Annotated in this window: 59 protein-coding genes (1 of these 59 running past the window's edge); 27 read left to right on the forward strand and 32 right to left on the reverse strand. The window is 63.4% G+C overall.

What is annotated here, in order from left to right; all coding sequences use genetic code 11:
* Positions 1-629 precede the first annotated feature (629 nt).
* Both ACSQ84_RS20540 and ACSQ84_RS20545 read left to right on the forward strand, forming a co-directional pair.
* The gene (locus ACSQ84_RS20540; RefSeq protein WP_436213663.1) at positions 630-1,073 is read left to right on the forward strand and encodes a hypothetical protein; all 444 of its coding nucleotides are present in this window, start codon (positions 630-632) and stop codon (positions 1,071-1,073) included.
* Positions 1,066-2,298 carry an HlyD family secretion protein gene (locus tag ACSQ84_RS20545; protein ID WP_436213518.1) on the forward strand — a complete coding sequence of 411 codons (1,233 nt, stop codon included), beginning with the start codon at positions 1,066-1,068 and terminating at the stop codon, positions 2,296-2,298. The genes ACSQ84_RS20540 and ACSQ84_RS20545 overlap by 8 nt, the downstream gene beginning before the upstream one ends.
* A 39-nt stretch (positions 2,299-2,337) precedes the next feature.
* Here ACSQ84_RS20545 and ACSQ84_RS20550 read toward each other — a convergent pair whose 3' ends face one another.
* The 9 genes from ACSQ84_RS20550 to gatC form a co-directional block, all read right to left on the reverse strand.
* Complete coding sequence (locus tag ACSQ84_RS20550; RefSeq protein WP_436213519.1) at positions 2,338-3,225, reverse strand: Pnap_2097 family protein; 888 nt, start codon at positions 3,223-3,225, stop codon at positions 2,338-2,340.
* Positions 3,222-3,434 carry an acyl carrier protein gene (locus tag ACSQ84_RS20555; RefSeq protein ID WP_436213520.1) on the reverse strand — a complete coding sequence of 71 codons (213 nt, stop codon included), beginning with the start codon at positions 3,432-3,434 and terminating at the stop codon, positions 3,222-3,224. Before ACSQ84_RS20555 ends, ACSQ84_RS20550 begins: the two co-directional genes overlap by 4 nt.
* Positions 3,435-3,468: 34 nt before the next feature.
* On the reverse strand, positions 3,469-3,975 hold the full coding sequence (locus ACSQ84_RS20560) for a GNAT family N-acetyltransferase (protein ID WP_436213521.1): 507 nt from the start codon (positions 3,973-3,975) through the stop codon (positions 3,469-3,471).
* A gap of 240 nt (positions 3,976-4,215) precedes the next feature.
* Entirely contained in the window at positions 4,216-4,479 is a 264-nt protein-coding gene (locus ACSQ84_RS20565; RefSeq protein ID WP_212266315.1) for a hypothetical protein, read from the reverse strand.
* A 1,456-nt stretch (positions 4,480-5,935) separates the two neighbouring features.
* A complete protein-coding gene (gene gatB, locus ACSQ84_RS20570) occupies positions 5,936-7,420 on the reverse strand; it encodes an Asp-tRNA(Asn)/Glu-tRNA(Gln) amidotransferase subunit GatB (protein ID WP_436213522.1) in 1,485 nt (494 codons plus the stop codon).
* Entirely contained in the window at positions 7,417-7,710 is a 294-nt protein-coding gene (locus ACSQ84_RS20575; protein ID WP_436213523.1) for a hypothetical protein, read from the reverse strand. The genes gatB and ACSQ84_RS20575 overlap by 4 nt, the downstream gene beginning before the upstream one ends.
* Positions 7,711-7,712: 2 nt before the next feature.
* Positions 7,713-9,185, reverse strand: a complete 1,473-nt coding sequence (gene gatA, locus ACSQ84_RS20580; protein ID WP_436213524.1) for an Asp-tRNA(Asn)/Glu-tRNA(Gln) amidotransferase subunit GatA — start codon at positions 9,183-9,185, stop codon at positions 7,713-7,715.
* Positions 9,182-9,394, reverse strand: a complete 213-nt coding sequence (locus ACSQ84_RS20585; protein WP_192733684.1) for a hypothetical protein — start codon at positions 9,392-9,394, stop codon at positions 9,182-9,184. Before ACSQ84_RS20585 ends, gatA begins: the two co-directional genes overlap by 4 nt.
* Before the next feature lie 27 nt (positions 9,395-9,421).
* The gene (gene gatC, locus ACSQ84_RS20590; protein WP_436213525.1) at positions 9,422-9,709 is read right to left on the reverse strand and encodes an Asp-tRNA(Asn)/Glu-tRNA(Gln) amidotransferase subunit GatC; all 288 of its coding nucleotides are present in this window, start codon (positions 9,707-9,709) and stop codon (positions 9,422-9,424) included.
* A gap of 400 nt (positions 9,710-10,109) precedes the next feature.
* On the opposite strand from gatC, the gene ACSQ84_RS20595 reads away from it, so the two are divergent.
* A complete protein-coding gene (locus ACSQ84_RS20595; RefSeq protein ID WP_436213526.1) occupies positions 10,110-10,274 on the forward strand; it encodes a hypothetical protein in 165 nt (54 codons plus the stop codon).
* Positions 10,275-10,398: 124 nt separating this feature from the next.
* On the opposite strand, the gene ACSQ84_RS20600 is transcribed toward ACSQ84_RS20595, so the two are convergent.
* Together ACSQ84_RS20600 and ACSQ84_RS20605 are read right to left on the reverse strand one after the other, a co-directional pair.
* Positions 10,399-10,971, reverse strand: coding sequence for a carboxymuconolactone decarboxylase family protein (locus ACSQ84_RS20600; RefSeq protein ID WP_436213527.1), 573 nt, complete (start codon positions 10,969-10,971; stop codon positions 10,399-10,401).
* Positions 10,972-11,024: 53 nt separating this feature from the next.
* Positions 11,025-11,999, reverse strand: coding sequence for an NAD(P)H-dependent flavin oxidoreductase (locus ACSQ84_RS20605; protein ID WP_436213528.1), 975 nt, complete (start codon positions 11,997-11,999; stop codon positions 11,025-11,027).
* 104 nt (positions 12,000-12,103) lie between these two features.
* Here ACSQ84_RS20605 and ACSQ84_RS20610 point away from each other — a divergent pair, with 104 nt between their 5' ends.
* A complete protein-coding gene (locus tag ACSQ84_RS20610) occupies positions 12,104-12,985 on the forward strand; it encodes a LysR substrate-binding domain-containing protein (protein WP_436213529.1) in 882 nt (293 codons plus the stop codon).
* Here ACSQ84_RS20610 and ACSQ84_RS20615 read toward each other — a convergent pair.
* Positions 12,972-13,187, reverse strand: coding sequence for a hypothetical protein (locus ACSQ84_RS20615; protein ID WP_436213530.1), 216 nt, complete (start codon positions 13,185-13,187; stop codon positions 12,972-12,974). The two genes, ACSQ84_RS20610 and ACSQ84_RS20615, sit on opposite strands and share 14 nt — an antisense overlap.
* A 225-nt stretch (positions 13,188-13,412) precedes the next feature.
* Between ACSQ84_RS20615 and ACSQ84_RS20620 the strand changes: the two genes are divergently transcribed.
* From ACSQ84_RS20620 to ACSQ84_RS20630, 3 genes are all read left to right on the forward strand, one after another.
* Positions 13,413-14,348 (forward strand): cyclase family protein, encoded by a 936-nt coding sequence (locus ACSQ84_RS20620; RefSeq protein ID WP_436213531.1) that lies wholly within the window; start codon positions 13,413-13,415, stop codon positions 14,346-14,348.
* Between the two features lie 92 nt (positions 14,349-14,440).
* Complete coding sequence (gene ruvX / locus ACSQ84_RS20625) at positions 14,441-14,923, forward strand: Holliday junction resolvase RuvX (protein ID WP_436213532.1); 483 nt, start codon at positions 14,441-14,443, stop codon at positions 14,921-14,923.
* A gap of 2 nt (positions 14,924-14,925) precedes the next feature.
* Positions 14,926-15,849, forward strand: coding sequence for an AEC family transporter (locus ACSQ84_RS20630; protein ID WP_436213533.1), 924 nt, complete (start codon positions 14,926-14,928; stop codon positions 15,847-15,849).
* Between the two features lies 1 nt (position 15,850).
* Here the strand turns inward: ACSQ84_RS20630 and ACSQ84_RS20635 are convergent, their stop codons facing one another.
* From ACSQ84_RS20635 to ACSQ84_RS20650, 4 genes are read right to left on the reverse strand one after another with little or no spacing between them, the layout of a single operon-like run.
* Positions 15,851-16,624 (reverse strand): CPBP family intramembrane glutamic endopeptidase, encoded by a 774-nt coding sequence (locus ACSQ84_RS20635; protein WP_436213534.1) that lies wholly within the window; start codon positions 16,622-16,624, stop codon positions 15,851-15,853.
* Between the two features lie 53 nt (positions 16,625-16,677).
* Positions 16,678-17,448, reverse strand: a complete 771-nt coding sequence (locus tag ACSQ84_RS20640; RefSeq protein ID WP_436213535.1) for a CPBP family intramembrane glutamic endopeptidase — start codon at positions 17,446-17,448, stop codon at positions 16,678-16,680.
* Between the two features lie 10 nt (positions 17,449-17,458).
* A complete protein-coding gene (locus tag ACSQ84_RS20645) occupies positions 17,459-19,102 on the reverse strand; it encodes an isovaleryl-CoA dehydrogenase (RefSeq protein WP_436213536.1) in 1,644 nt (547 codons plus the stop codon).
* A gap of 20 nt (positions 19,103-19,122) precedes the next feature.
* Positions 19,123-19,887, reverse strand: coding sequence for a M15 family metallopeptidase (locus ACSQ84_RS20650; RefSeq protein WP_436213537.1), 765 nt, complete (start codon positions 19,885-19,887; stop codon positions 19,123-19,125).
* Positions 19,888-20,027: 140 nt separating this feature from the next.
* Between ACSQ84_RS20650 and ACSQ84_RS20655 the strand changes: the two genes are divergently transcribed.
* The 3 genes from ACSQ84_RS20655 (at position 20,028) to plsY (ending at position 22,974) form a co-directional block, all read left to right on the forward strand.
* Positions 20,028-20,981: an aspartate carbamoyltransferase catalytic subunit gene (locus ACSQ84_RS20655; protein ID WP_436213538.1), complete on the forward strand. Its 954-nt coding sequence runs from the start codon at positions 20,028-20,030 to the stop codon at positions 20,979-20,981.
* Position 20,982: 1 nt separating this feature from the next.
* Positions 20,983-22,284 carry a dihydroorotase gene (locus tag ACSQ84_RS20660; protein WP_436213539.1) on the forward strand — a complete coding sequence of 434 codons (1,302 nt, stop codon included), beginning with the start codon at positions 20,983-20,985 and terminating at the stop codon, positions 22,282-22,284.
* A 96-nt stretch (positions 22,285-22,380) separates the two neighbouring features.
* Entirely contained in the window at positions 22,381-22,974 is a 594-nt protein-coding gene (gene plsY, locus ACSQ84_RS20665; RefSeq protein ID WP_436213540.1) for a glycerol-3-phosphate 1-O-acyltransferase PlsY, read from the forward strand.
* Between the two features lie 119 nt (positions 22,975-23,093).
* On the opposite strand, the gene ACSQ84_RS20670 is transcribed toward plsY, so the two are convergent.
* A complete protein-coding gene (locus ACSQ84_RS20670; RefSeq protein WP_436213541.1) occupies positions 23,094-24,332 on the reverse strand; it encodes an amidase in 1,239 nt (412 codons plus the stop codon).
* 131 nt (positions 24,333-24,463) lie between these two features.
* On the opposite strand from ACSQ84_RS20670, the gene dprA reads away from it, so the two are divergent.
* Entirely contained in the window at positions 24,464-25,582 is a 1,119-nt protein-coding gene (dprA, locus tag ACSQ84_RS20675) for a DNA-processing protein DprA (RefSeq protein ID WP_436213542.1), read from the forward strand.
* 90 nt (positions 25,583-25,672) lie between these two features.
* Here dprA and ACSQ84_RS20680 read toward each other — a convergent pair whose 3' ends face one another.
* Positions 25,673-26,086, reverse strand: coding sequence for a winged helix-turn-helix transcriptional regulator (locus ACSQ84_RS20680; protein WP_436213543.1), 414 nt, complete (start codon positions 26,084-26,086; stop codon positions 25,673-25,675).
* 95 nt (positions 26,087-26,181) lie between these two features.
* On the opposite strand from ACSQ84_RS20680, the gene ACSQ84_RS20685 reads away from it, so the two are divergent.
* Positions 26,182-26,790, forward strand: a complete 609-nt coding sequence (locus tag ACSQ84_RS20685) for an FMN-dependent NADH-azoreductase (protein WP_436213544.1) — start codon at positions 26,182-26,184, stop codon at positions 26,788-26,790.
* Positions 26,791-26,842: 52 nt separating this feature from the next.
* Here the strand turns inward: ACSQ84_RS20685 and ACSQ84_RS20690 are convergent, their stop codons facing one another.
* Together ACSQ84_RS20690 and ACSQ84_RS20695 are read right to left on the reverse strand one after the other, a co-directional pair.
* Positions 26,843-27,040, reverse strand: coding sequence for a hypothetical protein (locus ACSQ84_RS20690; RefSeq protein ID WP_436213545.1), 198 nt, complete (start codon positions 27,038-27,040; stop codon positions 26,843-26,845).
* A 123-nt stretch (positions 27,041-27,163) separates the two neighbouring features.
* A complete protein-coding gene (locus ACSQ84_RS20695; protein ID WP_436213546.1) occupies positions 27,164-27,937 on the reverse strand; it encodes an SDR family NAD(P)-dependent oxidoreductase in 774 nt (257 codons plus the stop codon).
* A gap of 101 nt (positions 27,938-28,038) precedes the next feature.
* On the opposite strand from ACSQ84_RS20695, the gene ACSQ84_RS20700 reads away from it, so the two are divergent.
* Entirely contained in the window at positions 28,039-28,524 is a 486-nt protein-coding gene (locus tag ACSQ84_RS20700) for a winged helix-turn-helix transcriptional regulator (protein ID WP_436213547.1), read from the forward strand.
* A gap of 9 nt (positions 28,525-28,533) precedes the next feature.
* On the opposite strand, the gene ACSQ84_RS20705 is transcribed toward ACSQ84_RS20700, so the two are convergent.
* Positions 28,534-28,677 carry a hypothetical protein gene (locus ACSQ84_RS20705; RefSeq protein WP_436213548.1) on the reverse strand — a complete coding sequence of 48 codons (144 nt, stop codon included), beginning with the start codon at positions 28,675-28,677 and terminating at the stop codon, positions 28,534-28,536.
* Between the two features lie 328 nt (positions 28,678-29,005).
* Here ACSQ84_RS20705 and topA point away from each other — a divergent pair, with 328 nt between their 5' ends.
* From topA to rpmG, 6 genes are all read left to right on the forward strand, one after another.
* Positions 29,006-31,777, forward strand: a complete 2,772-nt coding sequence (gene topA / locus ACSQ84_RS20710) for a type I DNA topoisomerase (RefSeq protein ID WP_436213549.1) — start codon at positions 29,006-29,008, stop codon at positions 31,775-31,777.
* Entirely contained in the window at positions 31,778-34,117 is a 2,340-nt protein-coding gene (gene rnr / locus ACSQ84_RS20715) for a ribonuclease R (protein ID WP_436213550.1), read from the forward strand.
* A complete protein-coding gene (locus ACSQ84_RS20720; RefSeq protein ID WP_436213551.1) occupies positions 34,105-34,545 on the forward strand; it encodes a DUF983 domain-containing protein in 441 nt (146 codons plus the stop codon). The genes rnr and ACSQ84_RS20720 overlap by 13 nt, the downstream gene beginning before the upstream one ends.
* Before the next feature lie 51 nt (positions 34,546-34,596).
* Positions 34,597-35,334: an NUDIX hydrolase gene (locus tag ACSQ84_RS20725; protein ID WP_436213552.1), complete on the forward strand. Its 738-nt coding sequence runs from the start codon at positions 34,597-34,599 to the stop codon at positions 35,332-35,334.
* Between the two features lie 269 nt (positions 35,335-35,603).
* Entirely contained in the window at positions 35,604-36,929 is a 1,326-nt protein-coding gene (locus ACSQ84_RS20730; protein ID WP_436213553.1) for an LLM class flavin-dependent oxidoreductase, read from the forward strand.
* 126 nt (positions 36,930-37,055) lie between these two features.
* Positions 37,056-37,223, forward strand: coding sequence for a 50S ribosomal protein L33 (rpmG, locus tag ACSQ84_RS20735; protein WP_027537094.1), 168 nt, complete (start codon positions 37,056-37,058; stop codon positions 37,221-37,223).
* Between the two features lie 199 nt (positions 37,224-37,422).
* Here rpmG and ACSQ84_RS20740 read toward each other — a convergent pair whose 3' ends face one another.
* Positions 37,423-38,655: an MFS transporter gene (locus tag ACSQ84_RS20740; RefSeq protein ID WP_436213554.1), complete on the reverse strand. Its 1,233-nt coding sequence runs from the start codon at positions 38,653-38,655 to the stop codon at positions 37,423-37,425.
* A gap of 135 nt (positions 38,656-38,790) precedes the next feature.
* On the opposite strand from ACSQ84_RS20740, the gene ACSQ84_RS20745 reads away from it, so the two are divergent.
* Both ACSQ84_RS20745 and ACSQ84_RS20750 read left to right on the forward strand, forming a co-directional pair.
* Positions 38,791-39,378: a TetR/AcrR family transcriptional regulator gene (locus tag ACSQ84_RS20745; protein ID WP_436213555.1), complete on the forward strand. Its 588-nt coding sequence runs from the start codon at positions 38,791-38,793 to the stop codon at positions 39,376-39,378.
* Between the two features lie 197 nt (positions 39,379-39,575).
* Entirely contained in the window at positions 39,576-40,781 is a 1,206-nt protein-coding gene (locus ACSQ84_RS20750) for a serine hydrolase domain-containing protein (RefSeq protein WP_436213556.1), read from the forward strand.
* Positions 40,782-40,931: 150 nt separating this feature from the next.
* On the opposite strand, the gene ACSQ84_RS20755 is transcribed toward ACSQ84_RS20750, so the two are convergent.
* Positions 40,932-42,308, reverse strand: a complete 1,377-nt coding sequence (locus tag ACSQ84_RS20755) for a PleD family two-component system response regulator (protein ID WP_436213557.1) — start codon at positions 42,306-42,308, stop codon at positions 40,932-40,934.
* 15 nt (positions 42,309-42,323) lie between these two features.
* Positions 42,324-42,689, reverse strand: coding sequence for a response regulator (locus ACSQ84_RS20760; RefSeq protein ID WP_027538546.1), 366 nt, complete (start codon positions 42,687-42,689; stop codon positions 42,324-42,326).
* 253 nt (positions 42,690-42,942) lie between these two features.
* Between ACSQ84_RS20760 and ACSQ84_RS20765 the strand changes: the two genes are divergently transcribed.
* The 3 genes from ACSQ84_RS20765 (at position 42,943) to ACSQ84_RS20775 (ending at position 45,038) form a co-directional block, all read left to right on the forward strand.
* Complete coding sequence (locus tag ACSQ84_RS20765; protein WP_436213558.1) at positions 42,943-43,242, forward strand: DUF3572 domain-containing protein; 300 nt, start codon at positions 42,943-42,945, stop codon at positions 43,240-43,242.
* Positions 43,239-44,549 (forward strand): DNA polymerase IV, encoded by a 1,311-nt coding sequence (locus ACSQ84_RS20770; protein WP_436213559.1) that lies wholly within the window; start codon positions 43,239-43,241, stop codon positions 44,547-44,549. The genes ACSQ84_RS20765 and ACSQ84_RS20770 overlap by 4 nt, the downstream gene beginning before the upstream one ends.
* Before the next feature lie 138 nt (positions 44,550-44,687).
* Positions 44,688-45,038, forward strand: a complete 351-nt coding sequence (locus ACSQ84_RS20775; RefSeq protein WP_436213560.1) for a hypothetical protein — start codon at positions 44,688-44,690, stop codon at positions 45,036-45,038.
* Positions 45,039-45,044: 6 nt separating this feature from the next.
* Here the strand turns inward: ACSQ84_RS20775 and ACSQ84_RS20780 are convergent, their stop codons facing one another.
* The 8 genes from ACSQ84_RS20780 to ACSQ84_RS20815 form a co-directional block, all read right to left on the reverse strand.
* Positions 45,045-45,308, reverse strand: coding sequence for a hypothetical protein (locus ACSQ84_RS20780; protein WP_436213561.1), 264 nt, complete (start codon positions 45,306-45,308; stop codon positions 45,045-45,047).
* A gap of 91 nt (positions 45,309-45,399) precedes the next feature.
* The gene (locus tag ACSQ84_RS20785) at positions 45,400-45,693 is read right to left on the reverse strand and encodes a GYD domain-containing protein (RefSeq protein WP_436213562.1); all 294 of its coding nucleotides are present in this window, start codon (positions 45,691-45,693) and stop codon (positions 45,400-45,402) included.
* A gap of 179 nt (positions 45,694-45,872) precedes the next feature.
* Positions 45,873-46,637 carry a slipin family protein gene (locus ACSQ84_RS20790; RefSeq protein ID WP_436213563.1) on the reverse strand — a complete coding sequence of 255 codons (765 nt, stop codon included), beginning with the start codon at positions 46,635-46,637 and terminating at the stop codon, positions 45,873-45,875.
* Positions 46,634-48,028 (reverse strand): NfeD family protein, encoded by a 1,395-nt coding sequence (locus tag ACSQ84_RS20795; RefSeq protein WP_436213564.1) that lies wholly within the window; start codon positions 48,026-48,028, stop codon positions 46,634-46,636. The genes ACSQ84_RS20790 and ACSQ84_RS20795 overlap by 4 nt, the downstream gene beginning before the upstream one ends.
* A gap of 98 nt (positions 48,029-48,126) precedes the next feature.
* A complete protein-coding gene (locus tag ACSQ84_RS20800; RefSeq protein ID WP_436213565.1) occupies positions 48,127-49,224 on the reverse strand; it encodes a dihydrolipoamide acetyltransferase family protein in 1,098 nt (365 codons plus the stop codon).
* A 19-nt stretch (positions 49,225-49,243) separates the two neighbouring features.
* Positions 49,244-50,224 (reverse strand): alpha-ketoacid dehydrogenase subunit beta, encoded by a 981-nt coding sequence (locus ACSQ84_RS20805; protein ID WP_436213566.1) that lies wholly within the window; start codon positions 50,222-50,224, stop codon positions 49,244-49,246.
* Entirely contained in the window at positions 50,217-51,302 is a 1,086-nt protein-coding gene (gene pdhA / locus ACSQ84_RS20810; RefSeq protein ID WP_436213664.1) for a pyruvate dehydrogenase (acetyl-transferring) E1 component subunit alpha, read from the reverse strand. Before pdhA ends, ACSQ84_RS20805 begins: the two co-directional genes overlap by 8 nt.
* A 463-nt stretch (positions 51,303-51,765) precedes the next feature.
* Positions 51,766-52,635 carry a cell envelope integrity EipB family protein gene (locus ACSQ84_RS20815; protein ID WP_436213567.1) on the reverse strand — a complete coding sequence of 290 codons (870 nt, stop codon included), beginning with the start codon at positions 52,633-52,635 and terminating at the stop codon, positions 51,766-51,768.
* A 249-nt stretch (positions 52,636-52,884) separates the two neighbouring features.
* Between ACSQ84_RS20815 and ACSQ84_RS20820 the strand changes: the two genes are divergently transcribed.
* From ACSQ84_RS20820 to ACSQ84_RS20830, 3 genes are all read left to right on the forward strand, one after another.
* On the forward strand, positions 52,885-53,352 hold the full coding sequence (locus ACSQ84_RS20820) for a RidA family protein (protein ID WP_436213568.1): 468 nt from the start codon (positions 52,885-52,887) through the stop codon (positions 53,350-53,352).
* Between the two features lie 10 nt (positions 53,353-53,362).
* The gene (locus ACSQ84_RS20825) at positions 53,363-54,109 is read left to right on the forward strand and encodes a glycerophosphodiester phosphodiesterase (protein ID WP_436213569.1); all 747 of its coding nucleotides are present in this window, start codon (positions 53,363-53,365) and stop codon (positions 54,107-54,109) included.
* Between the two features lie 141 nt (positions 54,110-54,250).
* A protein-coding gene (locus ACSQ84_RS20830; RefSeq protein WP_436213570.1) for a GNAT family N-acetyltransferase crosses the window boundary here: on the forward strand, positions 54,251-54,817 show its beginning. It continues 681 nt past the right edge of the window; only the first 567 of its 1,248 coding nucleotides appear in the window; the start codon lies at positions 54,251-54,253; its stop codon lies beyond the right edge, outside the window.

The raw sequence follows: 54,817 nt of genomic DNA on the forward strand, positions 1-54,817 counted from the left end.
GCGCAACGGAGGCAAAAGAGCCGTTCTCCGGGGAGAGCTCGTTATAAGCCGTAAAGCCATTGCGCAGGGAATGTCGGATGTTCTCCGCTGCCCTGTATGCTCGTGTGCGCACTTTCTTGTGCACATTGCACACGAGATCGCGGGTGCAGCGCGCATCCGGCATTCCCTGCGCCCTCTTATTTTCGAGGGCGAAAAGTAACCAGCAAGACTCGGGCGCAATGCGTCGCGAGAATGCGGCCACACGTTCAACTGTCATCGCCCGGCTCGACCGGGCGACCCAGTATCCAGAGACGCCGATGATAGAACCGATAAGCCGCGGCGTACTGGGTCCCCCGCCCCCCGTGCGCAATTGCGCACTCGGGCGGGGGATGACAGCATCGTGCGAAGTTGCACTGTCACGCGCGCCGATATCTGCCTGCAAGCGGCTCTCGAGCCTGACTATCGCAATTGAAATCCCAAATTTCCGCGTTGCGACAGACAAATCACGTGCCGACTCGAAACGACAACCCGTGCTTGCCAAGTTCCCGCAGTATGCAAAGATGCAACTGCCTTCGTTGGTGCGTTGCTTGCCGTTCCGGCTTGCTATTTTGACTTGCAATTTCGGCTTGCTATACGGACTGGAGAGTTGCGTGAGCGAATCTATTCATCCTGCCGCCCCTCATCATCTCCCCGGCTTCATCACGGCTCCGGGTGACACCGACGTCCTGATGATCGTCGTCGGCATCTTCCTGATCGGTGTCGTTCTGGGAGTCGGCAATCTGTATCTGCATTTGCATACCTTGCCCGAACGAATGGCGCACAAGTCGCAGAAGTTCCAGTTTGAGGTCGTGGCCGTGCTCGGCCTGCTGGCGCTCTTTACCCACAACCACCTGTTCTGGGTGATCGGCCTGTTCCTCGCCATGATCGACCTGCCGGACTTCAGCACGCCGCTGCGCAGGATCGCCGGATCGGTCGAAAAGCTGGCCGGCGTTCCCCCTGATCCAGATCCGACCGCGCCGCCTGCTGAAACCGCAGGCCACGCCGCCGGCACGCATGGCGCCGCCGCCAAGAGCGAGGCACCGGGTCATGCTTGAGATCATCCTCTGCTCGCTCGTGACTGTCTTGCCGGACTATCTCTATCGCCGCTATTGGCAGGGAAAGCGCATCGGCAAGGAGATCACGCTCTATTCAGTCTGGTTCGAGCTGCGATTTGGCATCATCGGCTGCCTGATGCTCACGGTCGCGCTGATCACGATGATCTTCTATTATCATCCGTCGACCACGTCGGCGACGTTGTACTATCGCACCGTTCCGATCGTGCCCGAAGTCGCGGGCCGGGTGGCGGCGGTTAACGTCGAACTCAGCGCGACCGTCAAGCAAGGTGACGTGCTTTTCAGGCTGGACAGCGCCAAGCAGGAGGCCGCGCTCCTGACCGCCAAGCGCAAGATCGCCGAGGTCGATGCCGCCATGCTGTCCGCCCAGGCGGATATCATGAAGGCGGAAGGCCAGCTTCAGGAGGCCAAGGGCGCCCTGCAGCAGGCGCAGGACGAACTCGACACCAAAAGCGAACTGCAGCGGCGTAACCCCGGAATCGTGCCGCAGCGCGACATCGAAAAACTCGGTGTGGCCGTTGCGGGCCGCCAGGGCTCCCTTGACGCCGCGACCGCTGCCAAACAATCCGCCACCATCCGCCTCACCGCCCTGCTCCCGGCCGAGAAGGCCAGCGCAGAGGCCGCGCTGGCCGAAGCGCAGGTCGATCTGGACAAGACCTTCATTCGCGCCGGTGTCGACGGGCGGGTCGAGCAGTTCGGCCTGCGGCCGGGCGACATCGTCAATCCAATGATCCGGTCGGCCGGCGTTCTGATTCCGCAGGGCGCGGGACGGATTGCTCTGGCGGCGGGGTTTGGGCAGATCGAGGCTCAGGTCATGAGGGTCGGAATGGTGGCCGAGGCCACCTGCATTTCCAAGCCGTGGACGATCATTCCGATGGTGGTGACCCAGGTGCAGGACTACATCGCGGCGGGCCAGTTCAGGGGCGGCGAACAGCTGATCGATGCGCAGAACACCGTGCGCCCCGGCACCATTCTCGTGTTCATGGAGCCGATCTACAAGGGCGGGCTGGACGGCGTGACACCGGGCAGCTCCTGTGTCGCCAACGCCTACACTAGCAATCACGAACGGATCGCCTCAGGCAAGGTCGGCGCGTTCAAGAGCTTCGCGCTGCATGTCGTCGACGCCACCGGCCTCGTGCATGCGATTCTGTTGCGGATCCAGGCCGTGCTGCTGCCGATCAAGACGCTGGTGCTGAGCGGGCACTGAGCCCCGACGGCGGAAGCGAGCAGGCGACCGTCGCGGCGGTTACGGCCGGCCCCACGCTTCGTTACCGGAGGGGTCGCGCCGCCTCGCCTTCAGCGTAAAAACATCGGCGATCGGCAACCCGTCCCTTTCCGACAAAAGCGTGGTGGACAGATAGAACCCGGCATTCGCCGGCTCGAAACGGTTGATGCGAACAACGACCGTGTCCCCGATGTCGAGGTTGCGATAATAGTAGACGTCGCGCGCGGTGGTCGAGGTTTCGAGGCACCAGTCCTCGTTCAGGTCCGCAAGCCCGTGCTTGCGGATCAACAAACGTTCCATCGAGTCGCAGATGGTCGGATAGGCCGCATAGTAGAGCAGATTGGCACCGTTGAAATCGATATAGGGGCTCGGCTCATAGGGCGCCGTCAGATTGAGGCCGGTCCGATCGGCTCCGACCTTTCGGTCCAGCACGAAGAGGTCCGCGGTGTCGTTTTTCCGCAGGCGCTTGGCCTGATCCAGCAACGCCGGCGGCTCGGTCAGTTCGGCGCAGCCGTAGGCGATGGAGACCGGCGGGTTGGATTTCTTCAGCGCGTTTTTCCCGGCCGTCGAGCGCGATGCAAACGCCGTAATCATCTCCAGCCTGGTGACCATGTCGTGGCCGGTCACGCTCACCTTGCTGCAGAAAAACGAGCGACCGTAATTGCCGAGATCGATTTTCGCGTCGAGTTCGTCATTTTCCTGAATGTGCGCCAGCGGGCGGTTGGATCGCAAGGAGATAGCGACGAATGTGGGGTAGAGCCGCCCGCCCGCTTCGTCACAGATCGCACCCGACGGCATGCCGAGCGCTCGGCAGATGCCCTGCCAGTGCATATCGCCGCAGTGTTTGAACAGCCAGTTTTCGGAAAGACCGTTGGCCACCACCTGCGGCATATTGATCGGTATCTTCAATTGATCCCCCGCAGAAGATCCTGGAGAGTCCTGCTGTCGAACCATTGTGTGTCGGGGATCGCACGCCCAAGCCGCGTTTCGAGGGCGGACCGCAATTCCATCAGTTCCAGCGAGTCCAGAACCGTATCTTCCACGGCCTGAGTAAGCCAGGAGGGGTCGAACCGGGCATTTACCCGCTTCACGATAACGCAGAATTCGTCTTCGGTCATACTGCCTCCAATCAGGATTGGATCGTGCCCGCGGTCACGATTCCGTCCGCAGCGGGTCCATCGCATAATGTCCGGCGCTAACTTCGCGATAGCCGGCTTCCACCAGCATTCGCCTCGATGCCTCATTGCCGGGAAGCACTTCGGCGACGAGCCGCGCATGGGCAAACCAATGCCGCGCCAGATTGAGGGCCGGGACCGCCACACCGTGCCGGTATTTCTTCGGACTGGTGACCACAGTCACCTCGTACAAGCAATCGCCTTCACGGTCCAAGCGCAAAATACCCGACGCCTCGCCGTTGTGATCGATGATGCAGAGGTGTCCATTGGGATTTGCGAGATAATTCTGCAGCCAGTTGACGTGCCCATCCCACGTCGGTTTGACGGGATTGCGGGCATAGCGCCGCGTGCGGTCGTCAGTTTGCCATTGGAACATTGCCTCGGCATCTTCCATGGTGGCCGGGCGCAATGTCACCTCACGGCCATCCCGGGCATATTCAGGACCGAGGCTCGAAAGCTCGACGAGCGGAAAATCCTGGGACATCATCCCCTCTCACCCATCCGGCATCGTCCAGTTATGCTTGCTGAGATGCCAGGGAGCAAGAAGGGGCCAGAGCGATCCCAAATTCATCCGCCACATCCCCGAAGTCGGGGAGGCTGCCCACTGGTTCCGCTCCTCTGTCGGATATCTGCTCCGAGAGTTACCGGCCGGCGCGCATGGGCGACCGGACCCGAGCGGCGCGCTCAACAGCTTGCGGCCGCCTGCTCGCCAAAGCGAAAGGTGTTAATGCGAGGTCATCCAGGCGCGGGCTTCGCGCTGCGCCGTGGCGATCTCGACATCCGACATCATCTCGGCGACTTCGCGGCGCATCGAGATCGCGTCGGTGCGGCCCTTCAGGGCGGCGAGATTGAACCACTTATGGGCCGCGACCAGATTGACGACGCCGGAACGGCCGCTCGCCCAATACAGGCCGCGCTCGAACAGCAGGTCGGGGATTGCGGTTTCCACCGGCGTTGCCGTCTCCAGATCGAACTGTCCCTGAAACATCGTCGTCACCCCTTTTTTATCGTTGCCGCCCTCCCCCGAGCGCGGCCCCTGTCCACTGTCTAACGTCCCGTTATCGTCCCACGCCGTTTGCCGGCTTGTTGGGATCATCATGGCCCATCAAATTTGAAGGGCAGTTTAAATATCGCGATGAACGGGGCGTAAACGCGGGCGCGGAACTGCGAGCATGGAATCGCAGAACTGCCTGTGCCGCAGCGACAAGTTGGAATTTATGAAGACCGGTTTACCCTGCCGTTTCGCACAACGATAACCATCCGCGACATCTTGCATTTCGCGCGCCTCAACGTCGGCGCAAACGGATCGGCGGTGTTGCAAAAGTTCCAATGATGGATCGGCGGCGGTGCGCGGCGCAACCGCTGCTCGGCGGCGCAATCTGCCACGACCCGCGTCAGCCACAGGCGGTCGGGACAGGCAGGTAAAGGAATCGGAGGGATCGAATGCCGAACGCCGGAGGCGCGGCCATCGGAACGGGAGGGGTTCCGGGGAACGAGGGCGTCGGCGAACACGTCAGGACCAGATTTCAGCCGGGCTCAGGGCCCGGTGAAATTGCGGAGCAAAGATTCCGCACCGAACGAAGAAAACCAGTTTCTTCTGCCGGACCGGTTTTGGGAAAGCGAACTCTCCCGAAAGTCGATCCAGCCGTTTGACCTGATGTCTCGCCGACACCCTCTTTCGTCGACCAGAGCCATCCGATTTAGACTTGCTCCGGAGAGCAGATCGTCCGAAGGCTCGTGTGACGTGCCGGCATCAAGCCGCCGGCAATTCTTGGAGAAGCGAAGTTACTTCTTCTTCTTGGCGACCTTGCGGGTCTTCTTCGCAGTCTTCTTCACTGCGCTCTTCGCCTTCTTTGCCTTCTTAGCTTTCTTGGCCATGTTGCCCTCCTAATGTAAGTGAGATGGCTTAGTTCGCTGTGTGCACTCGGGAATCGATGTGCACTACATCCCGAATACACCAACACGTTCAAAAAAACAGCGTCCCGCTTAAGGAAGTGTTGACGCCGCAATGTGAGAGCGCGCCCGAAACGTCGCTCGACGACACCGCAACATGCCCGCGCAACGATGCAAAAAGTGCAGCAACGATCGGCATCGGCGTTTGTCAATATTGAAGGAAACACTAGTACTATAGATGTTTTCGCGATTCACGCTGGCAATGATCGCTGCACAATCGACGTCATCGCGACTCATCGAGACCGCCCAAAAGCGGTTCGCTCGGACTCTGAGTCGCAAATTTTGGCAATGAAAAAATTTTCGTGGAAACCGCCTTGGCGTCTCATCGGCGCTCGCCAAAACCGATTTTTTGGACGAATCGCGGCGACCGATTCGCGGGGCGCGTTTGCCGTCGTGACGTGAATTTCGGTTGGCGCCGAACGATCGATGCACGATTGCGTGCGTTGAATTTGACCGCAATGACGACGAGAAGCGTCCCGTTACGGTACGCTTCAGATGCCGAGCTTCGCCTTCAGCAGATCGTTGACGGCTTGCGGATTGGCCTTGCCGCCGGACGACTTCATCACCTGGCCGACGAACCAGCCGGCGAGTTGCGGCTTGGCTTTCGCCTGCGCGACCTTGTCCGGGTTGGCGGCGATGATGTCGTCGACCACCTTCTCGATCGCGCCGAGGTCGGTGACCTGCTTCATGCCGCGCGCCTCGACCAGCGCGCGCGGGTCGCCGCCTTCCTGCCAGACGATCTCGAACAGGTCTTTGGCGATCTTTCCGGAGATCGTGCCCTCGCCGATCAGGTCGACGATCGCGGCGAGCTGCGTCGCTGACACCGGCGAGCCCGTAATATCACGGCCTTCCTTGTTGAGGCGCCCGAACAGCTCGTTGATCACCCAGTTGGCGGCGAGCTTGCCGTCGCGCACCTTGTCGGTGAGCCCTGCCAGCACGGTTTCGTAGAAGTCCGCGCTCTCACGCTCGGCCACCAGGACGCTGGCGTCGTAGGGCGACAGTCCAAAGCTATCGATGAAGCGGGCCTTCTTCGGGTCCGGCAATTCCGGCAGCTCCGCCTTCAGGCCGGCGACATAGGCTTCGCTGAACTCGAGCGGCAGCAAATCGGGATCGGGGAAGTAACGGTAGTCGTGCGCCTCTTCCTTGGAGCGCATCGAACGCGTCTCGCCCTTGCCGGGATCGTAAAGCCGGGTTTCCTGGTCGATCGCGCCGCCGTCCTCGATGATTTCGACCTGGCGCCGCGCCTCGTACTCGATCGCCTGGCCGATGAAATTGATCGAGTTCATGTTCTTGATCTCGCAGCGGGTACCGAGCGGCCCGCCGGGCTTGCGCACGGAGACGTTGACGTCGGCGCGCAGTGACCCCTTCTCCATGTCGCCGTCGCAGGTGCCGAGATAGCGCAGGATCGAGCGCAGTTTGGTCACATAGGCCTTGGCCTGCTCGGCATCGCGGATGTCGGGTTTTGACACGATCTCCATCAGCGCCACACCGCACCGGTTGAGGTCGACATAGGACATGGTCGGGCTCTGGTCGTGCAGCAATTTTCCGGCGTCCTGCTCCAGATGCAGCCGCTCGATCCCGATTGCGACGCTGTGGCCGCCGTCGAGTTCGACCTCGACCACGCCCTCGCCCACGATCGGCGACTTGTACTGGCTGATCTGGTAACCCTGCGGCGAGTCCGGATAGAAATAGTTCTTGCGGTCGAACACCGAGCGCAAATTGATCTGGGCGTTCAGCCCAAGCCCGGTCCGTACCGCCTGCCGCACGCATTCCTCGTTAATCACGGGCAGCATGCCCGGCATCGCCGCGTCGACCAGCGAGACATGGGTATTCGGCTCGCCGCCGAATTCGGTCGAGGCCCCCGAGAACAGCTTTGATTGGGAGGTGACCTGGGCGTGGACTTCCAGCCCGATCACCATTTCCCAATCGCCGGTGGCGCCCTTGATCAGCTTTGCCGGCTTGACGGTCGCGTTCATGCTTTTCCACTCCCGAGCAGCGCGGACACGATCCGCTCCCATTCGGCTTCCAGAGAATCGTTTGCCACCGGCTGGCCCGCCTGCCGGTACCAGTAGCCGGCATTGCCGAGATCGCCTTCGACGCGATGCAGGTAGGCATGCACCCAGGCTGCGCTGGCCGTGTCTTCGTCCTGGACGATCTTGTGCGCCTCGTCCCATTGGCCCTTGGCGGCCCACCACAGTGCGGCCAGCGGCGGCTCCAGGCCAGGTGCCGGAGCAGCGTCCGATAAACTGGCGCGGAAGTCGCTCATCGCTACCACCACCTCGGCGGCGTGAAACGTCCGGCCGCCTGCTCAATCACTTCGCCGAGCGCGAACAGCGTCTCCTCGTCGAACGGGCGCCCGATCAATTGCAGGCCGAGCGGCAGCCCCTGCGCGTCCTTGCCGCCGGGAACGGCGATGCCCGGCAATCCCGCCATGTTCACGGTCACCGTGAAGATGTCGTTGAGATACATCTCGACAGGATCGGCGCCCTTCTCTCCGACGCCGAACGCCGCCGATGGCGTCGCCGGCGTCAGGATCGCGTGGATGCCTTTCGCAAAACAATCCTCAAAGTCCCGCTTGATCAGGGTGCGGACTTTTTGCGCCCGCAGGTAATAGGCGTCGTAATAGCCGGCGGACAGCACGTAGGTGCCGATCATGACGCGGCGGCGCACCTCGTCGCCAAAACCTTCGGCGCGGGTGTTCTCGTACATTTCGCCGATGGAGCGGCCGGGCACGCGCAGGCCGTAGCGCACGCCGTCATAGCGCGCCAGGTTCGACGACGCTTCGGCCGGCGCCACGATGTAATAGGCCGGCAGCGCGTATTTGGTGTGGGGCAGCGACACCTCGACCAGTTCGGCGCCGGCGGCCTTGAGCCAGGCTGCGCCCTCACTCCAGAGCTTTTCGATTTCTGCCGGCATGCCGTCGAGGCGGTACTCTTTGGGGATGCCGATCTTCATGCCCTTGACGGATTTGCCGATCGCGGCCTCGTAGTCCGGCACCGCGCGATCGACCGACGTGGTGTCCTTGGGATCGTGACCGGCCATCGAGCGCATCAGGATCGCGGCGTCGCGCGTGGTGCGCGCAATCGGCCCGGCCTGATCGAGCGAGGACGCAAACGCGACGATGCCCCAGCGCGAGCAACGGCCATAGGTCGGCTTGACCCCGACGGTCGCGGTCAACGCCGCCGGCTGGCGGATCGAACCGCCGGTGTCGGTCGCGGTCGCGCCCATGCAAAGCAGCGCCGCCACGGCGGAGGCCGATCCGCCGGAAGAGCCGCCCGGCACCAGCGTGGTGTTGGAGCCGGCGCGGCGCCACGGATTGACCACGGGGCCGAAGCACGAAGTCTCGTTCGACGAGCCCATCGCGAACTCGTCATTGTTGAGCTTGCCGAGCATCACCGCGCCGTCGCGCCAGAGCTGCGAAGTGACGGTGGACTCATAGGGCGGCACGAAATTGCCGAGGATCTTCGAGCACGCGGTGGTGCGCACGTCCCTGGTCGCAAACAGGTCCTTGATCCCGAGCGGGATGCCGGCCAGCGGACCGCCCTCGCCCCGGGCGATCCTGGCGTCGATCGCGCGCGCCATGGCGCGGGCCTGATCGGGCGTTTCCAGCACGAAGGCATTGAGCGCGCGTGCCGCCTCGATCGCGGCAAGATGCGCGTCGGTCAGTTCAAGCGAGGTAAAAGTCTTGTTCGCGAGGCCATTCCTGGCCTCGGCGATCGTCATCGAAATCAAATCGGTCATTTATTGATCGGGCTGCAGAAGAACGGAGACAGGGTCTTGTCGTTGGCAGGGTCGTCTTGCTTGGGCCGCGTCAGTTCGGACGCCTCGAGCGCATCGAGCACGGCATCCATCGCCTTGTCGGGATCGGCGACCTTGCCCTGCCGCTCCATCGCGTCGAGATAGTTCATGTAGGCCTGGTAGGCCTTTTCATCGTCGCAGAGCATGCACATCGGACTTCCGATCTCGAAAGAAAAAAGTTATTCCACGACCTTGGGCACCAGAAAGAAATGGTTCACCGTGTCGGGCGCGTTTCTGACCACGTCGTCGGTGATCTCGCCGTCATTGATCGCGTCCGGCCGCTTCTTCATTTCCATCGGGATCACCGAGGTCATCGGCTCGACGCCGTCGACGTTCACCTCCGAAAGCTGCTCCACAAACGCCAGCATGGCATTCAACTCGCCCTGCAGATGGGGAACCTCGGCCTCGGCGACCGCAATTCGCGCAAGATGCGCGATGCGGCGAACGGTAGCGGCATCAACGGACATTAATATAAGCCTCGAACGGGGGATCGCACCCGCCGTATAGCAGAGCCCGGTTTTCCGCCGCAACCATGGGGAACCGCCACGCCGGCATTTCGGGGCTCAAATACCGCCAAATCGGGCGGAAATGCCGGGTCAAACCGAATGCACCGGGGCCCGCGCTCGGGAGTCCGGGATTTCGAGGGGAAAAGCCGCCGACGAAACCAATTTGGGAGCTGACGCAGTCGTTTTGAAACAGTCGCGGCGTGTACTCGGCCATCAACTTGGAGACCGTGCCATGTGGACGACGGAACACGACAGCGCAGTAACGGAAAGTTGGGACCCTGCTCTCTGGTCGATAGGTGGCGTGCTTGGCGTCGCGATCTTATATCTGGCGTGCCTGACCTGACGAACATGAAGAAACACCATGTCCAAAGCAAAACAGCTGCAGGAAAAAGCCGAGATGTTCGAGCGGCGCGCCGAAAACGCCACCGATCCGATCTCGCGACGTCACTACAAGGAGATGGCCGCCCATTATCGGTCGCTGGCCGTTGAGCATCTGGACGTCAAACGCGACGAGCCGGCGCATTAGCGCTGATTGCCTCCGGACGCTAAGCCAGCAAACTCAGCCGAGCCAGCGCGGCACCCGCCAGCGCCCGTGTCAGCTGGTGGCATGTTGGAATCAACGAAACGAGGGGCTGATCTGGCTCTCGCGCTTACAAGGGCAGCGTCGGCAGTGCGACCACATCATCGGTTCTTTCCGGCGGCGTATGCGCGACGTTGAGTACCAACGATACGGTGAGGAAATAGCCGATCAGTCCGGTCAGGTCTATGACCCCGCGCTCGCCCAGCCGTCCCACGGCAATCGCATAGGTCGCATCGCAGACGCCGCTGTGCGCGAGCAGTTCGTGCGTGAAATCGTAAACCAGCGCTTCGTCCGCATGCATGTCGGTGGGCCTACGCCCGCAGCGTACGGCCTCGATGGTTTCCGCACTGGTGCCGGCCTTCCGCGCTAGCGGCACGTGCACGAACCACTCGAACTGCTGGGTGCACGCCCGCGAGACTACCAGCATGGCGAATTCTGAAAGCCGGGGTGGAAGGCTGCTGTCGAAGCGAATGTACTCGCCTACCCGCTGCAGGCGATCCATCAGAAGTGGGCTTCGCAGCAAGGCGATAAAAGGACCCTTGACCGCCTTCCGCGGTCCGGCGATCAGTGCCTGCGCGGCGGCCCGCTGGGCTTCATCCATCTGCTCAAGTGCAAGGGGCGGCATGCGGTCGGGGTGCAGCATTTTTATCTCGTTTTAAGGGTTAGATGATGTAGCCGGTACGCGCGTCAGGCACCTTAGGCGGTGGAAGAGTTGCGCCGACCCGCCAATATCTGCTCGGCCTCGGTGACGATCCTGTCAACAATCTCGGCCGCCGGCGGAACATCATGGATCAGTCCGACCGCCTCACCGGCGATGATGGCGGCGATATCGAAGTTTCTGGCGGCCTGCGCTGCGGCATATTCGGCCGCGACCGCCGTGACGTTTTGCATCAGTTCCACCTCGCGTCCCAGCCAGCGCCGCGCGTGATCATTGATCAGGCAGCGGCCGTTGAACGGCGCCGGCCAGACGTTGTTGCGGGAAATATCGAAAATGATGCTCCTGACGCTGTTGCCGCTGCTCGCGGCGCAGATTCGCTTCTTGGCTTCATCCGCACCATCGCATTCCTGGCTGGCGTAGAAGCGCGTGCCAAGCAACACGCCGGAAGCGCCGAGCATCATCATTGCCGCTAGCCCGCGGCCGTCACCGATTCCGCCAGCGGCTGCGACCGGTACCCGGCCGGCCACCAGATCGACAATCGCCGGCACGATGTCGATCGTGGTGCGGGAAGCGCCGTGGCCGCCGGCCTCGCTGCCCTGCGCAACTATTATGTCGGCGCCAGCATCGAGTGCCATCTGCGCCATGCCGTCGTCCTGCACTTGGCAGATCAGCAACGCGCCGCTGGATTTGATTTTGGTCGCAAACGGCCTTGGATCGCCAAACGAGAGCATGATCGCGCGCGGCCGCGGCGCGAGCGCGACGTCGAGCAGCTCAGGCTGCTTTGCCAAGCTCCAGGTGATGAAACCGATGCCGTAGGGAGCGGATATGCGTTTGAGCTTGGCCGTCTCCTGCTCCAGCCAGACCTTGTTTCCATAACCGCCGCCCAGAATGCCGAAGCCTCCGGCGGCACTGACCGCCTCCGTCAGCCGTGCGCCTGCAATCACATCCATCGGCGCCGACAGGATCGGATGGTGAATGCCTAGAAGCGCGGTCAATGACGTTTCGATCGACATAATATCGGCTCCTGATCTGGACAGTCAGTGTAGACCTGGATAGCATTCTCGATAAATGATTTATTGAGAATTCTGCTATCTCTAAAATGAAACGGTAGCCGTCCATGGAATTGAGCGATCTCGTGACCTTCTCGACGGTGGCGCGCCTCGGTGGCATCACCCGCGCCGCCGACGAACTCAACACCGTGCAGTCCAACGTGACCCAGCGGGTGAAAGCGCTGGAGGCCGAGATCGGCACCGCGCTGTTCGAGCGGCATAGCCGCGGCATGACGCTGACCGGCGCCGGCCGCCGTTTGCTGCCTTATGCGCAGCGGATGGCCGCCCTGTCGCGCGAAGCGCTGCTGGCCGCACGCGACGATGGCGAGCCCAAGGGACCGCTGTCGATCGGCTCGATGGAAACGACGGCCGCGGTGCGCCTGCCGCCATTGCTTGCCGAATTTCACCACCGCTATCCGGCGGTGCGGCTGAGCCTGCGCACCGCTCCGACCGCTGACCTGGTGGCTGCCGTGCTCGACGGGTCGCTCGATGGCGCTTTCGTCGCCGGTCCGATCGATCACGCAGAGCTCAGCGCTGTGACCGCTTTCACCGAAGAACTCGTACTGGTGACGGCGCGACGCTGGACCAGCCTTGCAGCGTTGCGCGCGGGCACGCCGGAATCGGGGCCTACCGCGCTGGTGTTCCGTACCGGCTGCAGCTATCGGCAGCGGCTCGAACAGGTGTTTTCCGAGTTCGGCTGGCCATCCGCGGCGCGGTTCGAACTGGGCACGCTCGATGGCATGATCGGCTGCGTCGCCGCCGACATGGGCGTGACGCTACTGCCGCGCGCTGTGGTCGGGCGCAACGAGACCGTCAACATCCACAAGCTGAAGGCCGCTCAGTCGGGGGTCGATACCCTCTTCATCCAGCGCCGCAGCGCGCACCAATATAGCGCGCTGCAAGGCTTTACCGCCTGCCTGAGCAACAACGGCGAGGTCATTGCCGCCTGAGAGTCCAGCGCCGCAGCGCGACAGCGGTCCAGACCGCCTCGACCAGGCCGAACGGCCAGGCGCCTTGCAAAAAGCCGTAGGCCGAACCGAGCGCGCACGCACCGGCGAAGCCGATGATGAACCAGTGGCTGCGGTCTTCCAGCGCGTAACAAACGAGCATCGCGGTCACCGCGAACAACCCGAACAATTGCAATGCATCCATCGCGGTACCTCATCGCGCGTCCATTCCGCCCTGCGAAATTTCGTTGCCACATTTCATTTCTGTAAAAGAAAATTTGCGCAGCCCGTGCTGCGCACCTTCGATCGCGGACAGCCGCATCAAAATATTTTGGATCGTCGCACACTACTACGTTAGTATGAGGCGCTAGCGACCAAGAACCACCAAGAACCACCAAGAACCATAACGTCAAATCTGGGAGGATCTGCGATGCGCAACGCGTTCGTGTTGTGCTGTTCGGCTGCCCTGTTGGGAACGGTTGGAACGGCAAGCGCTCAAGACTGGACGAAATCGAAATGGGGACCGAACGACGAGATCGGCGCCGCCAACTATATGACCCCGGAGCTGGTCGTGAAAGCGGCCGGCCTCGTCAAGACTGGCAAGACCTACGCGCTGGGCTTTCCCGTCGATTCCAAGATGCCGGCCTATCCGCCGCGCGCCTTCAAGATCACCGTCGTCCAGCCCGGCCAAGCCGGCATTCCCGGCCTTGGACCCAGCAAGACCACCTATAATGACGACATCATCGAAGGCTGGGTCGGCGTCGGCAGTCAGCTCGACGGCCTCGGCCATATCGGCGTCGAACATGTCTATTACAATGGCAACAAGCTACTCGACTTCGCCGATCCCACCGGCCTGAAGAAACTCGGTGTCGAAAAAATCCCACCGATGGTGACCCGTGGCGTGCTGCTCGACATGGCGGCCCACTACGGCACCGACGTGGTCAAGGAAGGCACCGCCTTCAACGTCAAGGAAATCGAGGAAGTCGCCAAGAAGCAAGGCGTCGAGATCCGTCAGGGTGACGTTGTGCTCTTCCACACCGGTTGGTCCAGCCTGATTGGCAAGGACGACAAGCGCTTTGGCGCCGGCGAACCCGGCCTCGGCGTCGAAGGTGCCAAATACCTCACCGGCAAAGGCGTGGTTGCAGTCGGCGCCGATACCTGGGGTCTCGAAGCGGTCCCGTTCGAAACCAAGAACATCTTCGAGGTGCACCAGATCCTGTTGCCGATGAACGGCACCTACATTCTCGAAGTGATCAACACCGCCGAGCTCGCCAAGGACAAGGCCTATGAGTTCCTGTTCGTGCTTGGCCAGCCGCGCTTCAAGGGCGGCGTGCAGAGCATGATCAACCCGGTCGCAATCCGGTAGGGCCGCATCGCACAAACGGCGTGGCGTTCTCGCATGGACGCCACGCCGCATCCGGCTTTGCATGACCAACTGGCCGCGTGGTATGCGGGTCCATGCCTGCCCCAATTCTCCCTTTGATCGAAGCGGTCACGCACTGGCCCGAGCGCGGCGCGCTGGTCGGCCTCGATCTCGGCACCAAGACCATCGGTGTCGCAGTATCCAATGCCGATCGCAGGCTGGCGACCGGCGTCGAGACCCTGCACCGCAAGGCTTTCAAGGCCGACGCGGCGCGGCTGCTTTCCATCGCCGGCGAGCGCAACGCGGTCGGCTTCATCCTCGGCCTGCCCATCAACATGGACGGCAGCGAGGGCCCGCGCGCGCAATCCACTCGCGCCTTTGCGCGCAATTTCTCCAAACTCACCGACCTCACCATCGCGCTGTGGGATGAGCGGCTCTCAACGGCCGCCGTCGAGCGCGAACTGATCGGGATGGACGTCAGCCGCGCCCGCCGCGCCGAGGTGATCGACGAGCATGCCGCGATCTTCATCCTGCAGGGCGCGCTCGACCGGCTCGCCACGCTGCGCGGCGAGCGCTGAACATGGCGGTGGTGGTCGCGGCGCTGCTGCCGGTGTTTTTGCTGATCGTGCTCGGCTTCATCCTGAAGCGGAGCTTGATGCCGCTGGAGACGCACTGGCACGGGTTGGAGCGCCTGACCTATTACGTGCTGTTCCCGGTGCTCCTGGTCCAGACGCTGGTGAAGGCCGATCTTTCCAGGGTCCCCATCGCCGGGGTCGGCGGCGCGCTGCTGCTGTCGGCGTTGCTGATGTCGCTGCTGTGCCTCGCGCTGCGGCCCCTGCTCGCCCGCGGCGCAGTCGACGGCCCGGCCTTCACCTCGATCTTCCAGGGCGCGATCCGCTGGCAGACCTATGTGGCGCTGGCCGTCTCCGGCAATCTGTTCGGCGATGCCGGGCTGGCGCTCGCCTCGGTGGCGATGGTCGCCATCATCCCGCTGGTCAATGTGTTCAGCGTTTCCGTGCTTGCGCATTATGCCTCGTCCGAAAAGCGGCCGGTCGGATCCATCGCGATGACCGTGGTGCGCAATCCGCTGATCTGGGCCTGCGTGATCGGACTCGTACTCAACGTCACCCACGTCCCGCTCCCAAGACTCTGGCATGAGGTTGCCGACGCGCTCGGCCGTTCCTCGCTGGCGATCGGCCTGCTGGTGACCGGCGCCGGCCTGCACCTCGAAGGCCTGTTCCGCCCGAGCCTTGCGGCGTCGGTCGCGGTGTTCCTCAAGCTGGTGCTGATGCCGGTAATCGCGGTTGCGCTGGCGCTGTGGTTCGGGTTGTCAGGCTCGAATCTGGCGATCGTGACCGCATGCGCGGCGGTACCGGCGTCGTCGAGCGCCTATGTGCTGGCCCGGCAGATGGGTGGCGACGCGCCGTTGCTGGCGCAGATCATCACGCTGCAGACGATTCTGGCGGCGATCACGATGCCAATCGCGATCGCATTGGTCGGGTAGATCAAAAGTACGCAAGTTTCAGGGCGACGTAAGCCAGGACTGCGAGGTTGAAAAAGCCGTGGCTGATCACGGTAAGCCAGGTCGAACCGCTTCGGCGCCGCAGATGCCCGAAGATCAGGCCGACGAGAAAGATCTGGCTAACATAGTACCAGCTATACTGCTGGTGCATCAGCGCCCACAGCGCCGATGACAGCACGATCGTGCCGATCGGACCGAGAAAGGACTGCGACCAGCCGCGATACAGCAGGCCACGCACCACCAATTCCTCCGTGACCGGCGCCGCGACACAGAAGCCGATCAACAACAGCCACAACAGCCCGGCGTCTTGCGCAGAGCGGTAGCTGTCGATCACGAATGCAGGCGTCGAATGTCCCGTGAGAGACGAAAGCAGAAGCCATGCGAGCAGGAATGCCAAAGTTATCGCGAGGCTGCAAAGGAGTTCGTCGCGGCTCGGCCAGTTCAGCGCCAGATATTCAGTGAAGCGCTGCCTCGCGATCCGGATCGCCGCCCAGAGCACGGCCAGAACGAAGAGACATGCAGCAATCGTCCCCGCGGCGATGTTGCCGCCCTGAGACGCCAATTCGACGATTTGCGCCTCGGTCATGTCCAGATCGCCGTGCCAGATGAACGCCACGACCATCGCCGCCAAGTGGCCGAGATTGAACGCGGCATAGGCAACCAACCCGATCACCATCGTGCCCAGGAAATACCAGGTACGGGGCTGACGTGGCGAAACAGGCAAAGCGGGGGGCGCGGAAATCTCGAGCGATGACATGGGAACCTCCACGCCTTGGTCGCACCGGCGCGGCGTCAGGTTCGAGTCGGGAGCTATTGCCCGGCGAGCCAGAAGGTTTGAATCGTCGCCGCCGTGTTGTTGAGACCGTGCAGCGCGATCGTCAGCCAGGTTGAGTTGCTGCGATAGCGCAGATAGCCGAGCAGTAGGCCAATGGTGAACACCTCACCGAAGAAGAACCAGCCGTACTGCAGGTGCATCGAGGTCCAAACCAGCGACGACAGGAAGATGGCCCCGGGCACCCTGAGCCACGACTCCGACCAGCCGCGATAGAGAAAGCCGCGCGCCATAATCTCCTCCGAGATCGGCGCAGCGACGCAGAATGCGATCACCAGCAGCCACAACGCGCCATCGGCCTGCGCCGATTTCAGCACCTCACCCATGAAGCCCGGCGTTATTTCGCGCCCGAGCGCGCGTGACAGCAAGTCCCAGCCGCCGACCAGCACGGCCAGCGAGACCGCACCGATCAGGAAATTCTGCCACGAGGTCCCGCGCAGCGCGAGATAGTCAACAAATGGCGTGCGCGAGGCGCGCGTCGCGACCCAGGCCGCGAGCAGCACCGCGGGCACTCCCATGATCACGGATAGCGAGATCGTCAGCCCGGTGCCGACGACACTGAGCATCGCGGCGTAATCCCAAGAACCCTGCCGCAACACGAAGTAAGCGATGACCACAGCCTGGCCGACAAACATCCCGCCAAAAATGAACAGCCCCCAGAGCGCGGTGCCCCAGAACTTCCAGATCCGGGGCGGACGCTCGAGGGACGCGACGAGAGCGGGCGGCTGTGCGAGACTGAGAGAATCCATCAACTGACTTTCAGGGCAGCGCCCGTTGCAGCAATCCGGTGACGTCGGCTTGGGCAAGATCGACCGCGCCGTACATGCTGGCGTGATTCCCGGCGAGGCGCGTGGCGGCAAACAATTCCGCATGCCGTGGCGACACCGCGTTGAGCGCCGCGGCGGCAGCGAGCAGCGCCAGCTTTTCGACCGCCAGCCGCGCCAGCCGCTCGCTGTCGGGCCGGCGGAACGCCTTGCCGATGAAGCCGACCGCCTCGCCGGCCCCCGGCAGGCCCAGCGTTTCGCCTGTCAGTTCGTGCAAGACCGCCGCTGCCGCATCGGCCTCGCGCGACAGCGCCCGGAGCACGTCGAGGCACATCACATTGCCTGAGCCTTCCCAGATCGCATTGACCGGCGACTCCCGGTAATGCCGCGCCAGAATGCCCTCCTCGACATAGCCGTTGCCGCCGAGGCACTCCATCGCCTCGTAGAGAAAGCCCGGCGCGCTCTTGCAGACCCAGTATTTGATCGCCGGCGTCAGCAGCCGCATATAAGCGGCCTCCTTGGCGTCCAACGGCGCCCGGTCGAACGCCCGGCACAGCCGCATGACAAGCGCGATCGAAGCTTCGACGTGCAGTGCCATGTCCGAGAGCACCGTCTGCATCAGCGGCTGGTCGGCGAGGTGTTTCTGGAACACGCTGCGGTGCCTTGCGTGGTGCAGCGCATGCGCCAGGCCCGAGCGCATCAGGCCGGCGGACGCAATCGCGCAATCCTGCCGCGTCAGCTGCACCATCTGAATGATGGTGCGGATGCCCTTGCCCTCGTCGCCGATACGCAGCGCATAGGCGCCTGTGAATTCGACTTCGGAGGACGCGTTGGAGCGATTGCCGAGTTTGTCCTTCAACCGCTGGAACCGGATCGCGTTGACGGAACCATCGGGCGCGAAGCGTGGCATGAAGAAACAGCTCAGGCCGTTATCGGCCTGCGCCAGCACCAGAAACGCGTCGCACATCGGCGCCGACATGAACCATTTATGGCCGGTGATGCGGTAGGCATCGCCGTCGTGCTCGGCGCGCGTCATGTTGGAGCGCACATCCGTGCCGCCCTGCTTCTCGGTCATTCCCATGCCGACCGTCATGGCGCGCTTGGTCCACCACGGCGCAAAGCTCGGATCATAGGAACGGCTCGCCAGCACCGGCATCACCTTCGCCAGCAGATCCGGCGCTTCCGCGAGCGCCGCGACCGCGGCGCGCGTCATGGTGATCGGGCACAGATGTCCGGTCTCGACCTGCGCGGCGATGTAGAATTTGGCTGCCCGCACCACTTCCGAGGCGCCGCCAGCCGGCTTGCCCTCGGCGTTCCAGGTCGAATTATGCACGCCGGCATGCGCCGAGTGCGCCATCAGCTCGTGATAGGCCGGATGGAACTCGACTTCATCGCGGCGGTTGCCGCGGGAATCGAACGTCCGCAGTTTCGGCGTGTTCTCATTGGCGACGCGGCCCCGCGCCGCCATCGCCGCCGAGCCCCAATGCCTGCCGAATTCGGAAAGTTCTTGCTGCGCCGGCGCGCCGCCATTGGCGGCTACCGCCTCGGCAAGCGGCCGGTCGGCCGCGAACAGATTTACATCCTCGAACGGCGGCGACTGGTTGAAGACCTCGTGGGTCGCGAACGATGCCTGGCTCATGGCTGGTCTTGCTCCGGGAATCAATTCCGTCGCGTGATCGGGAAATCATAGGCCTGCCGGCCGACCCCCGGCAGCGAAAAGTGCCACCACTCCTTCGAATAGTTCACAAAACCTTGCTTCGCCATCGCGGCGACCAGCACATTGCGCCATTTCCGCTGTGCCGGCGTGATCGAGGGACTGGCGGTATGCGACTTGAGGTCGGAGCAATCATAGCCGGTACCCATATCGACGCTGCCCTCCGGCGCCCGCGCCTCGGCGGGCGCGGTGCAGTCAGCGTAGGCTTTGGTGGGATCGAATTTCGCGGAATTGTCGGCGGTCAGATCGACCAGGGTAAGATCGAGCGCGGCGCCGGTCGAATGGCCGGAACGGGTCGCGATATAGCCTAGCCGGAACAGATCGGCCTTGCGAAAGGTCGGGTTGAAGCGGCGCTCGGCCGGCGTCTCCTTGCCGTTCTTCGACCACGCCACCATGTCGGCCACCGCGCGCTCGGGCCGATAGCAGTCGAACATCTTCAGAGAAAGCTTCTGCTTGGCGAGTTCCTGCTGGATGTTCTTCAGCGCCAGGGCGACCTCGCGCTTCACGACGCATTCTCCGGCGTCATACCCCCGCAGCGGCTTGCCGACAAAGTTGTTCGAAGTGGCGTAGCGCATGTCCTGGATGATGCCGGGATCGATATCGCGCAAATACACAAACCCGCCCGGCAGGCCTTGCGCGTTCGCCGTCTGCGGGCTGGACAGGCCAAATCCGGTTAATCCGATCGCTAAAATAACGTACCATTTCTGCATTGAACGCCTTCCCCGCGCGCTGAACGCGGCCACATTGCGGCACCCTCTTTACCCTGCGCGGCGACAGACCGGGGGATAACTCACAAGCCCCCTATTCGCCCTTGCCCCGCATCGGGAGTCTGCCTATAGCTCTCGTTTTAATGACCCCTGCATCGAAATCGACCTTCGTCCTCGGTCACCGGCATCTGCTGGGAATCGAGGGGCTTTCCGCCGCCGATATTACCGGCCTGCTCGACCTTTCCGAGGAATATGTCGAGCTCAACCGCCAGGTCGACAAAAAGCGCACCAGTTTGCGCGGTCGCACCCAGATCAATTTGTTCTTCGAGGCCTCGACCCGGACCCAATCCTCGTTCGAACTCGCGGGCAAGCGGCTGGGCGCCGACGTCATGAACATGTCGGTGTCCTCGTCGTCGATCCGCAAGGGCGAGACGCTGATGGACACCGCGGTCACGCTCAATGCCATGCATCCGGACATCCTGGTGGTGCGCCACCACGCCTCGGGTGCGGTGGAACTGCTGGCGCGCAAGGTTGACGGTTCCGTGATCAACGCCGGCGACGGCAGCCACGAGCATCCGACCCAGGCGCTGCTGGACGCGCTGACCATCCGCCGCAACAAAGGCCGGCTGGAAGGCCTCGTGATCGCCATCTGCGGCGACGTGATGCATTCCCGCGTCGCTCGCTCCAATATCCTGCTGCTCAACACCATGGGCGCCCGCGTCCGCGTGGTGGCGCCCTCCACGCTGTTGCCGCGCGGCATCGAGCGGATGGGCGTCGAGGTGGCTCGCGACATGCGCGAGGGCCTCAACGGCGCTGATATCGTCATGATGCTGCGGTTGCAGCGCGAGCGCATGAACGGCTCGTTCGTGCCGTCGTCAGGCGAATATTTCCATTATTTCGGTCTCGACCAGAAGAAGCTCGCCTATGCCAAACCCGATGCGCTGGTGATGCATCCCGGTCCGATGAACCGCGGCGTCGAGATTGATTCATTCGTGGCGGATGGCGCGCAATCGCTGATCCGCGAACAGGTCGAAATGGGAGTGGCGGTGCGGATGGCGGTGCTCGAAGCACTCGCCCGCAACCTGCCGAACGCCTGACATGCTGACCGATCGCCGCCCCATCCTGCTCGCCAACGCCCGTGTCGTCGATCCCTCGCGCGACTTCGACGGCCCCGGTGACGTCCTGATCGCCGACGGCATGATCCGCGATTCAAAGCGCGGCATCGGTGCGGCCGGCGTCCCCGAAGGCACCGACATCATCAATTGCGCCGGCAAGATCGTGGCGCCGGGGCTGATCGACATGCGCGCCTTTGTCGGCGAGCCCGGCGCCAGCCACCGCGAAACTTTTGCTTCCGCCAGCCAGGCCGCGGCCGCCGGCGGCATCACCACCATCATTTGCCAGCCGGACACCTCGCCGGTGATCGACAATTCGGCCACCGTCGATTTCATCCTGCGCCGGGCGCGCGACACCGCGATCGTCAACATCCACCCGATGGCGGCGCTGACCAAGGGCATGAATGGCGAGGAGATGACCGAGATCGGCCTGTTGAAGGCCGCCGGCGCCGTCGCCTTCACCGATGGCGCCCGCAGCGTCACCAACGCGCAGGTGATGCGGCGCGCGCTGACCTACGCACGCGATTTCGACGCGCTGATCGTGCATCACACCGAAGACCCTGATCTGGTCGGCGAAGGCGTGATGAACGAAGGCGAGTTCGCCGCACGGCTCGGGCTGGTCGGCATTCCCAACGCCGCCGAAGCGGTCATGCTGGAGCGCGACATGCGGCTGGTGGCGTTGACCGGCGGCCGCTATCACGCAGCGTCACTGAGCTGCATCGAGTCGCTCGAAATCCTCAAGCGTGCGCGCGACGCAGGGCTCGCGGTCTCCGCGTCGGTCTCGATCAACCATGTCACGCTGAACGAAAACGACATCGGCCCGTACCGGACGTTCCTAAAGCTGTCGCCGCCGCTGCGCACCGAGGACGATCGTCTGGCGCTGGTCGCGGCCGTGGCCTCGGGCCTGATCGACGTCGTGATGTCCGATCACAACCCGCAGGACGTCGAGGTGAAACGGCTGCCGTTCGCGGAGGCGGCTCACGGCGCGGTCGGATTGCAGACCATGCTGCCGGCCGGCCTGCGGCTGATTCACAATGGCGAGATGGACTTCAAGACCCTGATCCGCGCGATGTCGACGCGGCCGGCGGAACTGCTCGGCCTGCCCGGCGGCTCGCTGCGTGCGGGTTCCCCTGCCGATGTCGTCGTGATCGACGCCGATACGCCCTGGGTGCTCGACCGCGACGATCTCAAATCGCAATGCAAGAATACGCCGTTCGACGAAGCCCGCTTCTCCGGCCGCGTCGTCCGTACTATCGTGGGCGGACGGACGGTCTATGAGCATGTCTAGCAGAGCGTTTTCAAGCGAAGTGGGTACCGGTTCGCGTCAAGAGAATGCGTCAAAAAAGAAACGCTCGCGAAATACTCCGCGGCAGGAGCAATGGCGATGACGTTTGAACTATTCCTCGTCGTTGCGTTTTTCGTCGGCTATCTGTTCGGCTCGATTCCGTTCGGGCTGGTGCTGACCAAGCTCGCCGGCACGCAGGATCTGCGCTCGATCGGCTCCGGCAGTATCGGCGCCACCAATGTGCTCCGCACCGGCCGCAAGGGCATTGCTGCCGCAACGCTGATCGGTGACGCACTCAAGGGCACTGTCGCGGTTGTCCTTTGCGGCTATTACGGCGGCCCCAATGCCGCGATGCTGGCCGCGTTTGGCGCCTTTCTTGGCCATCTCTACCCGGTCTGGCTGAAGTTCAAGGGCGGCAAAGGCGTCGCGGTCTATATCGGCGTGCTGATCGGCCTGTTGTGGCCTGCGGCCATCGTATTCTGCGTGACTTGGCTCGCGACCGCCGCCATCACGCGCTTCTCGTCGCTCTCGGCACTGATCGCAGCCTTCGTGACGCCGCTGTTCCTGTGGTGGTTCGGCCAGCCGGCGCTGGCTTCGCTGTTTGTGGTGATGACGCTGTTGCTGTTCTACGCGCACCGCGAAAACATCGGGCGGTTGCAGGCCGGGACCGAAAGCAAGATCGGCGCGAAATGACGACATCTTTGTCGTCATTCCGGGGCTCGCGAAGCGAGAACCCGGAATCTCGAGATTCCCCGGTGCGCAATTGCGCACCTGAGGTCTGGTCCTACGGACCATCCCGGAATGACGGCGCATCACCGCGCCAGCGCCTCCTCGACGAACCGCGCCGCCGCCAGTGCCTTCACATCGTCGCCATAGCGCGCGATGACCTGCACACCCACCGGCAATCCGCCGGCGGCGATGTGCGCAGGGATGTTGACGCAAGGCGTCCCCATCAGTGTCCACAGCCGGTTGTAACGGGCGTCTCCGGTCGAGCCCAATCCCGCAGGCGCCGCACCGGGGGCTGAAATCGCCAGCAGCACGTCGAAATCATCGAAAATCTTCGTCAGCGCGATTCTCGCCTGGCGCGTAACTCGCATCGCCTCGTCGTAAGCAGCAGGCGTCATGCCCTTGCTCTCGTCGAGGCGCCCGCGCAGCTTCGGCGCGACAGCGTCGTAATGCTCCCGGTATTCCCAGGCGAGCGCCTGATGCGCCTCGAATTCCTGCACCGTGGGGTGTTCGCGCCACGCCTGGGCAATGATCTCCGGCAGCGCCAGCGTGCGCACCGACGCACCGGCCCGCTCCGCTGCCTTGGCGGCGATCTGCAGCGCCTCGGCGCCTTCGGGCTCCGGCGCACCGGCGAAATCCTGCATCACGACGCCGATGCGCGGCGTCGGCACCGACGCCTGCGGCAGAAATTCATCCCGGCCGGTGATCGCCGCCAGCCCGTGCGCGACGTCGCGGACACCGGCCGCGAACAGTCCGACCGTATCCAGCGTCCACGAATAGCACTTCACGCCGACGGTCGGCAGCAAGCGGTAGGACGGCTTGATCGCGGCGCAGCCGCAGAACGACGCCGGGCGGATCACCGAGCCGCCGGTCTGCGTCCCCAGCGCCAGCGGGATCATGCCGGCCGCCACCGCCGCCGCCGAGCCCGCCGATGATCCGCCCGGCGTATGCGCATGGTTGCGCGGATTGAGCGTCGCGGTCGGATCCGTAGACGCAAACGCCGTCGTCGTGGTCTTGCCGATGATGCTGGCGCCCGCCGCCTTCAGCGCCATCACCACCGCCGCATCCCCGCGTGATCGATGTGCCTTGTAGATCGATGAGCCCATCTCGGTCGGGAAATCAGCGGTGTCCATGATGTCCTTGATGCCGACGGCAATGCCGCGCAACGGACCTGCGCCGGCCGCCCGGATATTTGCGTCATGGCAGACGAAGGCGCCGATGGTCTTCTCCTGCGCGCCGATCGCCTCCAGCGACCGGGCAATCGCGGCATCCGCGGAAAGATCGCCCTGCGCGATACGGTGTTGAAGGTCGGCGAGCGCGATCATGGACATTCCTCCTGCGGCGGACCAACGGGTTTTACGGAGCGGTCCGGAACGGGGCAACCGCAGGGCTAAGCATGGCAGCCGTGAGAACAGGTGTTGATCGCAATCTCCGGTTGGGCAAAGCTGCACCTCGCATGCACGAGCGAACACCCAGCGCGCCTGACCTCGCCGATTCCGAGCGGATCGACCGGTTGCGGCTCATTCGCTCCGACAATGTCGGGCCGCGCACCTTCGCCTCCCTGCTCCGCCACTTCGGTAGCGCCCGCGCCGCGCTGGAGCGGCTGCCCGACCTGGCGCGGCGTGGCGGCGCGTCGGGATCGGGGCGGATCTGCAGCGAGGACGACGCGCGGGGTGAACTCGCGGCCAGCAGCAGAATCGGCGTCGCTCTGGTCGCGCCCGGCGAAGCCGGCTACCCGCCACGGCTCGCCACGCTGGACGATGCGCCGCCGCTGCTCGCCATCCGCGGCGCGCTAGAGGTGATGATGCGGCCGATGATCGCGATCGTCGGCTCCCGCAATGCGTCCGGCGCCGGATTGAAATTCGCAGGCCAGATCGCGCGCGACCTCGGCGATGCCGGCTTTGTCGTGATCTCCGGATTGGCGCGCGGCATCGATCAGGCCGCGCATCGGACCACGGTTGCGAGCGGCACGGTCGCGGTGCTGGCCGGCGGCCATGACCGGATCTATCCGCCCGAGCATGTTGACCTCTTGACCGCGCTGCTCGAACAGGGCGGCGCGATTTCCGAAATGCCGCTCGGCCACGTCCCGCGCGCCCGCGATTTTCCGCGGCGCAATCGCCTGATCTCGGGCGCTTCGCTGGGTGTCGTCGTGATCGAAGCCGCGCATCGTTCGGGATCGCTGATCACGGCGCGGATGGCCGCCGAACAGGGCCGCGAGGTCTTTGCGGTCCCCGGCTCGCCGCTCGATCCGCGCGCCGCAGGCACCAACGACCTGATCAAGCAAGGCGCGACGCTGACCACGGAAGCCAGCGACGTCATCAACGCGGTCGCGCCGATCATGGAGCGACCGGTCGCGTTTGGGCTGCGCGAGCCCGAGGGCGAGCCGCTGGACTTTGACGCCGGCGCAAGCGAACGCAAGCGCATCGTCGATCTGCTGGGACCGAGCCCGATCAGCCTCGACGACCTGATCCGGATGTCGGACGCCTCGCCCGCCATCGTCCGGTCGGTGCTGCTCGAACTCGAACTGGCCGGCCGGCTGGAGCGCCACGGCGGCGGGCTGGTGTCGCTGGTTTAGAAATGCAGCGCCTGTTCGGCAGGGCCGAGGCATAAAAATCGCGAAAACAACCCCATGCAAAGAAAGGGGTGTCGCATTACCATTACCTAACTACTTATCATTACGCGCGTTATCATTACGCGCGTCGAAACCGCTGCGGGCCCTTTCGATCTCGACCCGGTGATCGAACGCCCATTTGCCGAGCGCTTCGACCGGCTTCGACAACCCTCGCCCGAGATCGGTCAGTTCATAATCGACCCGCGGCGGAATGGTCGGGAATACGGTCCGGGTGACGAGGCCGTCCCGCTCCAGGCCGCGCAGCGTCAGCGTCAGCATGCGCTGCGAGATGCCGCCCACCAGACGCTTGAGTTCGTTGAAGCGCAGCGGCCCGCCGCCGAGCATCATGATGACGAACACGCTCCATTTGTCGCCGACCCGCGCCAGGATCGAGGCCACGCCGCGGCAGTCGCTGCTCTCGTGAGCGCGGGGCGGCAGGACAGGAACATCGATGTGCTCGGGTTTCAAATCTGTGCTCGGGTTTCAAAAATGTGCGTTCTTGCGGGGTTTTAGGACAGTCACTCATATAGCGCCAGTTACAAACCAATACCTAGGGTGACCCCATGAAACTTCTGCATATCGACTCCAGCGTCCTCGGCCCCCACTCCGTCAGCCGCCAGGTTTCCGCCGCCATCGTCGACCGCCTGCACCAATCTACCCCCGGCCTTGAAATTGGCTATCGCGACCTGACGCTGACGCCGTTGGCGCATTTGTCGGGCTCGCACCTCGCGGCCGGCCAGGGCGCCACGCCCGAGGCATCGTTGCAGCCGGACCTCGCCGCCGGTCAGGCCGTGCTGGAAGAGTTCTTGGCCGCCGATATCGTCGTGCTCGGCGCGCCCATGTACAATTTCACCATTCCGAGCCAGCTCAAGGCCTGGATCGATCGCATCCTGGTGGCGGGCAAGACCTTCAAATACAGCCCGCAGGGTGTCGAAGGCCTGGCCGGCAACAAACGCGTTATCGTCGCGATCTCGCGCGGCGGATATTACGGCCCCGGCACGCCCGCCGCCGTCGGCGAACATCTGGAAACCTATTTGCGCTGGGTGTTCGGCTTTATCGGCATCGCCAATCCGGAATTCATTTCCGCCGATGGAATCCAGGTCGGTCCCGAGCATCGCGAAAAAGCGGTCGCCGGCGCGCTGAAAGCCGCGGGCAATCTGAACGCCGCCTGAGTTGATGCAAGAGCGGTTGCCGTCACCAGGTGTGCTACGGCAGCCGCTCCAATCAGAAGACGCCGTTGATGCGGAGGATAACGACAATCAAAGACACCAGGAGACCGACACCCGAAAACAGCGCGACCGAAACAAATTGCGCGGTGTCCGAATTTTCCGCCGGAGTCGAGGAGATGCCAGTGGTTTTCGACACGACTGGGCTCACCGGTTGTTTGCGAAACTCCTGTTCTCGAATCTCAGGCAATTGCACGCCGGGTTCAATGCGCGTTCTGGCTCAGCGCCAATCCGCCGCAGGGCGCCGAGAGCCGGCGGCGTCCAAGATCGGTGTCATCGGAACCGCCGGCCGGCTTCGACATGGCCGGAATTACGAGCCCTATCCCCGATAGATCGGCGCCCCGCTTGGCGAGGCCGTAGCACCGCCATCGACGAACAGTTCCTGGCCCTGGATGTGCGCGGCATCGTCGGAAGCGAGGAACAGCACGGTCTTCGCAATATGATCGGGTTCGCCCATACGCCCGAGCGGCGTGGTGGCGCCGATGCGCTTCTCGAACATCTTCTCGGCTTCGGGGGTCGCCAGTGCGGCGCCCCAGATCGGGGTGCGGATGGCGCCGGGCGAAACCACGTTGACGCGGATGTTGCGCGGCGACAGTTCGGACGCCATCACCCGCGCCATCGCGCGCACGCCGGCCTTGCTGGCCGCATAGGCCGAATAGCCGGGATTGCCGAGCACCGAGATCACCGAGCCATTGAGGATGATGGACGCGCCGTCGTTGAGGTGCGGCACTGCTGCCTGCACGGTGAAGAATACCGCCGTGATGTTGGTCCGGATCACGTTCTCAAAGGTTTCGAGCGTGGCGGCGCCGAGCGGCGTGCCGCCGGCGATGCCGGCATTGGCGAACACGACGTCCAGCTTGCCGAATTTCGCAACCGCCTGCTTGATCGCGGCTTCGGTGGCGGCGATGTCGGTGGCGTCGGCAGGAATCGCAAGCGCGTTCGGACCCAGCTCCCTTGCGGCCGCCTCCAGCGTCTCCTTGTTGCGCCCGGTGATGGCGACCCGCGCCCCCTCCGCCACGAACAGCTTGGCTGTCGCAAGGCCAATGCCGCTGTTTCCGCCGGTAATAAACGCCGTCTTGTTCGCCAGTCTCACGGGAGTCTCCAGTGGTTGCATTATTAAACTAAATTGCTATCTAGGGCATCTAGTTTTATAATGCAACCACACAAGGACCGTGATGTCAGCTGGAGATCGCGATGGTGAAACGAACGAGTTTTGAAAACGACGACTGCCCGATCGCGCGATCGCTGGATGCGATCGGCGATTGGTGGTCGATGCTGATCATCCGAGAGGCGCTGTTCGGCAGCCGCCGCTTCGGCGAATTCCAGAAAAGTCTCGGCCTCGCCAAGAATATCCTCACCGTGCGGCTGCGCGCGCTGGTCGATCAGGGCATCCTGAAAATGGCCCCCGCCTCCGACGGCAGCGCCTATCAGGAATACATTTTGACGCCGAAGGGCCGCGGCGTATTTCCGATCCTGGTCGCGTTGCGGCAATGGAGCGAGGAATTCGACGATCGGCCTGAGGAAATCGCCACCATCCTGGTCGACAAGGAAAAAGGCCGGCCGGTTCGCAGGCTCGAACTGTATTCGCAGGATGGGCGGTTGCTGAGCGCGGGTGATACGGCGGTCAAACCGCGTTCGGGATCGAATACCACAGCAAGACCACGGTCGATTTCGGCCTGAACGCGGCGCTCACGACAGCTTGCGCTTGCTGCGCAGCCGCAGGCGCTCCTCGGCTTCCAGCTGCGCCATCCCGAGCAGATGGCTGAGCACCTCAAGCCGGTGGCGCCCGGCGAGTTTGGTCAGTTCGGCAACGGTTTCCGCAATGAAGGCCACGGCCTCGTCGGGGCCGCCCTCCTCGCCCGTTTCATCCGCTGCCGATCGCCGGTTCCTGCCCGAAACTGGGCGCTTTCGGCCGCCCCCCGCCTTGCTCAAAAAATTTGCACCCAATCGCCTGTAGTATGAACAAGAAATATCCCCTTTGCGGGCGCAACTCTAGGACGCATTTCGCAACTTCTTAGATACTAAGTCGCAACCTTGTGGCCCCTGCTCATGACCTGTCGATTTGACAGGGGCCGCCTCACCACCCATGTTCGGGTCGAAACGGCGGCCGCGAGTCTCGCGGAACCGGCCTTTATCTTTTCCCGTAAGCTATTGGAATGACATGAATATCGTCATTGTGGAGTCGCCGGCGAAAGCCAAGACGATCAACAAATATTTGGGCGCCTCCTACGAGGTTCTGGCCTCGTTCGGCCATGTTCGCGACCTCCCCGCCAAGAACGGATCGGTCGATCCGGACGCCAATTTTCAGATGATCTGGGAGGTCGACCCCAAGGCGGCCGGCCGGCTCAATGATATCGCCAAGGCCCTGAAGGGCGCCGACCGCCTGATTCTCGCAACCGACCCTGATCGCGAGGGCGAAGCGATCTCCTGGCACGTGCTCGAGGTACTGAAAGAGAAGCGCGCGCTGAAGGACCACAAGATCGAGCGCGTGGTGTTCAACGCCATCACCAAGCAGGCGGTGACCGATGCGATGAAGGCGCCGCGCCAGATCGATGGCGCGCTGGTCGATGCCTATATGGCGCGCCGCGCGCTGGACTATCTGGTCGGCTTCACGCTGTCGCCGGTGCTCTGGCGCAAACTGCCGGGCGCGCGCTCGGCGGGCCGCGTGCAGTCCGTCGCGCTGCGGCTGGTCTGCGACCGCGAGCTCGAAATCGAAAAATTCGTCCCCCGCGAATACTGGTCGCTGGTGGCTACGCTGACGACGCCGCGCGGCGACGCCTTCGAGGCGCGGCTGGTCGGCGCCGACGGCAAGAAGATCCAGCGGCTCGACATCGGCACCGGTGCCGAAGCCGAAGATCTCAAGAAGGCGATCGAGGCCGCCAACTTCACGGTCTCGACCGTTGAAGCCAAGCCGGCGCGCCGCAATCCGCAGGCGCCCTTCACCACCTCGACGCTGCAGCAGGAAGCCAGCCGCAAGCTCGGCTTCGCGCCCGCGCATACGATGCGGATCGCGCAGCGGCTCTATGAAGGCATCGATATCGGTGGCGAGACCACCGGTCTCATTACTTATATGCGAACCGACGGCGTGCAGATCGACGGCTCGGCCATCACGCAGGCGCGCAAGGTGATCGGCGAGGATTACGGCAACGCCTATGTCCCGGACGCGCCGCGCCAGTACCAGACCAAGGCCAAGAACGCCCAGGAAGCGCACGAAGCGATCCGCCCGACCGACATGTCGCGCCGCCCGGCCGAAATGCGCCGGCGTCTCGATACCGATCAGGCCAAGCTCTATGAATTGATCTGGATCCGCACCATCGCGAGCCAGATGGAATCGGCCGAATTGGAACGCACCACCGTCGACATCACCGCCAAGGCCGGCTCGCGCGTGCTGGACCTGCGCGCCAGCGGCCAGGTCGTCAAGTTCGACGGCTTCCTCGCGCTCTACCAGGAAGGCCGCGACGACGACGCCGACGACGAGGACGCCCGCCGTCTCCCCGCCATGAGCGCGGGCGAAGCGCTGAAGCGGCAGGAACTCGCCGTCACCCAGCATTTCACCGAACCACCGCCGCGCTTCTCGGAAGCCTCGCTGGTCAAGCGGATGGAAGAACTCGGCATCGGCCGGCCCTCGACCTACGCCTCGATCCTGCAGGTGCTGAAAGACCGCGGCTACGTCAAGCTCGACAAGAAACGGCTGCATGGCGAGGACAAGGGCCGCGTCGTGGTCGCGTTCCTGGAAAACTTCTTCACCCGCTATGTGGAATACGATTTCACCGCGAACCTGGAAGAGCAGCTCGACCGCATCTCCAACAACGAGATTTCCTGGCAGCAGGTGCTGAAGGATTTCTGGACCGGCTTCATCGGCGCGGTCAACGACATCAAGGACCTCCGCGTCTCCGAGGTGCTGGATGCGCTCGACGACATGCTGGGCCCGCACATCTATCCGCCGCGCACCGATGGCGGCGATGTCAGGCAGTGCCCGACCTGCGGCACCGGCAGGCTCAATCTGAAGGCCGGCAAGTTCGGCGCCTTTGTCGGCTGCTCGAACTATCCGGAATGCCGCTACACCCGCCCGCTCGCCGCCGACAGCGAAGCCAGCGCCGACCGCGTTCTCGGCAAGGATCCCGAAACCGATCTCGACGTCACGGTGAAGGCCGGCCGCTTCGGCCCCTACATCCAGCTCGGCGAGCAGAAGGATTATGCCGAGGGCGAAAAGCCCCGCCGCGCCGGTATCCCGAAGAACATGTCGCCCGGCGATATGGAACTTGAGCTCGCGCTCAAGCTGCTGTCGCTGCCGCGCGAGATCGGCAAGCATCCGGAAACCGGCGAGCCGATCACCGCCGGCCTTGGCCGCTTCGGCCCGTTCGTGCGTCACGAGAAGACCTATGCGAGCCTGGAAGCCGGCGACGAGGTCTTCGACATCGGCCTCAATCGCGCGGTGACGCTGATCGCGGAAAAGATTCTGAAGGGCCCGAGCGGCCGCCGCTTCGGCGCCGATCCCGGCAAGCCGATCGGCGAGCACCCGAGCCTCGGCGGCGTTGCCGTCAAGAACGGCCGCTACGGCGCCTACGTGACCGCCGGCGGCGTCAACGCCACGATCCCCAGCGACAAGACGCCCGACACCATCACACTCGCCGAAGCCATCGCGCTGATCGACGAACGCGCCGCCAAGGGCGGCGGCAAGCCGAAGCGCGGCGCCAAGAAAGCCGCGCCGAAGAAGAAAGCCGCCAAAGCCGGTGCCAAGGCCGCGGTTGATCCCAACGCGCCAAAGCCGGTCAAGAAGGCCGCGGTGAAGAAGGCGGCGGCGAAGCCGAAATCGGAAGCCGTCAGCAAGGCGCGCGCGCCGGTCGCGTCGGCGGCAAAGACATCAGCAGCAAAACCTCCAGCAGCACCCAAAACGCCTGCGAAGAAAAGCGCGGGCAAGGCCCGGGGATAAGTGAAGAGAAAACACGACAATGGCTTTCCGGCCCGGGACGCCATCGTTGCCTTTATCCGTGCCAATCCAGGCAAGATCGGCACCCGCGAGATCGCGCGCGAGTTCGGCCTCAAGAACGCCGACCGCGTCGAACTGAAGCGAATCCTGCGCGAACTCGCCGACGACGGCACCATCGCCAAGCGCGGCCGCAAGGTGCTTGAGCCCGCCGCGCTGCCGCCGACTGTGATGGCCGACGTCACCGGCCGCGATACCGACGGCGAGCTGCTCGCCACGCCCACCGAATGGGATGAAGAGGAATTCGGCGCGGCACCCAAGATCCGCATTCACGTCCCGCGCCGCCCGCAACCCGGCACCGCCGCCGGCATCGGCGACCGCGTACTGCTGCGCGTCGAGAAAACCGACGACACCGAAGGCACGCCCTATCGCGGCCGCGTCATCAAGGTCGTCGATCACGCCAGGACCCGCCTGCTCGGCATCTTTCGCAAGCTGCCCAATGGCGGCGGAAGGCTGGTCCCCGTCGACAAGAAGCAGGCCGGCCGCGAATTGAACATCGCAATTACGGACACCGGCGGCGCCGAGGATGGCGACCTCGTCAGCGTCGACCTGGTGCGCACGCGCGGCTACGGCCTGGCGTCGGGCAAGGTGAAGGAAAGACTGGGTTCGCTCGCGACCGAGAAAGCGGTCAGCCTGATCGCAATCCATGCCCACGACATTCCGCAAGCCTTCACGCCATCAGCGTTGCGCGACGCCGAGGCGGCAAAGCCCGCGATCTTGCAGGGCCGTGAGGACTGGTGCGAGCTGCCGCTTGTGACGATCGACCCGCCCGACGCCAAGGACCATGACGACGCAGTCCATGCCGCGCCCGATGACGATCCGAACAACAAAGGCGGCTACATCGTCCACGTCGCGATCGCCGACGTCGCGTTCTACGTGCGGCCGGGCTCGGCGCTCGATCGCGATGCACTGATGCGCGGCAACTCGGTGTATTTCCCGGATCGCGTGGTGCCGATGCTGCCCGAGCGCATCTCCAACGACCTGTGCTCGCTGGTGCCGGGCGAGCCGCGCGGCGCGCTCGCCGTGCGGATGGTGATCGGCGCTGACGGCCGCAAGCGTTCGCACAGTTTTCATCGCGTGCTGATGCGCTCGGCCGCCAAGCTGAACTACGCGCAGGCGCAGGCCGCGATCGACGGACGGCCCGACGACACCACCGGCCCCCTCATCGAGCCGATCCTGAAACCGCTCTATGCCGCCTACACGATGGTGAAATTGGCGCGCGACGAGCGCGATCCCTTGGATCTGGATCTGCCCGAGCGCAAGATCCTGCTGAAGCCCGACGGCACCGTCGATCGCGTCATCGTGCCGGAGCGGCTGGATGCGCACCGGCTGATCGAGGAGTTCATGATCCTCGCCAACGTCGCCGCGGCCGAAATGCTGGAGAAGAAAGCGCTGCCGCTGATCTACCGGGTGCATGATGAGCCGAGCCAGGAGAAGGTTCACAATCTCCAGGAATTTTTGAAGACGCTCGATCTGCCGTTTGCGAAGACCGGCGCATTGCGTCCGGCGCTGTTCAATCGCGTGCTGGCCCAGGTCAGGGGTCACGATGCCGAGCTGCTGGTCAATGAAGTGGTGCTGCGCTCGCAAGCTCAGGCGGAATACGCCGCCGAGAATTACGGCCATTTCGGCCTGAACCTGCGCCGCTACGCCCATTTCACGTCGCCGATCAGGCGATACGCCGACCTGATCGTGCATCGCGCGCTGATCCGCGCGCTCGACCTCGGCGAAGGCGCATTGCCGGAGGCCGAGACGCTGGAAACGCTGAGCGAAGTCGCCGCGCAGATTTCCGTGACCGAACGCCGCGCCATGAAGGCCGAGCGCGAGACCGCTGACCGGCTGATCGCGCATTTCCTCGCCGACCGCATCGGCGCGACGTTCCAGGGCCGCATTTCCGGCGTCACCCGCGCCGGGCTGTTCGTGAAATTGTCCGATACCGGCGCCGACGGGCTGATCCCGATCCGCACGCTGGGCACCGAATATTTCAACTATGACGAGGCGCGCCACGCGCTCGTCGGCTCACGCAGCGGTGCCATGCACCGGCTGGGGGACGTTGTCGACGTACGTCTGGTAGAAGCTGCACCAGTAGCTGGCGCGCTGCGGTTCGAGTTACTATCTGAAGGCAAGGTCATTCCGCGCGGCAGAAAACAGGGTGGCAGACGCGAAGCTTCAAGCGCGCCGGTCTCACCGTCGAAGACGCGTCCGGGCCGTAGCCCGCATCCGAAGGAACGCAAGCCGGGCAAAACCAAGCCCGGCAAATCGAAGAGAGGCAAGTCATGGAAACGGTGAGCCCCGCAACGACTGTCTGGACCAGGGAATCCGTGAAGGGCGAAAAGCGCGATCTCTGGACCGCGATGAAGCGTGGCTTCATGTGCCGCTGCCCGCGCTGCGGCGAAGGCAAGCTGTTTCGTGCGTTCCTGAAGGTCGATGACCACTGCGCGACCTGCGGGCTCGATTACACGCCGCACCGCGCCGACGATCTGCCGGCCTATCTGGTGATCGTCATTGTCGGCCACATCGTGGTACCCATGGTGCTGTGGATCGAAACCAATTATTCGCCGGCGATCTGGCTTCAAATGTCGATCTACCTGCCCTTCACCTTGCTGTCGTCGCTGCTGTTGCTGCAACCGGTCAAGGGCGCCGTGGTCGGCCTGCAATGGGCGCTGCGCATGCACGGCTTTGACGAAAATGCCCCTGGCGACATTCCGCCGGTCTAGAGCCGCTCCAGCTGAACCAAGACCGACAAGAACAAGAGCCTGAGGGGTGGAATGACCGACGTAGCGCCTGCAATAGCCGAAGGAAAAGAAGCCGATCACCATCCCTACTTCCGACCGAAGGACGCCGCGACGCTGATCCTGATCGATCGGAGCGGCGACAAGCCGAAAGTGCTGGTCGGCAAACGCCACGACAACGTCGTGTTCATGCCCGGCAAATATGTTTTCCCCGGCGGCCGTGTCGACAAGTCGGACAACCGCGTTCCCGTCGCCGCCCCCATCACCAGCGAACTCGAAGCCAACCTGCTCAAGGGCAGCCCCAAGATCTCGGCCTCGCGTGCGCGCGCGCTGGCGGTGGCCGCGATCCGCGAGGCCTGCGAGGAGACCGGGCTTTGCCTTGGCCGCAAGGTCGAAAAACCTGTAAAACTTGATGGCGCTTGGCAGCCGTTCTCGGAAGCCGGCCTGCTGCCCGATCCGTCCAGCCTGTTTCTGATCGCACGCGCGATCACCCCGCCGGGCCGCGTCCGCCGGTTCGACACGCGATTTTTTACCGCTGACGCATCCGCCATCGCCCACAAGGTCGAGGGCGTGATCCACGCCGACGCCGAACTGGTGGAGCTGGTCTGGGTCGAGATCGGCTCTGCGCCGCTCGCCGACGCGCATGCCATGACCAAGAACGTGCTCGCCGAACTCGACCGCCGCCTCGCGACCGGCCCGCTGCGCCATGACGCGCCGGTGCCGTTCTTCCATTTCTACGGCGGCAAGATGCAAAAGGACGTGCTGGGAGCGTAGGGTTTCGCTCCCCCCGCCGTCATTGCGAGGAGCGTCAGCGACGAAGCAATCCATCCATCCGTTCTGCCGCGCCATGGATTGCTTCGCGGAGCCTGTCATCGGGCGCGCATTCGCGCGACCCGGTGGCTCGCAATGACGGTATTGGCGTCACGGCAAATATCCTCTCACAATCCCTTAAATTGCAAAATTCTTCTGCCGGCCCCCGATGGCGCCGCGCGCCGTCATGCCTATCTCTTTCCCCAACGCTAACGAACGCGGAAACGGGGCCAATGACAAAGCGGCAACTCAAGCTCGGCGCGTTCATGCGGCCGGTCTCTATCCACACCGGCGCGTGGCGCTATCCCGGCGCCTGGCCGGACGCTAATTTCAATTTCCCGCATATCAAGAAGCTGATCCAGAAGCTGGAAGCCGGCAAGTTCGACGCCTTCTTCATGGCCGACCATCTGGCGGTGCTGAACATGCCGGTCGATGCGCTCAAGCGCAGCCACACCGTGACGTCGTTCGAACCGTTCACGCTGTTGTCGGCGCTCGCCGGCGCCACCGAACATATCGGCTTGATCGCGACCGGCTCGACCACGTTTGACGAGCCCTATCATGTCGCGCGCCGCTTCGCCTCGCTCGATCACATCAGCAATGGGCGCGCGGGGTGGAATATCGTCACTACGTCCAATCCGGATGCCGCGCTGAATTTTGGGCTCGACGATCACATGGAGCACGCTGAGCGCTACAAGCGGGCGCGTGAATTCTATGATGTGGTCACGGGTCTCTGGGATTCCTTCGCCGACGACGCTTTTGTGCGCGACGTCGAATCCGGGCTCTATTTCGATCCCGCCAAAATGCACGTGCTCGACCACAAGGGAAAATATTTCAAGGTCCGAGGTCCCCTCAACATTGCGCGCCCCGTGCAAGGCTGGCCGCTGATCGTGCAGGCCGGCGCCTCCGACGATGGCCGGCAGTTGGCCGCGGAGACCGCTGAAGCCGTGTTCACCGGCGGCGGCTCTCTTGCCGACAGCCAGAAACTCTACGCCGACATCAAGGGCCGGATGGAAAAAGTCGGCCGCAACCCCGAGCACCTCGTCATCCTGCCGGGCGCGTTCGTCGTGGTCGGAGACAGTGTCGAAGAGGCAAAAGAGAAACGCGCAAAACTCGACAGCATGGTGCATTACGACAGCGCCATCGCCTCGCTGTCGGTTCAGCTCGGCACCGACGCTTCGGGCTTCGATCCCGACGGCCAACTGCCTGAGATCCCCGAAACCAACGCCAGCAAGAGCGGCCGCCAGCGCCTGGTCGATGTCGCTACGCGCGACAAGCTCACCGTGCGCCAGCTCGCGCAGCGCGTCGGCGGTTATGGCGGGCTCTCCTTTGTCGGCACGCCCGTGACGATCGCCGACCAGATGGAGGAATGGCTGACCAGCCGCGGCAGCGACGGCTTCAACATCATGTTCCCGTTCCTGCCCGCCGGCCTCGACGATTTCGTCGACAAGGTGGTGCCGGAACTGCAGAAGCGCGGGATTTTCCGCAAAGAGTATGAGGGCAAGACCCTGAGGGAGAATTTGGGGCTGCCGAGGCCGAAAAACCGGTTCTTTGAGGGTTAATTACCGGCTTTCGTGCCGGTTTTTGCCCTGAAAACCTTGACTTTGGGCGATCAGAAGCTAGGTTGCCGCACAAATGCGGGCCGATTTGGCCGGCACCCGATCTTCACACATCAAGGGTTCTGAACAATGGCCAAAGCGGTCACCATCAAGGTCAAGCTCGTTTCCACGGCGGACACCGGCTTCTATTACGTCGCCAAGAAGAATTCGCGCACCATGACCGACAAGCTGGTCAAGAAGAAGTACGACCCGGTCGCGCGCAAGCACGTCGAGTTCAAGGAATCCAAGATCAAGTAATTTCGCAGCACGATGCTGGCGGATTAAACGGGGCCTCGCGGCCCCGTTTTTGATTCCGAGTTCGTGTCCCGGACGCGGTGCAGCGCTCCTTCAGCGATGCACCGCAGAGCCGGGACCCACGATGCAGTGGACCCCGGAACAGCAGCGCACCACGCCGCAAGTGCGGCGCGCTGCGCAGCATCCGGGAACGATGGACGGATCACGCTGCTTTCAGCAACGGCGGCTCGCTTGGCCTTATCAGCGCGAATGCCACTTGAATGATTCCACCGGCAAGGCCCAGCGCGACGCCGATCCGCCACGCCATGGTGTAGGATCCGAGCGCGTCATACAGCAGGCCGCCGCCGAAGGCGCCGAGGAAGCTGCCGAGCTGATGGCTCATGAAGGCGAGCCCCTGGATCATCGCTTGCCATTTCAGCCCGAACATTTCAGCGACAGCGCCCGCCACCAGCGGCCCGACGCCCATCCACAGGAAGCCCATGATGGCGCCGAACAGCAGCGTGGTCGCCGGCGTCGGCGGCAGCGTGAAGTACCAGGCGAGCGCGATCGAGCGGACGATGTAGATGCCGCCGAGCAGCGCCAGCTTGTTCCAGCGCTGCCCGGCCCAACCGAAGAAGATGCTGCCGAGCACGTTGAAACCGCCGATCATGCCGAGCGTCTGCGCGCTCAGCATCGGATCCATGCCGCAGATTGCGAGATACGACGGCAGATGCGTGGTGAGAAACACCAGCTGCATGCCGCAGACGAAATAGGCGCCGGTCATCACCACGAAGGAGGCGTTGCCGAACGCGATTTTGGCGGCGACGCCGGCCGAACTGTCGCCGATGTCCTCGGGCGCAGCCTTGGGCAGCGGAATCCTGTCGACCCTGCCTGCGAACAAGGCCGCGGGGATCATCGCCAGCGCCAGCACCACAAAGCCAAGCAGGCCGACGCGCCAGCCATAGCCTTCGTTGAGGATCTGCCCAAGCGGCGCCGACAACAAGGCGCCGAGCGAGCCCGCCCCTGACACCAGGCCGAGCACGGTGCTGCGCACGGTTGCCGGCACCGCGCGCGCCGCCACCGACATCGCGATCGCAGCTGCGGTGCAGGCCAGCGACATGCCGATCAGCACGCCGCCGCCGACCATCACGGCGAGGAAGCCGTTCGCGCTTGCCATCAGCGCCAGGCCGGCGAGGTAAAAAAACGAGCCGATCACCATGATGCTGCGAAAGCCGTAGCGCACGGTGAGCGCGCCGGCGAGCGGCTGCAGAAAACCCCAGGCGAGGTTCTGCACGGCGATCGCGAGCGTAAAGTCGGAAACCGAGATGCCGATGTCGCGGGTAAGCGGCTGCATGAAGATGCCGAGCGACTGCCGCAGGCCCATGCTGAGCGTCAGCATCACCGACGCGCCGATCAGGATCGGCAATGTCGGGCGCAGGATTTGCAGCAGGGGCATTGTTTTTCTTCTCCCTATCGGCCGCGATGCGAAAGCCGCGTCCTGCATTTGCGGTCTGTTTTGGAGTACACAGACCTGTGTAGCTAGGCTATAAGGGGCATCCGCTGTCAAGGATGAAGGATACCGCGCACGCGCATGGCACCCCTGCCCGCCAAACCTGACATGAAGGACCGGATTCTCGAAACCGCGGATAGGCTGTTCTATCTGCAGGGCATTCGCGCGGTCGGCGTCGACACCATCGCGGCCGAAATCGGCATCAGCAAGCGCACGCTGTACAACCACTTCCCGTCCAAGGATGCGTTAATAGCAGCCTATCTGGCGCGCCGCTTCGTGGCGCCGCGTCCATCCGAAAAGCCGCCGGTCGAACAGATTCTCGGCACCTTCGATTCGCTGGAGCGGCGGTTTGCAGCCAGGGATTTTCGCGGCTGCCCGTTCGTCAACGCGGTCGCCGAACTCGGCAGCGCGGATCAATCCGTCCGCAGAATCGCCGTCGCGTTCAAGGAAAGCCGCCGTCTGTGGTTTCGCGATTTGCTGCTGCAGCTCGGCGTGCCCGACGCGGAAGGCCTAGCGACGCAGCTTGCGTTGCTGGTCGACGGCTCGATCGCACAGGATCTGGTGCGCAACGATCCCGCGATGGCGCGGGCAGCGAAAGCGGCCGCAACGGTGTTGCTGGCGAATGCTGGAGTGCAGATTGACGGCGGTGGGGGCGCGCAAAAACCGTAAGTCAACACGCGTGAGACAATCACTCTCTCGTCGTCCCTGCGAAAGCAGGGACCCATACGCCGTGGCCTTTCCATGAGGCGATGTGGTAGCTACCTTTTACAACAAGCAGAGCCGGTGGTTATGGGTCCCTGCGCCGGAGCGCAATTGCGCCCTAGGCAGGGACGACGAAAATGTGGACCGGAAAAAAGGGAAACACGATGGAAGGCATGACAGTGACCGCCAAGGGATACGACTTCACCCCGGCCCGCGCGGCCATGCAGCGCTATATCGACGGCAATTTGCTGTCCGGCATCTCCTGGGCTGTCATGGTCGGCCGGGATGTGGTGGACATGAATTGCGTCGGCTGGGCCGACAAGGAAGCGCAGACGCCGCTCCGGCTCGACCACATTTTTCGGGTCTTTTCTAACACCAAGCTGATCACGTCCTGCGCTGCGCTGTTGCTGTTCGAGGAAGGCAAATTCTCGCTCGATGACCCCATCGAGAAGTTTATTCCGCAGCTCGGAAATCGAAAGATATTGCGCGCCGGCGCAACCTCGCTCGATGACACGGAGCCGGCGAAGAGTTCGATCACCATCCGTCAACTGCTCAGCCACAGCTCCGGCCTGAGTTACGGGTTCTTCGATCCCGGCACCACGATCTTCAAGGCCCTCAACGAGCGCGGCGTGCACAATCCCATGACGACACTGGCGCAGATGGTCGACGTGCTGGCCGACCTGCCGCTGATCTATCAGCCGGGGACCTCCTGGGAATACTCGCTTGCGATCGACGTGGTGGCGCGGCTGGTGGAAGTCATCAGCGGCCAAAGCTTCGACAAGTTCGTCCAGGCACGCATTCTTGATCCACTGGGCATGGTCGATACCGGCTTTGTCGTTCCGGAGAAGGATCACGGAAGACTGGTCGCCTATTACGCCGGCGCTGACTTGATGGAGCCGATGAAACCGGGCCTCACCCGCACCGATAACGCGCCCTTCCCCGGCGCCTATCTGCGCCCCATCGCGCGGCTCAATGGCGGCGGCGGCCTGGTCTCGACGATGCCAGACATGATCGCGTTGATCCGAAGCCTGCTGCCTGGCGGCAAAACCCTGCTCAAGCCGGAGACGCTCGCGCAGATGATGACCAACCAATTGCTGGATGGTCAGTGGATCCGTTTTGCCTTGATGGGCGAACAGGTCGGCAAGGCGCACACGCTGGCCGGCGGCCTGATCGTCAAGCCGACGCCGTTCGACCACCCGGACGCTGCGGGCGAGCTCTATTGGGGCGGCGTCGCCGGCACGCAATGGTGGATTTCGCCGCGACACAACATGGCCGGCGTGATGATGGCGCAGCGCCAGATGGCGTTCGTGCACCCGTTCTCGTTCGAGTTCAAGCGGCTGGCGTATGATGCGGTGAAGCGCGGGCGGTGAACCTCTCGCCTAAAGCAGCCACCTATGGATCGTCGTCCCTGCGAACGCAGGGACCCATAGCCACCGGCGGATTTTTTGGGAAAGGTGTCTACCACCCTGCTCTAACGAGAGATCACGCGGTATGGGTCCCTGCGTTCGCAGGGACGACGCTCACGCCGCCGCCGACACTACCACCCTGTTGCGCCCGTCATGCTTGGCGCGATACAGCGCGGTGTCGGCACGCTTCAGCACGTCGGCAACCGGTTCACCCTTGCGATCCAGCGTCGACAGGCCGATCGAGACCGTGACCTCGATGCGCTTGGTGCCCTTGGCGATGGCGAAGGTTTCGCCCACGATCGAACGCCGCAGCCGCTCGGCCACCAACCCTGCGACATGCAGGTCGGTTTCCGGCATCACGATGACGAATTCCTCGCCGCCATAGCGGCAGGCGAGATCGATGCCGCGGATCGACTTGCGGATGCGCACCGCGAATTCGCGCAGCACATCGTCGCCGGCGTCGTGGCCGTAATTGTCGTTGATCGCCTTGAAGAAATCGATGTCGAGGATCATCAGCGCCAGCGGCTTGCCGCGGCTCGAGGCCTGCTCGGCCAGCGTCGCCAGATGGGTTTCCATGTAGCGGCGGTTATGCAGGCCGGTCAGCGCGTCGGTGATCGCCATTTCGATCGAGTTCTGCACGTTGTCGCGCAGATGATCGGTATAGCGGCGCTTGCGGATCTGGGTGCGCGCGCGTGCCAAAAGTTCGTTCTTGTCGACCGGGCGCAGCAGGTAATCGTTGACGCCGATCTCGAGCCCGCGAAGCAGCCGCGCATTGTTGTCGGCGTCGGAGATCGCCAATATCGGCACCTGCCGGGTCCGCTCCAGCGAGCGCGCCTGGCTGCACAGCCGCAAGCCGTCGTAGTTTTCGAGGCTGAGCGAGACGATCAAGAGGTCGTAATTGCCCTCGGCGGCGTGAAACAGCGCTTCGGCCGGATTGGCCTCGACATCGACAGTGTGCTCGGCGGAAAGCAGCGGCGCCAGGCGCTCGTAAGACGACGGGCGGTCGTCGACCAAAAGGATACGCCCGCCGATGCCTTTATCGGCCACGGCGGTGCGCTCGGGCGCTTCCATGCCGATTTCGAGCGAGGTGATGGCGCGCATGCGCAGCTCATCGGTCATCATCTTCAGCCGCGTCAGCGAACGGACGCGCGCGATCAGCACCACGTCGGACACCGGCTTGGTCAGGAAATCGTCGGCGCCGGCCTCGAGCCCGCGCACGCGGTCGGACGGGCTGTCGAGCGCGGTGATGATGACAACCGGAATGAAATGCGTGGCCGGATTGGACTTGAGCCGGCGGCAGACCTCGAAACCGTCCATGTCGGGCATCATGACGTCGAGCAGGATGATGTCGCATTCGGCGCGCGAACAGGCTTCCAGCGCCTCGGCGCCGTTGGTGGCGGTGAGCACATCGAAATATTCGGCCGACAGCCGCGCTTCCAACAGTTTTACGTTGGCGGGAACATCATCGACGACCAGGATACGCGCAGACATCGAAACTCACTCCCACTACCCAATAAAACGCCGTACCGTTTCAATAAACTTGCCGACCGAAATTGGCTTGGACAAATACGCCTCGCAGCCGCCTTCGCGGATGCGCTCCTCGTCGCCCTTCATGGCGAACGCCGTCACCGCAACAACCGGTATCGCGCGCAGTTCCGGATCGTCCTTGATCCAGCGCGTGACCTCGAGGCCCGACACTTGCGGGAGCTGAATATCCATCAGGATCAGATCGGGGCGCAGCTTGCGAACGAGATCAAGCGCCTCGAAACCATTACTGGTGCCTGAGGTCTGATAGCCATGCGCTTCCAACAGGTCGCGAAAGAGCTTCATGTTGAGCTCGTTGTCCTCCACGATCAGGACGGTTTTGGCCATCCCGTCCCTCCTCCCTGGTCCCCGCAAACAGGCCCGCCATTCGGTGCGTCCGCACCGCCTCCGGACTTGTCGAAAAGTGAAATCAAACTAGCGCCAGATTCGCTCTAACCCGTTAAATCCGAGTCCCGTTTTTCTACAAACAAGTGCCATCTTTTCGCGAAGCGGTTTCCACTTGCTTGAACACAATCCGCAGACTCGGGCATGATGGCCCCAAATTAGAGACCATAAGTTAACGGAAAGGCAAACCCGTCTGTTGAAAAAGCCTGTTCACAACCCCCGGGAAGTGGCTGAAATCGTTGCGATTCAGGCCCTGTCCTTCGTTGCCGCCGATCCGGAGCGGCTGGGCCTGTTTCTGGCCGAGAGCGGAATTGGCCCGGAGACGCTCCGGACCGCCGCCGCCGACCCGCAATTTTTGGCCCATGTGCTGGATTTCGTCATGCGCGATGACGCTACCGTGAAGGCGTTTGCGGCCCAGTCCGAGCTTCACCCGACCAACATCGCCGCCGCCCGTCAGGTGCTGGGCGACCCGGATTGGGAGCGCGACGTGCCGTGAGCGCGCTGGCGCCGGCAAGCGACGGTCCGCGCTGTTTTTGCCGGGATTGCCTCGGCGACCTCGACATCAAGGCCAGACGGTGCAGCGAATGCGGTTCCCCGCGCCTGGTTCGCCACCATGCGTTGTCGTCGCTGGCAATGGCGCACATCGATTGCGACGCCTTCTACGCGACCGTGGAGAAACGCGACAATCCCGCGATTGCCGACAAGCCGGTCATCATCGGCGGCGGCAAGCGCGGCGTGGTCTCTGCCGCCTGCTACATCTCGCGGACGTTTGGCGTGCGCTCGGCAATGCCGATGTTCAAGGCGCTGGCGCTCTGTCCCGGGGCGATCGTGATTCGGCCGGACATGGCCAAATATGTCCGGGTCGGCCGCGAGGTCCGCCACGCCATGCAGACGCTGACGCCGCTGGTCGAGCCGCTGTCGATCGACGAGGCGTTTCTCGACCTTTCTGGTACCCAACGCGTCCACGGCATGATCCCCGCAAAAGTGCTGGCGCGCTTCGCCCGCGACGTCGAGCGCGACATCGGCATCACCGTGTCGGTCGGGCTGTCCTGCAACAAGTTCCTGGCCAAGATCGCCTCCGATCTCGACAAGCCGCGCGGCTTTGCCGCCCTCGACCAGGATGAAGCCCGCGAGATGCTGGCGGACCGGCCGGTCGGCTTCATCTATGGCGTCGGCCCCGCGACCCAGGAAAAGCTGCTGCAGCGCGGTTTTCGCACCATCGCGGACCTGCAGCGCGCCGACGAGGTCGATCTGATGAAGCAGTTCGGCACCGAAGGCCGAAGGCTGTGGCGGCTGGCGCGCGGCATCGACGACCGCCTGGTGGTGCCCGATCGCGGCGCCAAGACCATTTCGAACGAGACCACCTTCGACAACGACATCCGCGATTTCGCGACGCTGGAACGAACGCTGTGGCGGCTGTCGGAGAAAGTATCGTCGCGGCTCAAGAGCAGCGACCTTTCCGGACTGACCATCACGCTGAAATTGAAGACCGCCGATTTCAGGCAGCGCACCCGCTCGCAGTCGATCCAGGCGCCGACGCAGCTGGCGGCGAAGATCTTTGCGGTGTCGCGTGAATTGCTGGCCAAGGAGATCGACGGCACGGCTTTCCGCCTGATGGGCACCGGCGTCAGCGCGCTCCGCGCAGGCTCGCTGGCCGACGACACCGACATGCTGGATCGCCGCTCGGCCCACGCCGAACGGGCGATGGACGATTTGCGCAAGAAGTTCGGCAATGCGGCCGTGATCAGGGGGATTGCGTATCGGGGGCCGGAGAAGGAGGAGCCCGAGGACGAGACCGAGTAACCCCATCCCGCTGGAATAATGCTCAATTGTATGGTCTGGAACCCGCACGGCATAATTTGATTTCTATTAAGTCTCCAACCTGTAGGGGCTCATAAGTCCGGATACCTTCCACGACCCCTACGCAAAAAGGAGCGGAAGATGGCCTCTTTAAAGCGGGAGTTGCATCGGCAGGTCAAAGGCCCAGAAATCACGGAACTGGATTTCTGGAACCTGGTCTTCGACACTGACACCAAGCGCTTGTACGTCGAACATGAGTGGACCTACCTGGATTCGCGTATCCGCGGAACAGCGGACTATCGAACGGACGTCATGGATATCGCGGCGTATCTGACGCAGGGCGGTCAAACCGCGGGCCATCGTGAACTCTGGCGGTTGCTGCGAGGGATCTTCAAGGAACAGTTCGATCCCGAGGAGTATGACCGCGAGGCACCTCTTTCGGGGCCAGCGCCCGCTCAGGCGGTCGAGCAGAAGACGCAAGGTCAGCCTTGACGCGGATCATGACGAGGGCTTCGCTATCGTCACCCGCGCCGGCGCATTTCCGGGCATGGCGCGTTCGTTGCGTAACATAAAGACGGCGAATGGTTCAAAGGTGGAAAAATGAACGATCGATCCAGCGAGTTCGTGAAATTGCTGGGCAGCGCCGCCTTCAAGCTCTGGGCGGATCTGCCGCGGGATGTACAGGAGACCCTGTTTGAGACCGCGGTGCCGGATGACGAATCCATCCGGTACAGCCTGGCCGTTTTCCTGCACCAGCATCATCCGCGAACTGCACACCCTCCCAGGCCCACGGCATGACGCGATGGCCAGGCCAAGCCTCGGCTTGGCGGATGGTCGAACTGCGCAGCGGCCGTCAGAGCATCTTGCCGACAACCTTGGTCATGTCCGCCGCCGAGAAGGCACGCAACGTCTCGGTACGAACATTGCCCAGGGCGCCAAGACTCAGGCTAAGCGTCATGGCGGAAAACTCGTCCGGCGCTTCGAGGACTGTCACAACATCATATCGTCCCTGCGTCCAGAACAGCTCCTTTACGGTGACCCCGAAGGTCGCGGCCATTTTCTTGAAAGCCTCTGCCCGCTTCAGAGAGTCCTTGGCGGCGCGGATTCCCTGGTCGGTGAAGTTGCCAAGCACGACATAGGTTGCCATCGTGGCTCTCCCTTGTTGGCGGATTCAGCCGAACTTTCTAACCGATTGTTCGGCTGCATCGATAGATCAGCGCTCCGCTGTTGACCCGTCGGGCGGCATCACGCGATTGGCTTGTTGCCGGCAATGACCCAGGTCACGTTGTTGCCCAAGCCAGTTTGCCCAAGTCAAGTTTGCCCAAGTCAAGTTGCTTCGTTCCGCCGCGCGGGCAAATGGCCGAGCAAGTCAATCGGCAGCGGAAAGACCACGGTCGATGATCGCTCGCCGGCAATGTCGTGCAGTGCCGCAAAATAGCGCAACTGCATCGCCTGCGGCTCCTGTGCGAGCGTTCGTCCGGCCTCGACGAGTTTCTCGGCGGCTTGCTGCTCGCCCATCGCATTGATCACTTTGGCGCGGCGCAATCGCTCTGCCTCGGCCTGCTTGGCAATCGCGCGCACCATGGTTTCATTGAGATCGATGTCCTTGATCTCGATGGTGGTAACCTTGATGCCCCAGACGTCGGTCTGCTGATCGAGAATTTCCTGAATGTCGGAATTAAGCCTGTCCCGCTCGGCGAGCATCTCGTCCAGTTCGTGCTTGCCGAGCACCGAGCGCAGCGTGGTCTGCGCCAGTTGGCTGGTTGCGGCCATGAAATCGCCGACCTTGATGATGGCGCGCTCGGGATCGACGATACGGAAGTAGAGAACGGCGTTGACCTTGACCGGGACGTTGTCGCGCGAAATTACGTCCTGGGGTGGCACTACCTGTACCATCACCCTGAGGTCGGCCTTCACCATCTGCTGCACAACTGGGATCAGGATGATGAGTCCCGGGCCCTTCACCCCGGTGAAGCGGCCGAGCGTGAAGATGACGCCGCGCTCGTATTCCCGCAGGATACGAATGGCGGAGGCTAAAAATAGGAATACGATTACCGCAAGCGACGCATAGGTCAGATATTCAAGCATCATGACGTACCTCCTTGCCGGATCAGCGTCGGTCGGCGCCGCACTACCAGCGTCAAATCTATGATGTTGGCCACCTCGACCACCTCTCCTGGCTTGAAGGTTTCAGCGCCGCGCGCTTGCCAGCGTTCACCTTGCGCGAAGACGTGGCCCTCGTTCTCGGACCAGTCGATGACCTCTGCAGATAGGCCACGCATGGCTTGTGCACCGACCCGTACCGGACCCTTACCGGCGCGCCGAAGCGATCTGAGTACGACGAGAACAAGACCAACAAACATTGCCGCCGTGATGCCGACGACCGGCCATGACACCCGGTAGCCCGGCGCTTCTACGTCGAAGAGCATGATCGCTCCGAGCACAAAGGCGATGATTCCGCCGAGGCCGATAACCACGGTCGGGTTGAAGACTTCGATGGTCAGAAGCACGATCCCAACCACCATCAAGGCGAGGCCGGCGTAGTTTATCGGGAGCAGGTTGAGGGCATAGAGGCCAAGCAGCAGGCAGATCGTGCCTACAACCCCAGGGGCGACGGTGCCGGGTGAGGTGAATTCGAAAATCAGGCCGTAGACGCCGACGAGGAGCAAAATCAGGGCAACGTTGGGATTGGTGATGACCGCCAGGAATCGTGAGATCCATCCCGGATCGATCGCTTCGAGGACAGCATCTTTCGTCGCCAAACGTCGGGTATCGCCACCCGCGACCTCGACCGTGCGACCATTGATCTGCCTGAGCAGTTCGGCCTGGTCGGGCGCGACTAAGTCGATGACATTCGCCTGCAGGGCGGCATTGGCGGACAGGCTGGCGGCCTCCCGCACCGCCTTCTCCGCCCAATCGGCATTGCGGCCGCGCATCTCGGCAAGACTGCGGATCAAGGCAACAGCGTCGTTCGTCGCCTTCGCCGCCATGGCATCCTTCGTCTTCGGCTGCTGGTCGGCGCCCTCCTTCTTATCGCCCTTGTCAGGGGTAGCGTCCGGCAGACCCGGCAGCGGGCCACCGATCTGCACCGGCGTCGCCGCTCCGAGATTGGTGCCCGGAGCCATCGCCGCGATATGCGTGGCATAGAGGATATAGGTCCCGGCGCTGGCCGCATGGGCTCCGGAAGGCGCAACGTAACCGACAACCGGAACGCGCGACGCCAGCACGTCTGCGATGATCTCGCGCATGCTGGTCGAGAGACCGCCCGGTGTATTCATGCGTAGAACAACGACCTCGGCATGCCGTTCGCCTGCCTTGGTCAGAGCGTCCTTTACGTAACGGGCCGTTGCTGGCCCGATCGCTCCGTCGACCGAGACGGTCAGCGCAAGCCTGCCGTTGTTCTCCCTCGAGGCGACAAGGGGAGAGACAACCAGAGCTACGGCTGCAGCGGCCGCAACAAGAGTCGTGCGTACGGTTTGCACAGCAAGGACTCCGTTATCGAGATGATATGGGGGTGTCCTCGTCCAACCTCAATATACCCGGGGCGAGAGTCATGTGGACGCCTGTACACGCGGCCGCCTTACGAAACCCGCTCGAGATCCGATTTGAGTGCTACCAGGAAGCGAGCGGCTTCGCCGCCTGTCACGACGCGATGGTCAAAGGTGAGCGACAACGGCAGCACGCGCCGCACCGCTGGCTGGCCCAAATGCGCGACCACCCTTTGGGCAATCCGGCCGGCGCCTATGATCGCCGCTTGCGGCGGTACGACGATCAGGTTGGCAAACCGGCCTCCGATCATGCCGAAGTTCGACAGCGTAATAGTCGCGCCGCGCAGTTCGCCCGGAGGTATTGAGCGTGCGACTGCGTCAGCCCGCATTCGGTCGAGCCCGGATCGCAAATCCGATGCGTCCCGTTCGGCGACATTGCGCAAGACTGGAACGATTAGCCCGTCCCCCGTATCAACTGCGATACCGAGGTCGACGCGCTCGATCAGGCGCCGTTCTCCCGCGCCGGCATTGTACCAGGCATTGAGCGCGGGCTCCGCCTTGCAGGCGGCAGCGATCGCGCGCACCAGGCGGATGGTCGCATCCTCGCCCTTCCGCCAATCGTCGATATCGGCGTCATCGGTGACACTGGCAGGGACGATCTCGGCATGAGCTGCCGTCATGCGTTGGGCCATCGCGCGCCGCAAACCGCGGAGGGGCTCGGCGGGCCCGGTATGGGACAAAGTCCTGGCAGCTCGTTCCACATCCGCACGCGTGATGAAGCCGCCGGCTCCCGTGGCTTCGACAAGCTCGATATCGACGTCGAGCTTGCGCGCGAGCGCACGCACCGCCGGAAACACCTGGGCTTTCTGTACAGCGGCTGGCCCGGAAGGTGCCGCTGCCGCCGGCGGCTCGCTGGTGCCGAGTTCGCCGACAATTGTGCCGGTATCTTGCTCGGGGCCTTCGGCAAACTCGACGAGCGGCGCGCCTACCTTCACCACGTCTCCCTTGGCGCCAAACAGATGCAGGATACGTCCGCTCGACGGTGACGGCACCTCGACGACGGCCTTGTCAGTCTCGACGGAAACCAGTGGCTGATCGGTGACGACGTGATCGCCTTCGTTGACATACCAGCTCACGATCTCCGCCTCTTCGAGGCCCTCTCCGAGATCCGGCAATACGAACTGGCGCATGGGACAAGTCCCCTGGAAGTCAACTGAACTGGCACGCCTGGCGCGAGGCCGCCACGATACGACCAACCGACGGCATGAACTTCTGCTCAAGCCGCGCCATCGGAATGATCGTGTCGTAGCCGGTGACGCGGGCCACCGGCGCGAGCAGAGAAGTCAGGCCGCGTTCGGCGATCAGCGCGGCGATCTCGGCTCCGAATCCGCCGGTCCGCGTCGCCTCGTGCACGATGACGCAACGCCCGGTCTTTGCGACCGAACCGAGCACCGTGACTTCATCGTAGGGCTTGAGCGTGGCGAGATCGATGACCTCGGCGGCGATGCCCTCCACAGCCAGCGCGTCGGCAGCCGCCATGGTTTCCTTCAGCATCGCACCCCAGCTGATCAGCGTGACGTCGCGGCCTTCCCGCAGGACAAAGGCGACATCCAGCGGCAAGGCTTCACCGTTGTCTTCCACCTCGCCTTTCGCCGCGCGATAGATGCGGGTCGGCTCCAGGAACACCACCGGATCGGGATCGCGGATCGCGGCGAGGAGCAGTCCATATGCGCGTTCCGGCGACGAAGGAATGACAACGCGCAAGCCGGGGATATGGGCGAGCATCGCCTCGGTACTTTCGGAATGATGCTCGGGCGCGCGAATGCCGGCGCCATGCGGTGTGCGCAGAACCATTGGACAGGTGAGCCGTCCCTGGGTGCGGTTGCGGATTCGGGAGGCGTGGTTCACCAGTTGATCGATGCAGGGATACAGAAATCCCATAAACTGGATCTCGCCGACGGGCTTCAACCCCTGCGCCGCCATTCCGACGCAGAGCCCGCTGATCAGAAGCTCGGCAAGCGGCGTATCAAGGACGCGCTCCGGGCCGAACCGCTTTTGCAACCCGACGGTCGCACGGAAAACGCCGCCATTGAGGCCGACATCTTCGCCAAGCACGACCACATCAGGATCATCCTCCATCGCGCGGGCGAGCGCCAGATTGATGGCTTCGACCAGCGTCATCTCAGACATCGCCCTCTCCCGCGAGTTCGTGGCGCTGCGCGGCATAGACCCCGGGCAGATCGGCATAGAGATGATCGAACATGGTTTCGGGCCCGCGTGGCAGGGTTGCCAGATAGCGTTCGACCGCGGCCTCGACCTGCTCGTGGCACTCAACGGCGAGCTGCTCCTCGTCCGCTTTGCTCCACATTTTCTGGCCGGCAAGAAAGGCTCTCAATCGCGCAATCGGCTCTTCTTTCCAGCGCGCCTGGACCTCTTCCTCCGCACGATAGCGTGATGCGTCGTCAGAGGTGGTGTGATCGCCGAGCCGGTAGGTGAGCGCCTCGATGAAGCGTGGCCCTTGGCCGTCGCGGACTGCGGCAACGGCCTCTTCAGCCGCGGCGCGCACCGCCACCACGTCGTTCCCATCCACCTGCTCGCCAATGAACCCGGCAGCGATAGCCTTCTGCGCCAGGGTCTCGGAACAGGTCTGCAGCCGCAACGGGACGGATATGGCCCATTGATTGTTGGTGACGACGAACACGACCGGCAATTTGTGCACGCCGGCAAAATTCATCGCTTCGTAGACGTCCCCCTTCGAGGTTGCGCCATCGCCGAACATGCATACGGCGACACGCGGCTCCTTGCGCAGCTTGAAGGCATAGGCAACACCCGCGGCATGGGGCGCCTGCGATCCCACGGGAACGCAAAACGGGAAATCCTCGACCGGCCCGGAGAAATGATTGCCCCGCTCGTCGCCGCCCCAGAACAGTAGAATCTCCTCCAGCCTGACACCGCGCCAGATCAGCGCGCCATTGTCCCGATAGGAGGGCAGCAGCACGTCTTCCCCCCGCATCGCACTGGCTATGCCAACGGACACCGCCTCCTGGCCGAGCGAAACGGCATAGGTCCCAAGCCGGCCGGTGCGCTGCAGAGCAACGGCCTTTCGGTCAAAGATGCGAAGCAGCACCATCGCACGATAGAGCGAGACGAGCAGGTTTGCATCGGAGGCGAACGCAGGTAGCGGCCTGTTTATCGAGCCGTCTGGCGCGATGTAATTGCGATGGCGCACCTCAAAGCGCGCGACCACCGGGAGCCCTCCGTCGGGCATTTTTTTACTGGCCACGTCCTCGCTCCCTGGAGCGATTCTGCCTCCCAAAACTATATTGGTGCTGCGCCGGAACAATACAAGATGAGTCCGCCCGACCGCACCGCACACGGCCCTGCTGCACCGCGCGCTCGCGAGATCAGCCTTCATCGTGGAAACGGCAGCGCGTCGGTGGTATATCGGGCCATGGCAAATGGTCAGGTTGTCCTCGTAACAACTGAACCGTTGGGAGGCGGTTCACCCGTTCGCTCGGTCTACTATGTGGCTGAACAGGATCCGGCAAAGGCCGCGGCAATTATCGCCGGAATGATGGCCCCGAACGAAAGGGTCGAAGCCTGGGGACCGCTCCCGGAGCTAGCTGTCAAAGCGCTCGGATTGAAGCCCGGCGACTTCACGCGCGGATGACATCGAGCGTCCCAAACGCGTGGGCGCAGTCTCCGGGGTTCGTACCCGCTGGACGCTGCCGTCACTTACACGGCTTGGAATCCCTGACGTCAAACTTGCCCATCGCGCCGGAAATCACAAAGTCATTGTAATCCAGCATCAGCGCGCGGGAGACGCCGTTCTCGAACAGCTCGAACGACATCGCATAGACCGGTGTCTGCTCGCCGTCCTTGGCCTTGGCGTCGCGGTCGTAGTAGCTCACCGTGACCGGCCAGCGCGTCAGCGCCTTCATCTGGTCGTTCGCGGTCGAGGGATCGGGCGACGCGATGGTCTTGGTGCCGGCAATCGGCTGGCCGATCACCGACAGCGTGTTGTAGACCTTCTCGCCATTGTCGGAGCCGTCATAGACCATCAGTTCGAGCACCGACTTGCCTTCGCGGGCGGCGGCAATGATGTGCTGGATCTGCTCGGTCGGGAATACGATCTTGCCGTCGAGGTTGAAGGTCTTCGCCACCGGCTGCTTCAGCTTGACCGTGATGTGATCGCCGGTCCGCTCGGCGATCCCGTCAACGGGCGCCGAATCCGTATCGTTCATCCTGGTGTCGATCTTGAAGCGGTAGCTCTTGCCCGCCGCGTCCTCCCAGGAGGTCGAGCGCAAATCGCTGAGCGTCAGCTTGCCCTCGCCGCTGTCGAGCTCCGACACCTGCCTGAATTCGGAGGTGTAGCCCTCGCACGCGCTGCCGGAGAAATTGTAGAGGATGCGCCCGCGCGCGCCGTTGATGGCATTGGAGCCGCGGGACTTGACCAGGTTGAGTTCGTAAAGCGCCTGATGGGCAAGGAATGGCCCGCCTGCGGCTGACAGCGCTGGCCCGATCTGGAATACCGATCCTGTGGCGACGGCTGCGATCGCCAGCAGCAAAGCGCGAGGCGGAATCCGGAACGATCTGGCCATCTGTCTTCCTTGTGTAGCGGACGATTCGTCTACATTAGTGGCCGCTCCATTGCGTCGCAACTAGGGCGGCGTCACGAAATCGCAGGAAATTGACGCTGGATTGCCATGTTTTTCGGCGCCTTTCCGCGAATTTGCCGCCTGTCCGAGGTACTCGCCACGGCTCCGCCCTCGCTTGCAACCTTGGGCGTGATGCGCGAAACAATGCGGCCTGAAAAAAATCAGGTCAGTCACATCAAACGGGGACGAAACATGGCGGGTACGGTCGAACAGAAGCTGGCGGCACAAGGTATTACGCTGCCTGAGCCCCGCGCCGCCATGGCAAACTATGTCGGCTTCGTGCGCACCGGAAACCTGCTGTTCGTCTCGGGCCAGGTTTGCGCCAATGCCGACGGCAAGCTGATCGCCAAGGGCAAGCTCGGCGCCGGCGTCACCACCGAACAGGGTTACGCCGCCGCACAGGGCTGCGCGGTCAATTTGCTGGCGCAGATCAAGGCCGCCCTCGGCGATCTCGACAAGGTGGTTCGCGTGGTCCGGCTGGGCGGCTTCGTCAATTCGGCGCCGGATTATTTCGACGGGCCGAAGGTGCTGAACGGCGCGTCCGACCTGATGGTCACCGCCTTTGGCGACAAGGGCCGCCATGCCCGCACCACCGTCGGGGTCTCTTCCCTCCCCTCCGATGCCGCGGTCGAAGTCGACGGCGTGTTCGAGGTCTCCTAAGGGGACCGTGATGTCCGCACCTGACTGGTTGACGGCACGGCCGGTGGCCCACCGCGGCCTGCATGATGCTGCGCGCGGCATCCTCGAGAACATGCCAGCCGCGGTGCAGGCGGCGATCGCGGGCAATTTCTCGATCGAGGTCGATATCCAGCTCAGCGCCGATGGCGAGGCGATGGTGCATCACGACAATGCGCTCGGCCGCATCACCGAGGGCTCTGGCGCATTGCTCGGCAAGACCGCCGTCGAATTGAAGGCCGTCAAATTCAAGAGCACGCCGGAGCGGATGATGTCGCTCAGTGACCTCTGCAGCCTCGTCGCCGGCCGCGTGCCGCTTGTGATCGAGGTCAAGAGCCATTTTGACGGCGACCGCAAACTGGTGGCGCGGATGGCGGAGGTGCTCGCCGGCTATTCCGGGCCCGCGGTCGGCATGTCGTTCGACCCGGACCAGGTGCTGGCGCTGCGCGAACTGATCCCCTCGCTTCCCCGCGGCATCGTCGCCGAGCGCGAATATACCGAGGAGGATTGGCCGGAAGCCTCGGCGGCGCAGCGCCGGGGCATGACGCATCTGCGCCACGCCTTCCGCACCCGGCCGCATTTCGTCGCCTATTGGGTCGATGAACTGCCGGCGGCGGCGCCCTGGATCGCCCGCAACATTTTCGGGCTGCCGTTGCTGACCTGGACCGTGCGCACGCCCGAGCAGCGCGCCCGCGCCGCCCGTTATGCCGACCAGATGATCTTTGAGGGGTTTGTTCCCTGAGATCGCTGGCTCAGGGTTTCTCGCCGGGAACCTGATCCGCACCGCACGGCCTTGAAGTCACGCGCGCAATGCAACATCTTTGCCTGACTTGGTCACCATCGCGATGGCTGATCGCAAAATGGGACCGGTTGCGAATTCTCGATGGCGTCATCCGAAATCACTCTCGAAGCCGTCTCTTCCGCCAGCGACATCCCGGCTACGGAATGGGACGCCTGCGCCAATGCGAAGCTCGACCCCAACAGCCTCGAAAACCTCGACACGCTGGCTTCACCCGGCGCGGCAGGCGATTCGCATCTCGACTCAAGAGTTGGCTATAACCCCTTCGTCTCTCACGCCTTTTTTGCCGCCGCCGAAGCCTCCGGCTCGGCCTGTGCCCGCACCGGCTGGGGTCCGCGGCACCTTCTCGCCCGGCTCGACGGCAAGATCGCCGGCATCGTGCCCTGCTATCTGAAATCGCATTCGCAGGGCGAATACGTATTCGACCGCGGCTGGGCGGACGCCTATGAGCGCGCCGGTGGCCGCTATTATCCAAAACTGCAGGCGTCAGTGCCGTTCACCCCGGCCACCGGTCCGAGGTTACTGATCCGCGGCGACGTTGACCGCGGGCGGATCCGGACAGCACTCGCCAGCGGGCTGATGGCGCTGTGCAACGCCACCAATGCCTCCTCGGTGCACGTCACTTTTGCCCGCGAGGAGGAAGCGAAGTTT

The organism is Bradyrhizobium sp. LjRoot220 (genome assembly GCF_964252915.1).
Lineage (GTDB): Bacteria > Pseudomonadota > Alphaproteobacteria > Rhizobiales > Xanthobacteraceae > Bradyrhizobium.

Coding starts and splice junctions, on each gene's coding strand:
- ACSQ84_RS20780 (WP_436213561.1), bottom strand. CDS start 45,308: ATGATGCTGGTGCAGGAAAACGGCCAGGCTGTACCGGATGGATTCGTC.
- ACSQ84_RS20585 (WP_192733684.1), bottom strand. CDS start 9,394: ATGTGCATGCTCTGCGACGATGAAAAGGCCTACCAGGCCTACATGAAC.
- dprA (WP_436213542.1), top strand. CDS start 24,464: ATGCACGAGCGAACACCCAGCGCGCCTGACCTCGCCGATTCCGAGCGG.
- topA (WP_436213549.1), top strand. CDS start 29,006: ATGAATATCGTCATTGTGGAGTCGCCGGCGAAAGCCAAGACGATCAAC.
- ACSQ84_RS20750 (WP_436213556.1), top strand. CDS start 39,576: ATGGAAGGCATGACAGTGACCGCCAAGGGATACGACTTCACCCCGGCC.
- gatB (WP_436213522.1), bottom strand. CDS start 7,420: ATGAACGCGACCGTCAAGCCGGCAAAGCTGATCAAGGGCGCCACCGGC.
- ACSQ84_RS20670 (WP_436213541.1), bottom strand. CDS start 24,332: ATGATCGCGCTCGCCGACCTTCAACACCGTATCGCGCAGGGCGATCTT.
- ACSQ84_RS20605 (WP_436213528.1), bottom strand. CDS start 11,999: ATGTCGATCGAAACGTCATTGACCGCGCTTCTAGGCATTCACCATCCG.
- ACSQ84_RS20700 (WP_436213547.1), top strand. CDS start 28,039: ATGGTGAAACGAACGAGTTTTGAAAACGACGACTGCCCGATCGCGCGA.
- ACSQ84_RS20820 (WP_436213568.1), top strand. CDS start 52,885: ATGGCGGGTACGGTCGAACAGAAGCTGGCGGCACAAGGTATTACGCTG.
- gatC (WP_436213525.1), bottom strand. CDS start 9,709: ATGTCCGTTGATGCCGCTACCGTTCGCCGCATCGCGCATCTTGCGCGA.
- ACSQ84_RS20565 (WP_212266315.1), bottom strand. CDS start 4,479: ATGTTTCAGGGACAGTTCGATCTGGAGACGGCAACGCCGGTGGAAACC.
- ACSQ84_RS20545 (WP_436213518.1), top strand. CDS start 1,066: ATGCTTGAGATCATCCTCTGCTCGCTCGTGACTGTCTTGCCGGACTAT.
- gatA (WP_436213524.1), bottom strand. CDS start 9,185: ATGACCGATTTGATTTCGATGACGATCGCCGAGGCCAGGAATGGCCTC.
- ruvX (WP_436213532.1), top strand. CDS start 14,441: ATGCCTGCCCCAATTCTCCCTTTGATCGAAGCGGTCACGCACTGGCCC.
- pdhA (WP_436213664.1), bottom strand. CDS start 51,302: ATGCCCGACGGAGGGCTCCCGGTGGTCGCGCGCTTTGAGGTGCGCCAT.
- rpmG (WP_027537094.1), top strand. CDS start 37,056: ATGGCCAAAGCGGTCACCATCAAGGTCAAGCTCGTTTCCACGGCGGAC.
- ACSQ84_RS20725 (WP_436213552.1), top strand. CDS start 34,597: ATGACCGACGTAGCGCCTGCAATAGCCGAAGGAAAAGAAGCCGATCAC.
- ACSQ84_RS20555 (WP_436213520.1), bottom strand. CDS start 3,434: ATGACCGAAGACGAATTCTGCGTTATCGTGAAGCGGGTAAATGCCCGG.
- ACSQ84_RS20800 (WP_436213565.1), bottom strand. CDS start 49,224: ATGCGCCAGTTCGTATTGCCGGATCTCGGAGAGGGCCTCGAAGAGGCG.
- ACSQ84_RS20660 (WP_436213539.1), top strand. CDS start 20,983: ATGCTGACCGATCGCCGCCCCATCCTGCTCGCCAACGCCCGTGTCGTC.
- ACSQ84_RS20825 (WP_436213569.1), top strand. CDS start 53,363: ATGTCCGCACCTGACTGGTTGACGGCACGGCCGGTGGCCCACCGCGGC.
- ACSQ84_RS20620 (WP_436213531.1), top strand. CDS start 13,413: ATGCGCAACGCGTTCGTGTTGTGCTGTTCGGCTGCCCTGTTGGGAACG.
- ACSQ84_RS20560 (WP_436213521.1), bottom strand. CDS start 3,975: ATGTCCCAGGATTTTCCGCTCGTCGAGCTTTCGAGCCTCGGTCCTGAA.
- ACSQ84_RS20805 (WP_436213566.1), bottom strand. CDS start 50,224: ATGTCTGAGATGACGCTGGTCGAAGCCATCAATCTGGCGCTCGCCCGC.
- ACSQ84_RS20685 (WP_436213544.1), top strand. CDS start 26,182: ATGAAACTTCTGCATATCGACTCCAGCGTCCTCGGCCCCCACTCCGTC.
- ACSQ84_RS20745 (WP_436213555.1), top strand. CDS start 38,791: ATGGCACCCCTGCCCGCCAAACCTGACATGAAGGACCGGATTCTCGAA.
- ACSQ84_RS20630 (WP_436213533.1), top strand. CDS start 14,926: ATGGCGGTGGTGGTCGCGGCGCTGCTGCCGGTGTTTTTGCTGATCGTG.
- ACSQ84_RS20755 (WP_436213557.1), bottom strand. CDS start 42,308: ATGTCTGCGCGTATCCTGGTCGTCGATGATGTTCCCGCCAACGTAAAA.
- plsY (WP_436213540.1), top strand. CDS start 22,381: ATGACGTTTGAACTATTCCTCGTCGTTGCGTTTTTCGTCGGCTATCTG.
- ACSQ84_RS20815 (WP_436213567.1), bottom strand. CDS start 52,635: ATGGCCAGATCGTTCCGGATTCCGCCTCGCGCTTTGCTGCTGGCGATC.
- ACSQ84_RS20635 (WP_436213534.1), bottom strand. CDS start 16,624: ATGTCATCGCTCGAGATTTCCGCGCCCCCCGCTTTGCCTGTTTCGCCA.
- ACSQ84_RS20760 (WP_027538546.1), bottom strand. CDS start 42,689: ATGGCCAAAACCGTCCTGATCGTGGAGGACAACGAGCTCAACATGAAG.
- ACSQ84_RS20730 (WP_436213553.1), top strand. CDS start 35,604: ATGACAAAGCGGCAACTCAAGCTCGGCGCGTTCATGCGGCCGGTCTCT.
- ACSQ84_RS20775 (WP_436213560.1), top strand. CDS start 44,688: ATGGCCTCTTTAAAGCGGGAGTTGCATCGGCAGGTCAAAGGCCCAGAA.
- ACSQ84_RS20640 (WP_436213535.1), bottom strand. CDS start 17,448: ATGGATTCTCTCAGTCTCGCACAGCCGCCCGCTCTCGTCGCGTCCCTC.
- ACSQ84_RS20575 (WP_436213523.1), bottom strand. CDS start 7,710: ATGAGCGACTTCCGCGCCAGTTTATCGGACGCTGCTCCGGCACCTGGC.
- ACSQ84_RS20655 (WP_436213538.1), top strand. CDS start 20,028: ATGACCCCTGCATCGAAATCGACCTTCGTCCTCGGTCACCGGCATCTG.
- ACSQ84_RS20600 (WP_436213527.1), bottom strand. CDS start 10,971: ATGCTGCACCCCGACCGCATGCCGCCCCTTGCACTTGAGCAGATGGAT.
- ACSQ84_RS20595 (WP_436213526.1), top strand. CDS start 10,110: ATGTCCAAAGCAAAACAGCTGCAGGAAAAAGCCGAGATGTTCGAGCGG.
- ACSQ84_RS20720 (WP_436213551.1), top strand. CDS start 34,105: ATGGAAACGGTGAGCCCCGCAACGACTGTCTGGACCAGGGAATCCGTG.
- ACSQ84_RS20615 (WP_436213530.1), bottom strand. CDS start 13,187: ATGGATGCATTGCAATTGTTCGGGTTGTTCGCGGTGACCGCGATGCTC.
- ACSQ84_RS20790 (WP_436213563.1), bottom strand. CDS start 46,637: ATGATGCTTGAATATCTGACCTATGCGTCGCTTGCGGTAATCGTATTC.
- ACSQ84_RS20645 (WP_436213536.1), bottom strand. CDS start 19,102: ATGAGCCAGGCATCGTTCGCGACCCACGAGGTCTTCAACCAGTCGCCG.
- ACSQ84_RS20785 (WP_436213562.1), bottom strand. CDS start 45,693: ATGGCAACCTATGTCGTGCTTGGCAACTTCACCGACCAGGGAATCCGC.
- ACSQ84_RS20740 (WP_436213554.1), bottom strand. CDS start 38,655: ATGCCCCTGCTGCAAATCCTGCGCCCGACATTGCCGATCCTGATCGGC.
- ACSQ84_RS20610 (WP_436213529.1), top strand. CDS start 12,104: ATGGAATTGAGCGATCTCGTGACCTTCTCGACGGTGGCGCGCCTCGGT.
- ACSQ84_RS20650 (WP_436213537.1), bottom strand. CDS start 19,887: ATGCAGAAATGGTACGTTATTTTAGCGATCGGATTAACCGGATTTGGC.